Below are 57,671 nucleotides of genomic sequence, written 5' to 3'. Positions count from 1 at the left end.
GTTCAAATTGATGATCAGATTGAAATCAATCAACAAATCTTCGGTCACTCCGTAGGCTTCTAACGACTCCCACAAGGAAGCAATCGTCTCGACTGCCCTCCCTGCCTTTCCCTTGCCTGCCAGTTCGCGGGCGACCTCAATCTTCCCTTTTCCCCCTTGCAGGCGCAATAAGGATTCCAATCGGCTTTTTGCCTCCGTAGGGATGTCTACTGTCGCGAGTAGCTGCCGGAAGCCAACGAAGTCCCGTTCGTACAAAAACTGTCGGAATTGATTGCGAATAGGCTCATCCTCAATCTCTTCCTCCAAAAGACCGTCTACGAAATCAACATGCCCAATGGCAATGCGGAATGTTTCCACACCCGCTGCCCGCAAGCAAAACACAGCAAGCGCAATGGCTTCTGCATCCGCATCGACAGACGCATCTCCGATTAGCTCGATCCCGGTTTGAGAAAACTCTGCATTCCGTCCCGCTTCCTTTTCTTGTGCCCGAAACACATTTGCCTGGTAATACAACCGAATTGGCAATGCAACATCTTTATAAAGGGAGGAAACAACCCTTGCAATTGGCGTTGTCATATCTGGACGCAGGACTACGGTATGGCCTTGTTTATCCAGGAGGCGAAACATCCGGTCTGTTAATGTTGCACTTGCTGCTCCTACCGTATCGAAGTATTCCAGAGAGGGTGTGGATATTTCGTCATAGCCCCATCTCTCGATACACCGCCTCAGCTCCCGCTCCAAGTGCCGTTGTTTCGCCAGTGATTCCGGCAGTATATCCCGCATCCCGAGCGGCTTTTCGAATCCCAACGGCTTTGCCATCTTTGTTCCCTCCATTGCATTTGCTTTACTCTGCTAATATGGTAACAAACTAAAGTATTATGAAGAAGATTACCACGACGAGAATCTTAGGTCAACCAAGATAAGAATAGTCGGAAAATTTAACACAAAACAAAAACCGCCAGGATAAGCACCTGACGGCTGAACACAATGGAAGAGACGCTACATGACTTCTTCCTCTGAAGCTTTCATTCGAATAAGCTGCATGGGGTTCCCACCTACAAAGGCACCAGGCGGGACATCTTTATGAACAACCGTACCCGCTGCGACAATGGCCCCTTTGCCAATCGTTACTCCAGGCAAAATAGTAGTGTTGGCCCCCACTAGGACAGCATCCTCAATAATCACTTCTCCCAAACGGTATTCATCTATTAAATATTCATGCGCAAGTATGGTCGTATTGTACCCGATCACGCAATTACTGCCGATCTTGATTTTCTCCGGAAACATGATATCCATCATCACCATCAGCGCAACCGCACTATGCTGGCCTACTTCCATACGCAAAAATGTGCGATACATCCAGTTCTTCCACGAAACAATCGGCGTATATCTGGAGAGTTGGATGACGATGAAATTTTTCATGACTTTCCAGAAGCTTACCGTTCGATACATGTGCCAAAGCGGATTTACCCCATTTACGGGATAACGTGTTGTCTTCCTCATATGCGTCTCTTTCTCCTACAAGTCAGAATCGGCATCTTCTAAAATGGCATTCGACTGTTTGCGTGTGAAGTGCATTGCTGCGTTGTAACCCATCCGTTTCAGACGGAAGTTCATCGCTGCAACCTCAATGATGACTGCCAAGTTTCGTCCTGGTCGAACAGGAACGGTAATAATCGGAATTTCGGTATCCATGATCTTCAATGTTTCCTCATCGAGCCCCAACCGCTCGTACATTTTATGTGGCTCCCACAGCTCTAGCTGAACAACCATCTCGATGTTTTTCACATTGCGCACGGCACCAGCACCAAACATCGTCATAATGTTGATAATCCCCACACCGCGGATTTCCAAGAGATGCTGAATCAGCTCAGGAGCGCTACCACTTAGCTGCCCGCCCTGTGTCTGCTTAATCTCCACTGCGTCATCTGCTACGAGTCGGTGTCCGCGCTTTACAAGCTCAAGTGCAGCCTCACTCTTCCCGATCCCGCTCGATCCCATAATCAAAACGCCGACGCCATAAATGTCTGTGAGTACCCCATGAATCGTCGTCGTTGGTGCAAGACGATTCTCCAGGAAGTTGGTCACTTTCCCGACTAGCGTCGTCGTTGCCAGCGGGGACTGAAGTACAGGTACCCCCAACCGATTGGAAACGTTAATCATCTCTTCAGGCACCATCTGATTACGGGTCACACAGAAGCAAGGAACCTGACTTTGCATGAGAAAATTCATCCGTTCCAGCCGTTCCTCTGGGGTCAGCGTCTGAAAAAAGTTGATTTCCGTCAAGCCGAACAATTGAATTCGCTCTTCCACAAAGTACGAATAGTAACCGGCTAACTGCAGGCCGGGACGACTCAAATCCGTTACGGTAATCTCACGCCCCAAGCCCTCTTCCCCGCTCAAGATCGTCATATTGAAATGGTCCACTAGATGGCTCACATTCGTCTTACGCATGAAGCTTCCCCCTCACATGGGATTTTCCGTCCCTATGGTTGTGTCTCTATTGTATCGAAACCTCTGTACTTACGACAACCTAATAAGACCGAGCATCCTTATTAGGCAAAAACCCCGCGACTCGTTTGAGAGAATACGGGGCTTTTTCGAACATACTATCTCTTTTCTCTTTTCATCCCTACCACAACTTCAATGAGGTAGCCAAAAATACTCATCAGTGCTGCTGCCACGATGACAGTCCCAATGTTGTCAGGCCATGGCCCCACTTCAAATCCATCAATAAAGTAGGCTGTCAACGCAAACGTCACAGCATTAATGACAAACCAGAACAAACCGATCGTCAATACTTGTAAGGGAAAAGTAAAAAACAGGAGAATCGGCCGAATCACGGTGTTGACCATCCCCAATATCAACGTAGCCCATAGTGCTACTGTGAAATTCGCTACATGAATGGAGTGGAACCACTTGCTGATCAGAAGTAGCGCAGCCCCATTTAAAAGCATTTTGATTATCCAGCGGCTCATGGTGCATTCCCCCTATACAGTCTTGCGCAACGATTAACGAATCCCCGTTACTTCCCATTCCCATTGCTCAAAAAACGTTGTCATGAATCGATGCCTGTCTTCGGCGATTTTCTGGGCAGTCTTGGTGAAAAGCTTGTCTTTGATGCGCTGCAGCTTCCAAGTGTATTCCTTATACGGTGTATGCTGATTGGGATCATCCGATTGTATGGGTTGCCCAATAACCCCAGTATAAGCAAAAACCCGAGCCACTCCAATAGCCCCAATCGAATCCAGCTTGTCGGCATCAAACAAGACCTTTTCTTCCAAAGTATGTGGAGGTCGTTCTTTGCGAAAACGATGGGCGAGAATTGTAGACTGTACACGTGAGATAAATTCTTCCGTCATACTGCGTTCGGAGAGCCATACCCCTGCTAGTCTTGCGCTGATTTCGGCATGGCACTCTCCTGTTTGCCGTTCTTCTGCTCTCCCGATGTCATGCAGCAAAGCAGCGAGGCGCAGCACTTCCATATCTGCCCCTTCCTCGCGACCAATCCGCTCACACATTGCCATCACACGCAAATTATGCTGCCAATCGTGTGCAGGATCTTGTCCATCAAAGCGCTTCTGTGCTTCTGCCACCAGATCGGCAGGTAGTGCGGCAAGAGAATCCTTCACGTAATCCATCTTTTCCTCCCCCTTTACGTCCACCTAGAAAAGATGCCCCCCTGGATCAGGGAGGCTATCTCTTGATTACTTCGAAACGAATTGCTCTAGCTTGGCATTCGTCCGTTCTCTATCTCGTTCCAAAATCGGCTTCAAATAGATACCCGTATAAGAGCCTTCTAGTTTGGCCACTTCTTCAGGTGTGCCCGTTCCGATAATCTCTCCACCGCGAGTACCGCCCTCTGGTCCTAAATCCACGATGTAGTCAACCGTTTTGATCACGTCGAGATTGTGCTCGATGACAAGAACCGTCTCACCGTTTTCAACCAATCGTTGCAATACCTTCAGCAAACGATCAATGTCATCTGTATGCAGACCCGTTGTCGGTTCATCCAGGATGTAAAGCGTACGTCCTGTACTGCGGCGATACAGTTCAGAAGCGAGCTTGACGCGTTGCGCTTCCCCGCCAGAGAGCGTCGTAGCAGGCTGCCCAAGCTTTACGTATCCTAGCCCTACATCTACAATCGTCTGTAGTTTGCGCTCAATCTTTGGCAGGTTGCGGAAAAACTCTACGCCATCCTCAATGGTCATTTCCAGCACATCTGCAATGTTCTTGCCTTTGTATTTTACATCGAGCGTCTCGCGATTGTAGCGTTTGCCATGGCAAACTTCGCAAGGCACATACACATCCGGCAAAAAGTGCATCTCGATTTTAATGATCCCATCACCACTGCACGCTTCACAACGGCCACCCTTGACGTTAAAGCTGAAGCGACCTTTTTTATAGCCGCGCACTTTGGCTTCGTTGGTGGAAGCAAACAGGTCGCGAATATCATCAAAGACACCTGTATATGTCGCCGGATTGGAACGCGGTGTACGTCCAATTGGAGATTGGTCGATGTCGATCACCTTATCCAGATGCTCCAGTCCCAGGATGCGTCGATGCTCCCCTGGCTTCACCTTTGCCTTATTCAAATCGCGAGCCAGTGTCTTTTGCAAAATTTCATTGATCAATGTACTTTTTCCTGAACCAGATACACCTGTTACGGCAACAAAAACGCCTAAAGGAAGCTTCGCAGTGACGTTTTTCAGGTTGTTTTCCTTCGCACCCTCAATCTTGATCCATTTGTCCGAAGGCTTGCGACGCTCCATCGGAACAGGGATGAATTTGCGCCCACTCAAATAGGCACCAGTCAAGGAGTTAGGGTCCTTCATGACTTCATCCGGTGTTCCTGCCGCGACAATTTGACCGCCATGTATGCCGGCGCCCGGTCCAATATCAATAATATAATCGCAAGCCATCATCGTATCTTCGTCATGCTCGACGACGATCAATGTATTCCCCAGCTTGGTCATATGCTCCAGCGTCTTGATCAGACGCGCGTTATCCCGCTGATGTAGTCCGATACTCGGCTCATCCAAAATGTAGAGAACGCCCATCAGACTAGAGCCGATCTGCGTAGCCAGTCGAATCCGCTGCGCTTCTCCCCCGGACAATGTTCCCGCCGCACGGCTCAGCGTCAAGTAATCCAGTCCGACATCAATCAAGAAGTTCAGTCGCGCCTTAATTTCTTTTACGATCAGGTTCGCGATCTTCGTTTCCCGCTCTGTCAGTTCCAGTCCACCGACAAACTGATGCGCATCGAGAATCGACAGCGTAGTCAGCTCGGAAATGCTGCGCTCCCCGACCTTTACCGCCAAGCTCTCCTGACGCAAACGTTGGCCTTTGCAGACAGGACACGCCTTTTGGCTCATGAAGCCTTCGATTTGTTCACGGATGTAATCTGAGCTCGTCTCCAGATGACGTCGTTGCAGATTAATGACGACACCCTCGAACGGTACGACCGCCTCACGCACTTGCCCGAACTCGTTCTCATAGCGGAAGTGAATTTTTTCGCCTTCACTGCCGTACATCAAGATTTGTCGGTGCGCTGCCGTAAGCTCCTCGTATGGCACATCCATCCGAATGTTAAAGTGGCGGCAAGCTGATTCCAACAATTGTTGATAGTAAGTAGAAGTCTTCGGCTCCCATGCGCCAATCGCCCCATCATCGAGCGTCTTCGTCGCATCGGGAACGACCATATCTGGGTCAACCTCCAACTTGACACCCAGTCCATCACACTCCGAACAAGCACCAAACGGGCTGTTAAAGGAGAAAATCCGCGGCTCCAGCTCCCCGATGGAGAATCCACATATCGCGCAAGCATGCTTTTCACTGAACAGCAGCTCTTCTTGCTCCATTACATCGACGATGACCTTGCCATCTGCTAAACGAAGTGCCGTTTCCAAGGAGTCTGCGAGACGCGCCTGTACATCCGGCTTCACGACGATCCGGTCAACGACAACCTCAATGTTATGCTTCTTGTTCTTTTCCAGCTTGATGTCTTCAGACAGATCGGTAATTTCACCATTGACCCGCACACGGACGAAACCTTGCTTGCGGATGTCCTCGAGCAGCTTGACGTGCTCTCCCTTGCGTCCTTGTACCATCGGCGCGAGAATCTGCATTTTCGTGCGCTCAGGATACTCCAATAGTCGATCGACCATTTGTTCAATGGTCTGAGATTGGATCTCGATGCCATGCTCCGGGCAAACCGCTCTCCCAACACGCGCATACAAAAGGCGCAAATAGTCGTAGATTTCCGTAACCGTACCTACCGTGGAGCGAGGGTTACGGCTCGTTGTTTTCTGGTCAATCGAGATCGCAGGGGAAAGTCCCTCAATCGAATCCACGTCCGGCTTGTCCATCTGCCCGAGAAATTGACGGGCGTATGCCGACAGAGACTCGACATAGCGACGTTGTCCCTCTGCGTAAATCGTGTCAAAAGCAAGCGAGGACTTACCCGAGCCAGACAAACCCGTCAGAACGACGAATTTGTCCCTCGGAATGACTACATCAATATTTTTCAGATTGTGGGCACGTGCACCCTTTACGACAATATGTTCTAATGGCATGAAAAAAACCTCTCCTTAGAGTTCCGCCTTCAGCTCAAGAATCAAATCACGCAATTCGGCCGCACGCTCGAACATGAGGTTGCGTGCCGCTTCCTTCATTTCTTCTTCCATACGTTCTATAACAGCCACGCGATCCTTCTTCGGCATTTTCTTAAAGTCTGCATGTGGCAAGTAATCTGCTTTTTCCTCCGCAACCTTGGTCGCCTCGATCACTTCGCGGACGGACTTTTTCACGGTTTGCGGCGTGATGCCGTGCTCTTCATTGTAAGCCATCTGAATGGAGCGACGACGTTCTGTCTCTCGAATCGCAGAGGTCATCGAATCTGTCATTTTGTCCGCGTACATGATAACGCGTCCCTCTGAGTTCCGCGCAGCCCGACCAATCGTCTGAATCAGCGAACGCTCATTGCGCAGGAAGCCTTCCTTGTCTGCATCCAAAATCGCCACAAGCGATACTTCCGGCAAGTCCAAGCCTTCCCGCAAGAGGTTGATTCCGACTAGCACGTCAAACTCACCCAAGCGCAATGAACGTAATATCTGCATCCGCTCAATCGTTTTAATATCCGAGTGAAGATAGCGGACCTTGATTCCGATTTCTTTCAGATAGTCCGTCAAATCCTCAGACATTTTCTTCGTCAGAGTCGTGACGAGAATCCGCTCATTTTTCGCAATCGTGGCTTGGATTTCGCCAATCAAATCGTCAATCTGTCCCTTGATCGGACGTACCGTAACCGTTGGGTCAATCAAGCCTGTCGGACGAATCACCTGCTGCACCATTTCTGGGCTGTGCTCCAGCTCATAAGGACCCGGCGTAGCTGAAATGTAAATCGCTTGTTTCAGCTTTCCTTCAAACTCCTCGAACTTGAGTGGGCGGTTATCGCGTGCAGAAGGCAGACGGAATCCGTGATCGACCAGTACATCCTTCCGTGCGCGGTCACCGTTATACATCCCCCGAACCTGCGGCAAGGTCATATGCGACTCATCCATCATGACGATAAAATCTTCAGGGAAGTAATCCAACAAGGTATACGGAGCATGCCCGGCAGGCAGTCCTGTCAGATGGCGCGAGTAGTTTTCAATACCGGAGCAAAAGCCCATCTCCATCATCATCTCAATATCATACCGTGTACGTTGCTCCAGTCGCTGTGCTTCCAAGAGCTTTCCCGCGTCACGGAATTCTTTCAGTCTTTCTTCCAGCTCGGCCTCGATGCTTTGGACAGCCAGCTTCATTTTCTCCTCGCGCGTCACATAGTGAGATTTAGGGAAGATGGCAATGTGATCACGCTGTCCCAAAATCTCGCCGGTCAGTACGTCAATCGAAGTAATCCGCTCTATTTCATCTCCAAAAAACTCAACGCGAATCGCCTGCTCACTCTCTGAGGCAGGGAAAATCTCCACGACGTCACCCCGCACACGGAACGTACCGCGCGTGAAGTTGATGTCGTTGCGTGTGTACTGGATATCGACCAGACGATGCAAAATCTCGTCCCGTCCTGTTTCCATGCCAACACGTAAAGACAAGAGCAACTCCCGATACTCTTCAGGCGAACCCAATCCGTAAATGCAGGAGACGGAGGCAACAATGATGACATCTCGGCGTTCAAACAACGCACTGGTAGCCGAGTGACGGAGCTTGTCGATCTCGTCGTTAATGCTCGAGTCTTTTTCAATAAACGTATCCGATTGGGGAATGTATGCTTCGGGTTGATAGTAATCGTAGTAGCTGACGAAGTATTCCACCGCGTTGTTCGGGAAAAACTCCTTAAACTCTGCACAAAGCTGAGCGGCAAGAGTTTTGTTGTGTGCCATCACGAGTGTTGGCCTGTTCACCTGAGCAATTACCTGGGCAGCCGTAAAAGTCTTTCCCGTTCCCGTTGCCCCCAGCAATGTCTGGTGTCGCTTGCCAGCTTGCAACCCTGCCACCAGCTCGGCAATGGCGGTCGGCTGGTCACCGGACGGTTGAAACTCCGATACCAATTCAAAACGCTCCATTCCCTCGTTCATCTCCTCATAGCATGACTGTTTCTACTTCCATTATAACACAATTCCGGCTAGTTTAAGCCCAAAATTCGAACAAACGTTTGTCTTCATCTTTCCTCCAATTTTTCCGATATAAGATGAAGGAAGTGCAAACATGCACAGATAGACTCGCCACCTTCAGGGAGGATTGACATGTCAGATACCGGAACAACCGTTAAAAATAACCCATATATACAACCTCATTTGAGCTATAAAGGCAAAAAAGAATTCACCACCGAGCTCGACCAAAATGCCTTTATGAAGCTCATGCTCGAGCAGTTAAAACATCAAGACCCTATGTCCCCAATGGACAACTCTCAGTTCATCCAGCAAACAAGTATGCTGACCATGGTAGAAAAAATCACAAAAATGACCACGCTGATGGAGCAATCGAACAACAGCATGGTCACTTTGGAGAAGTATGAAAAGCTGGTAGGTCGTACTGCTTCGTACTCCCTTACTACAAAAGACGAGATGACGGGAGAAACTAAGACGGAGAAGAAAGAAGGCGTACTTGATGCCGTATACATGGATCAAGGCAAAATCTACTTCCGTATCGCAGGCGAATCGACACCGATTCCGCTGGCAGACGTCTCCGGATTGGAATCGCAAGGTCTGGCCGGCAATACGCTCGACAACAGCGTGAAGTACATGGAAATGATCGGTCGAGAGATTTCCTATAAAGTAACCAAGGAAGTCGACCGGGATGGCAATCCAGATACCACACACGACGTTTCCAAGGTTGATGAAATCTTGAATGGCGTCATCACTGGCTTTACCACCAAAAACGGTACCGCACAATTCCAACTGGATAATGGATCAACCGTAAAAGCCGAAGAAATCGTAGGCATGACGGTGAAACCTGAAAACAGAACAATGGGCAACTCCCTTGCCTATGCGCAAATGATCGGCTACAACATCACGTACAATCAGTCTCAGACGAATCCGGACGGTACCACTACCAATACGCCTCTTACAGGCGTGGTCAAAGCTGTCAGCATGAAAAACGGAGTAGTCGAATTCGTCCTCAAGGATGATAAGAAAGTCGCTCTCAACCAAATCACGGGATTCGAAGCAACTGCCTAGAATCGTATACAAAAAGCCGCAACTCTTCGAAATCGAAGAAGGCGGCTTTTTCTTATACAGGGTCCTATTCGTTTACGATCACTTTTCCGGTTATCGCATCCACATAAAATGTATCATCTACTTTAAATTCTCCCCCACAGAAGCAATGCGAGCGAGTCTGACGAAACGAAAGGTCATAGCCGAGCTTCCATGTAATCGTGTCTTTCTCGTAATCCGACTGGTGGATGTAGGTCAGCTCAAGTGGAAAGGTTTGCAGTAAACGGGTCATGGCCACTTGTTCTTTAAGTGCTTGGGAATGGGCCGGGTATTTGACACTGGCCGGTTTGTTTATGCTTACCTGTTCCCATGCACCCGTCCATGAATCGATCCGAATCGTATACATCCCGTCCTCCACACTCTGATTGATCCCATAAACCGGAATGCCGTTCACGAGAGGATCAGCTACGATCGAGGTGTACCTTTTATTTCCATCCTCCGTTATTTGGATTTGATTGCTTCCAGACGGAGTCAGTCTTTTCAAAAGCTTATCCGCTTCTATTCGATCTCGCTTCTTATCCGTTTTCACATTAGACCATTGCGGATTGTTCACCCTCGTAGAAAATTCAAGCAGTCCACCAGTCTTTGCATCCGTCACGAGAAGATGATGCTGCTCTCCGTTACTGCTTCCCTCGGGAAAGGTAGCCATTCGTGATATCTTGTCTGCATCGGGAACCCCCTCACCAAAATTTCCCCATATGAAATAACGAAGGGCTGGACCATCATCGTAACTCGCCTCGTAGATGGATAGCGGCAGCTTTTCTGTTTCGATTCGAAACAACATGCGTAACAAATCACGCGCTTGCGACTCTGTTTGCGCTACCCACTTCTCACCTGTTCCTGTCACATTGATGGTCTGAGGCGGATTGGTTGTCCCTCGGGTATTCTTTGTTACTAATCGTTTGCCACTAAAGGCATCTAATGCACTACCTGTATGTCGCTGCGTTATAATTCCATTTTTCAGGACATAAGCAAGCTTTGCTTCTACCTGATCGCTTTGCTTATGAATGGGCAATAAATAAACAAGTTCCAATGGACGGCTTTCTTGCCATTTTCGTACAGCTTGTTCGGAAGAGATGACGCGCTGTGGAGATGGGAGTGAAGCGGGACTTACTTTTTCGTATAGCCTGCCATCAAAAGTGGAAAACCAAACAATTCTTCCCGATGCATCAAAACTGACGAGACAATCATAATCGTCATCGAGTACAACATTATTCAGGACTCGCACCAGTCGAACCGTCAACAGGTCCTTATTTTTATATACCTCTCTCGCTTGATAGGCGTTACCTGTACCTGTTCCCTGCAAACCAGCGACAAAAGCCAGCGCACGTGTTTTGGCCTGCTGCTCAGTCGGGTAGGCAGGCTTTGTTGCTATTTTCGGAGTAAGTTTCAGTCTGAGCAACTCCCCTGTCTGTCCGTCGAAAATCGCATCATCCATGGACGATTCGGCCTCAGCAGCAGACTGTGCAAACGTGACCACCACCCCGCTAACACCAGGTCCATCCACATCGCCACCGTAAACGACATAGCGTGAAGACAGCTCCGGTAAAAGCTTGACTAGCTTTTGGACACCTTTTGTCACGTGCATCGGGACAGCCACAACCGATTGAGCCTGCGCTACGGTCACAGGACTCGTTGCGCCTACTCCTGATAAGGGGGAGGCAAAAATTGTGGCTGCAGCTAATGTACCCGACAAAAACCACGAGACTGTTCTTTTCACTTTGAACACCGAACCCACTCCCTCTTTTTTCCTCCTACATTGAGACGCAACTGCCACCAGTAAGTTTCCGAATGGACAAGCTTTTCAAGAAAAAAAGAAGGTATGCATTTTTGACTGCATACCTTCTCCCCAACTATCCTTATGCTCCTACATTCAGCTTCTCCAGCTTTTGCTTGATCAGCTCAACTACACTGGCGCGTTTCAAATCAACAAATGCACGGGTATTTGCATCCGGAACCACAATGATCCCCAGCTGGTGATGATTACCCGCATAGACTGCACACTGTACGAACTTCAGCTCGCCTTCACGCGTGAGTACTTCCATTTTGCAAAAGGCAGGATTGGCTTGTAGTGCTGGATACAAATCTTCTTTTTCCCGCACCGAAATGCCATTTACTTTCACGATAATTTCACCGGGCGTGATGCCGATTTCCTCTGCTCTCGTCCCTGGAATGACACCCATTACTTTTACACCACGTGAAGACTGGATGAAATAAGGCGAACGCTTTCTTTCTTGATACTGACTCCAGAAAAACAACGCCTCATGACCGAATAGTGCGAAGATCGCGGCCAGCAAGATCAACGGATAAAACCATACAGCCAGAGCACATAACCCCAACAAACCAATCGCATACAGTGTCAAATTTTTCGCAACCTGCGTTGCTTTTCTATAAGGTGTCATCGTTTGCGTCATATCGGAGAACCCGGTCACCGTCGGCAAAAGCATCAGTCCGAATGAAGCGGCTTCCGGCGAAAAGAACGGCCACCCCGGATACAATGCACCACTGATAGCACCTGGCTCCAGCTGTACGAACAGCACGGCTGGCGTCAGCCAAAAAGAATGAAGCAAATAGGCACCGACGATCCGACCACGCTGCCCTTCCACGAAAAGCGGAGAAGCGTCCCGCCCACCATTCCAGCGTACGAGCATCGCTTCAATCAGATGCATGACCGCAACTAACGCAAGCAACGGCAAAGGTTTCGCCTGACGTATCATTTCCCAGACATAGCTCAATCCAGGAACATCCGTAACCGGTGGAATGACCTGTGTGATCGCGTGTAAAATCGCCAAAATCCCTGCAGCATATGCGAAACAGAGAAACCGTAAACGAATCAGCGCCAAGATGAGCGCCAATCCCCATAGTATCCACAAATCCTGTGCTTGCACGACCACGCCGAGTCCTGCGCTAAGAAGAGAAATAAGCAAGCCTCCCACCAAGCCCATCCCTACTGCCCGTATCGTCGAGAGCAAGGGTGACTGAATGCGTGCAGAAAAAAGCTGTCTTTCCAGGTTCATCTGTCTGCGATAATGCAAATAAATAAAAACCAGAAAGAGATAGAAAACAGGATTGATAAAAAATGCGGCAAAGCCATATGCAATGGTAAGCATATCTGCCTGTATCGCCAATTGCCTCACCTCAACTAAAAGAAAGAAAAACCACGGCATTTGATTTGCCGTGGTTATCATTTCTACGGAAAGCAGGGAATTACCTGCTTCCATTTTCTTGATTATTCATTACTTGCCCGTAACTACATCCAGAGCTTTTTGCAATTGCAGGTCATTTTCTGGCTTCGTCATCGTTTTACGGAGACTTTCTTCCAGCGAAGAGCGTGTCTTCGCGTCTACTTTACCAGTTACCTCAAGCTTGCTGGAGGTTTGGAACTGCTTGATTGCTTCCTCTGTCTTTTCATCAAAATAGCCATCTTCGCGTCCTGGGGACAGATTCAAGCCTTTCAGGATGAGCTGCAGGTTTTTCACGTCAGTACCAGCCATGTCGCGCTGCAATACTTTATCTGCTGGCAACAGAGTTGCGTTGAAATAGTCAGGTTGCTTGACTGCAAAATCTGGCGTAATGCCTTTTTTATGGACCCATTCGCCCTTCGGCGTGACCCACTTGGCAATCGTCAGCTTCAATTGGCTCTTGTCGTTCATTTCCATTGTACTCTGAACGGTTCCCTTACCAAAGGTCTTCTCACCGACCAGCTTGTAGTTGCCGCTATCCCGCATGGCACCTGCCAGAATCTCCGAAGCACTGGCGCTTCCGCCATTAATCAGTACCGAGATTGGATAAGACTTAGCAGCTTCTGTTGTCGAGAAATATTCTTCTTTTTGCTGTCCGCCATTTCCATACTCGATTTGCACGATCTTGCCTTTATTCGGTACGAGGATTTCTCCGATTTCTTTCACAGCCAGCAAATACCCGCCCGGATTGCCTCGAACGTCAATTACCAAACCGCCAATCCCCTTCTGCTCGAGAGCAGCCAGCTGTTCTTTGAAGTGCTTTGCTGTGTCTGTAGAGAATTGGGTAATGTTGATTACGCCTACTTTAACACCGTTCTTCTCGAGTATCTGACTGTTTACCGTCTCAATCGGAATATCATCCCGCACACACACGATGGTAAGAGGCTCTGGCACTCCGGCTCTCACTACTTTGAGAACCGCCTTTGTCCCTTTAGGCCCGCGAATCTTCGTCACTGCCTGATGCAGGTCCAATCCTTCAAGAGATTCATCATTTACACTCAAAATTTGGTCGTTTGGTCGCAGCCCTGCACGCTCCGCTGGAGAGTTTTTGAATGGCGAAACAACCGTTACCCGACCATTTTGCATCGTTACTTCTGTCCCGATCCCTTGGAAAGTCGAGTGTAGGGTAGATGTGAACTCCTCAGCAGAACGAGGGTCCATGTAATCACTGTACGGATCTTCGAGCGACCCGACCATTCCGCCAATTGCACCTTCTACTAATTGCTCATTGGTGACATTTTGGATGTAATCTTTCTTGATCGTGGAAAACGCCTCGTACAACTTCTGGAACTCTTTCGGATAATCTCCGCTCCCAGAAAACAGCGCCATGCTGGATGCTGTTAAAGCCCCACCTTGACTTGAACTGGCGCTAGCCGATGTCTTCATGATCGCCATCGTAATAAAACTGCTGGCTACCATCGAGATGAGTACAAGCGCGATTACGGTACGTCCTTTCCATCTCACTGTTACGTCACCATCCTTTGTGCTACCGGAAAAAGATATGCTGCTAGTTTATGCATGTTCCGTTAACAATATTTGTCTGGTCGCACGAGGTCTACTTCAAATACGGCATTGGGTTGACTGCTACGTCATTTTTATAGACGGTAAAGTGCACGTGATTCCCGGTTGAGCGACCTGTTGATCCTACCTCTGCGATCTTTTGACCTCTCGATACGGATTGCCCAACAGAAACCTTGATCCCACCCTCACGAATATGACCGTACAAAGTGGTATATTCCGCATTATGCTTGATCATTACTGTATTCCCGTAGCCGCCATTGTATCCTGCAAAGAGAACGACTCCGTCAGCCGCTGCCATAATTGGCGTTCCTTTCCGTGCTGCCATATCTAAACCATTATGCCCAGCTGAGCGGCCTGTAAACGGATCACTCCGCATTCCGAAGCCCGAAGTGAAGCGGAATTGTCCACTTGCGACTGGCAAGGCAAACTTTCCACCCTTGTAGCCTGTACTAGAGGCGCTCATCGCACGTACTCGTTCCGCGTATTTGGCTGATTCCTGTTTGGTTATAGCCAAAAGCTCCTGACCATATTGCTCCAAATCCACTTCCAGAGCAGATTCTTTCTTATCCAGTGCTGCCTTGACCACTAGACTTTGCTTGTACTGCTTGTCCAATTCGACTTTGAGATCCTCAGCCTCATCAAACATCCCAGCGTACACAGTCAGTTGATGATCAATTTCTTTCTTTTTGGTCTCGATGGTTTCCTTATCGCGAATGTTATCCTCTAAAATACGCGTGTCCTGCTCCAAAATAAGCTGCAAGGCCTGCATACGCGTCAAAAAGTCCCCAAAGTCAGAGGAACCGAGAAGTACATCCAAATAAGAGATCGTACCGCGTTCATACATGGAAGTCACACGCGTTCTGAGTAAGGCATCCCTTTTGGCTACGCGGTCTTTTGCTTCATCCAACTGATCCTGAGCATTTGCTGCTTTTTCCTTGGTATCATCCATTTGCTGCTCAAGCTTGTCCAGCTTTTTCTGTGTATCGTTGCGACGCAAATCAATTTGCATCAATTGCGTCTCCAAGCCTTTTTTCTCTTTTTGCACGACATTGATCTGTTCTTCGGTCTTCTTCAATTGCTGCTGCTGGCTTTTCTTCTTCTTTTGGATGTCTTTTAGCTCTCGATTAATCTTGTCCAAAGAAGCCTTACTAGGCGCTGCCAAGCTCACATTTGTCGGGAGCACAGTACCGACCACAAGCCCAGTGATTACGAGTGCTAGCAGGATTCTCTTTCTCATGATACTCCTCCCACGCTCTTCAAATTATTAAACTCGCAAGAAGCGACGTACGGACACCAAACTTCCCCATATCCCGATGAATGCGCCAATCGCTAGCAAAGCCAGCGCCACTTGATACACGAGCGGGAATAGCGGCAACAGTTTAAACAGTTGGGAAGCTTCAAAGCTGGAGTGAATGGCATCCAGAAGGTAGTAATATCCAACCATTAACATAATGGTAGGAATCAATGCCCCTGCCACACCCATCAACAGCCCTTCCACAAAGAATGGCCAACGGATAAACCAGTTCGTGGCCCCAACCAACTTCATGATTTCAATCTCTCTGCGACGTGCCACAATCGTCAGCTTAATCGTGTTGGCAATCAAGAACATCGCTGTAAAGCCAAGTCCAATAATAAAGGCAATCCCGACATTACGAACTGCTCCTGTCAAGGAAAACAGCTTATCCACAGTGCCTTCCCCATAGGTTAGGCTTTTGACATACTGGAGATTTTTAATTTGAGCGGCAACAGCAGCAGTGTCTTGTGGTTGCTTCGTTTTTACGGTAAACGCATCCGGCAGAGGATTGCTCTCCTCCAAGCCTTCAAATAAGTATGCTTTTTCACCAAGGCTCTCTTTAAACTGCTTCAGACCCTCGTCTTTCGGTATAAATGAAACGGATTCCACTTGCGGAAGTTTCTTGATGTTGTTCTCAACCTGCGTGATGTTTTCTTTTGTCGCCAGCAAGTCCATGAAAACGCGAATTTCCACTTGTTTTTCGACGGATTGTGCAAAGTAATTGACGTTCATCGCCAACACAAGAAAAACTCCCAAAATAAAGAGGGTAATGGTCACGGCACTAATAGAAGCGAACGACATCCAGCCGTTCCGCCCGAGGTTTTTGACCCCTTCACGGACATGGCGCCCCAGCGTCCTAATCTTCATAACCGTATTCCCCTCTCTGCTCATCACGGGCGATTTGGCCTGCTTCGATCGCAACCACCCGTTTTCTCATGGTGTTTACAATTTCCCTGTTGTGTGTCGCCATGACGACAGTCGTTCCTCGCTGATTGATTTCTTCAAACAGCTTCATGATTTCCCATGAGGTCTCTGGGTCCAAGTTCCCCGTTGGTTCGTCCGCGATAATAATTCCCGGACTATTCACCAGTGCACGCGCTAAAGCAACACGTTGCTGCTCACCACCGGACAACTCGCTCGGCAACATTTTTGCTTTATGCTTGAGCTTTACCAGTCCCAAAACATCCATCACACGCGGCTTGATTTGTTTGGGATTACTCTCGATTACTTCCATCGCAAATGCGACGTTTTCGAAAACAGTCAATGTCGGCAGCAGCTTGAAGTCTTGGAATACAACACCGATACTGCGGCGGACTAATGGAATTTGACGCTCTTTAATTCTGCTGACATTGAAGCCACCCAAAAAGATTTGTCCTTTCGTCGGCTTCTCTTCACGGTACATCAATTTGATAAACGTAGATTTACCCGCTCCACTGGGGCCTACTACGTACACAAATTCACCCTTTTCGATTCGAATGTTGATACCTTTCAAAGCATTCGTACCATTCGGGTATGTTTTCCACACATCGAACATTTCGATCAAGCAAATCACATCCTACTTCGTCAGATCCTTCTTTATGTATCTTGATCCTGATTTTTTGTTAACGGTAAAATCGACAAAACCCCTCTACCCACTAGCAACCGCTGCCATACCTTGTTGAAAAACAGCGGGATTTCCCATCTTATCCATTATACCACCACGATTCAAGGATGGTATCCACTAAATCTCTCATTTCTTGTCGAAACAGCTTCGATTGTTAACAACTGTCACGAATTAGGGAGAAAATAAGATTGCACATTCCCGCCTAGCATCATGGAAAACAGTTGGCTACAATGAGTGTGACAAGAGGTTATTCATGTAAAAAGGAGCTGGATATAACGTGGAAAATTTTGTTTACCATAACCCGACTCAGCTGATTTTTGGACGGGGTCAATTGGCCCAGCTCGAGGAAAAAGCAAGACAGCTAGGTCCCACTGTTCTTTTGGTATATGGTGGTGGCAGTTTAAAACGAACTGGACTCTACGACAAAGTAATTTCTCTCCTCCAGTCTGCGGGCTGCCGCGTGCATGAATTGGCAGGAGTGGAGCCAAATCCACGTCTGAGTACCGTGAACAAAGGAATTGAGCTATGCCGCCAAGAAGGCGTTAATTGGATACTCGCTGTTGGTGGAGGCAGTGTAATCGACGCGGCCAAAGCAGTCGCGATTGGTGTGCCTTACGAGGGAGATGTCTGGGATTTTTATACGCGTAAAGCGGTCGCACAAGAGGCTCTGCCCCTCGGTACCGTACTGACACTTGCTGCTACTGGTTCCGAAATGAACCGGGGAAGTGTCGTCACCAACTGGGAGACACAAGAAAAGCATGGAGCTGGCACGACGTTTCCAGCGTTTTCGATTCTGGATCCTGCGCATACGTTTAGCGTACCTCGCGACCAAACGATCTACGGAATCAGCGACATTTTGTCCCATGTATTCGAGCAGTATTTCACGCATACAACCGAAATTCCACTGCAAACACGTTTTGCTGAGTCAATCATGAAAACCGTCATCGAAAATGCAGAACGCGTCCTCACCAATCCGGAAGACTACGATGCTCGCGCCAACATCCTGTACTGCGGAACAATGGCATTGAACGGCACTCTCCCGGTTGGCGTCACAACAGACTGGGCAACTCACTCCATTGAGCATGCTGTCAGTGCTGTTTACGACATCCCGCACGGTGGCGGTCTGGCGATCATCTTCCCGAAATGGATGCGCTATGTGTACCGTGATAACGTCGCTCGCTTCGTGCGCTTCGCAACAAAGGTATGGAATGTCGATCCTTCCGGCAAGACAGATGATGAGATCGCCTTGGAAGGGATTGCCGCTACAGAAGCTTTCTTTGCCCGTATCGGTGCCCCGACCCGCTTGGCTGATTATGACATCACCGACGAGCACTTGCAACTGATGGCCGAAAAAGCCACTCCGTTTGGCCCGATTGGTCAGTTTAAAACGTTGACGAGTGACGATGTGGCACAGATTCTTCGCATGTCTTTGTAAACACAAACAAACGCCGCCTTCCAGAAATGGGAGTACGGCGTTTGTTACTTTGATCGTCAATTTTGATTCAGCCATTTTTTACGAATAAGATATCCGCATAACAGCACCAACGGTACACCGAAGCTATAAGTAAAATCATAGAATGGCCAGTACTTCGAAATGATGTCGCCAAAGACGACCATATTGGGTGAGAAAATCGTGGACATCACCATGAGCAAAATGATGTACGGAAAGATTAGAACCTTTAAGTTGTCGATTCGAAAAACGTGACGGATTCCCAAATGAAAAAACAGGCAATACAGCGTAATTTTGACGCTCACTGCGATAAACCAGATCACCGCGATAATCGCTTCTAGCCGCTGAATGAAATCCCCGAGTTTGAGCTGTTTGATGAGAACATAGGTCGGATAAAAATGCCGCGCAGTCTGATCTGCCCCCAAAACAAGGATGCACATCAGCATGATGATGAACAGCACAATTCCCCCAAGCAATGTCCCCAAGAAAAACGATCTCATCCTTTTTTGGATGGGCGAGACAAACGGAAGAACCGCCATAAAAATGACCAGCTCTGAATAAGGAAAGGCAATTGCCGCTGTAGATCCCTGCAAAATAGGCTTCCACCCATTTTCAAAAACAGGTGAAATTCTCGATATTTCCGCCTGTGGCAGCAGAGTAATCATGAGTAAAACAAAAAAGAAAAAGAACCAGACAAAATAGATTTCTGCCGATTCTGCGACTGTTTGCAGTCCCAAACTCACCCCAAACATAATCACAATGATAAACAACAGCTGTATCGCGAATCTTGGAGTCGAGACTAATAGATGCGTGCCAACAAAGTCGCCAATTTCCATCACATGCGCCCCTGCTGAAAATAGCGTATAGCTAATAAACGAGAGTGTAATGATCGTTCCTAATACTCTCCCAACGGTTTGATCCACAAAGGTGAAAAAGCTTTGATTCCGATAAAGCTTCCCCACAGCTATGAGTAAGACAATATTGAGCAGTCCCACCACAAGCCCGATCAGGACGGATATCCACGCATCCTGTTTCGCGAGTGCAGCCGTCATGCCAGGCAGGACGAGAACGGAGTCCCCAATGGTAACAAGGGTGACGAGCATCAATAGTTGACGGGGACTGATCTTGTAGCTCTCTTGCATGATTGCTCCCTGCTCTCTTTAGGCCTTCGATTCCTTTGTACAATTATTTCCTCCATGAATCGGCGCTAAACACATAGGCATTTCATGCTATGATAAAGAAATATATGTAAATTTCGAAATGGACTGGAGGACTGCAACTATGTACAGAGTAAAAAAGCAGGACGTGATTTATGCCATGTCTCCTGAGAATCAGCCGGTCTTGAAGGTAGAAGCAGGCAGTATCGTAACGGTTGAAACCTGCGATTGCTTCGAGGACCAAATCCAATCAGCTGACACCGTGTTTCAAGAGCTTGATTGGAATCGGATCAACCCCGCTTCAGGACCTATTTATATAGTAGGAACAGAACCAGGCGATATTTTGGTTGTTCATATTCAGAAAATTGAGATTAAAAATAAAGGCGTAATGGTTACTGGACCAGAACTGGGTGTAATGGGATTCGACCTACAAAAAAATGTAATCAAAATGATTCCGATACAAGATGGACAAGCTGTATTGTCAGACAAGCTTCAGGTTCCACTCAATCCCATGATTGGCGTAATTGGAACAGCTCCTGCCAAAGAAGCCATTTCATGCGGTACGCCAGGCGATCACGGCGGCAACATGGACTGCAAGCAAATGCGCGAAGGTACTACATTGCTTTTACCCGTAAATGTTCCCGGCGCATTATTTGCCCTGGGTGACCTTCATGCTGCAATGGCTGACGGTGAAGTAGCTGTATGTGGCGTGGAAATTGCTGGGGAAGTAACCGTAAAGCTCGATGTGATAAAAGGAAAACAGTGGCCGCTACCGATGGCAGTCAACCAAGAGCACCTGATCACGATTGCGTCGGAAAAAGAGCTGGACAAGGCAGCGGATCGAGCGGTAATCAACATGGTACAATTTCTACACGAAGAGCTGGGAGTAGAAAAAGCCGAAGCCACCTTCTTGCTCTCCGCTGCGGGAGATTTGCGTATCTGTCAGGTCGTCGATCCTTTAAAGACAGCCCGCATGGAGTTGCCTCTTGCGTACGCAACTGCATTAGGCTTTGATTCGAAAATAGTCGGTAGATAAGGATAGAACGCAAAAAACCCCAAAGCTCTGGGGTTTTTGCTTTACCTACAAGTACGCTTTTATGCAGGTGAACCGACATCGATCAGGGATTCAATCATGACCTTTTGACTGTTTTTGTTCACCCAAGCATGTGTTTCTACCAGTTGCTTGCGGTACCAATCGATTTGTACTTCTACCTGATTACGAGCGGTCCCACCCAGCACGTTGCGTGCATTGACAACTGTCTCAACAGCGAGAGCGTCATACACATCTGCCCCAATAGCCTCTGAGAAGCTCTGGAATTCTTCCAAGGTCAGATCGAGAAGATACTTTTGCTGCTCGATGCAGTACAAGACGGTTCTCCCTACGACTTCATGCGCCTGACGGAACGGCATGTCTTTGCGAACCAAATAATCTGCCAAGTCTGTCGCATTGGAAAAATCGTTGGTAACTGCTTGACGCATGCGATCTGCTTTGACTTGCATCGTCTTAATCATCGGCGTGAGCAACGCTAGCGCACCATGAATGGTAGTTACCGTATCGAACATGCCTTCTTTATCTTCTTGCATGTCCTTGTTGTAAGCCAGCGGCAAACCTTTCAATACGGTCAACAATCCAAATAGATTGCCGTAAACACGCCCTGTTTTTCCGCGAACCAGCTCTGCTACATCAGGATTTTTCTTTTGCGGCATGATACTGGACCCCGTGCAAAATGCATCGTCTAGCTCCACAAAAGAGAATTCCTGACTGCTCCAGATGACGAGTTCTTCGCACAGACGGGAGAGATGGGTCATGACCAAAGAAGCATCAGCCAAAAATTCGACGATGAAATCACGATCACTCACTGCATCCATGCTGTTTTGATAGATACCATCAAATTGTAGCAATTCCGCTACAAACGTGCGGTCAATCGGGAATGTCGTACCTGCGAGGGCACCTGCTCCAAGCGGCAGCACATTCACACGCTTCCACGTCTCGGTCATCCGTTCGATATCGCGTTGCAGCATGGACACATACGCCATCAGGTGATAGCCAAACAATACTGGTTGCGCACGCTGCAAATGTGTATAGCCTGGCATGACGGTATCGAGATGCTGGCTCGCTTGCTCGAGCAATGCCTCTTGCAAATACATCGCCAATTGGATAATCTCCATCAGCTTTTCTCTGAGGTACAGATGCATATCTAATGCAACCTGATCATTGCGGCTGCGGCCGGTGTGGAGTTTGCCCCCCACCGGACCGATCTCTTCAATCAGCATCTTTTCAATATTCATATGCACATCTTCGTGCGCAACGAGAAACTCAGCTTGCCCGCGCTCAATTTTCTCTTTTACCTTTTTCAAGCCAGCGATGATCTGTCTTACTTCCTCCATCGGCAGGATGCCGCACTTGCCCAACATGGCAACATGAGCCAGGCTTCCGACGATGTCCTGTCGCCACATTTTCTGGTCGAAAGAAATAGAAGCAGTATACTCTTCTACGAGTTGATTCGTCGGCTTCGTGAAGCGTCCTCCCCAGAGTTTCATTGCTTGATCGCATCCTTTTCATCCAAAATCTTAATGGCCGTGTTTTTATTCTCGTGCAGTACACCCTCGTTTACCTGTGCGTATACCTTTGTTGGCAGACCCCACAGCTTGATAAAACCGAGTGCTGCTTTGTGGTCGAATTGGTCACCTGCATTGTAAGTCGCCAGCTCATGGCTGTAGAGAGACGATGCAGAGGTGCGGCCTACAATGATCGCATGGCCTTTGTGCAGCTTCACACGTACGACACCCGTTACGTGTTTTTGCGTTTCTTCAATGAATGCCTGGACAGCATTGCGAATCGGCGAAAACCAGAGACCCTCGTAAATCACTTGCGCCAGTTTTTGCTCGACAATCGGTTTGAACTGGGCGACCTCACGTGGTTGCGTCAAGAATTCCAGCTCACGGTGAGCCAAAATCAAAGTAGTTGCAGCCGGTGTCTCGTAAACTTCGCGAGATTTGATGCCCACCAAACGGTTTTCCACATGGTCGATACGACCTACACCATGGTTTCCAGCGATTTTGTTCAGCTTGAGAATCAGCTCAGCCAGCGGGAGCTCTTCGCCGTTCAATGCAGTTGGCTTCCCTTGCACGAAGGCGATTTCGATTTCTTCTGCCTCGTCTGGTGCATCCGTGATTGACTTCGTCAGATCGTATGCACCTTCTGGAGGAGCAGCCCATGGATCTTCCAGAACACCGCACTCGCAGCTTCTGCCCCACAAGTTTTGGTCAATGCTGTATGGATTGTCCAGATCGATTGGGATCGGGATATTGTTCTTTTTCGCATATTCAATCTCTTCGTCACGCGTCCAGCCCCATTCCCGAACCGGCGCCACGATTTTGATATCCGGGTTCAGCGCTGTAAAGGAAACATCGAAACGTACCTGGTCGTTTCCTTTTCCTGTGCAACCGTGTGCGACAGCTACCGCGCCTTCTTTTTCCGCGATTTCAACCAGCACGCGCGAAATCAGGTAACGCGACAGTGCAGACACCAGCGGATACTTCCCTTCGTACATGGCGTTTGCCTTCAAAGCTGGCAATACGAATTCTTCTGCGAATGCATCTTTTGCATCGACTACGATTGATTTCAATGCCCCTACCTGCAATGCTTTTTTCTGTACGAAATCGAGGTCTTTCCCTTCCCCCACATCCAATGCAACTGCAATGACATCGTAGTTATACGTATCTTGCAGCCATTTAATTGCTACCGATGTATCTAAACCGCCTGAATAGGCCAACACAATTTTTTCTTTTGCCATCATTCTCTCTCCCCGTTTCGAAGTTTCTCTCATGCGAGTAATTATACAAACGAACTAATAAAAATACAACTATTTTTATTGTATATTTCTTGTGAATTCGCAGACAAAAACAGGAATGCAAAGAAATTATACATTTCTCGCATAAAGAGTATCTTGTTTTTATGCATACTCATTGTCTGTTTATGCATAAACGTTGCGCGATTGAAAGGAAAACGAATCCAATGTAGAGAATGAGTGAAAGGAAGAATTACATAGGAGAAGTCTGTTGGAGGGATTATGAAAACAATTTATTTGGTACGTCATTGTCAGGCTGCTGGCCAAGAACCCGAAGCTCTGCTCACGGAAAAGGGAGAAGTACAAGCCCGGGAGCTTGCCACTTTCTTCGCAGATTCCCCCATCGATCGAATCATTTCGAGTCCATATCATCGGGCGATTGCTACCATCCAGCCTCTTGCACAGGAGCGCGGAATCGTGGTTGAAGAAGACACGCGTTTGGTCGAGCGTGTCCTTAGCGGAGTGGCACGTGAAGATTGGTTCGAGCGACTGCGCGATACGTTCGATGACCTGACTCTTGAATTCGAAGGGGGCGAATCCAGTCTCACTGCTATCAACCGTGCAAATTCGTTGCTCACTGAGATTTTGGCAGATGCGCACAAAGAAATCGTGCTTGTTAGCCACGGATGCCTGCTGGCCTTGCTCATGAAATCAATGGATGACCGTTTTGGCTTTCACGATTGGGAGAAATTAAGCAATCCGGATGTATTCAAGCTTACCTGCCATTTAGAAACCAGAGAGATCGTCCGCATATGGTCGTAAACGAATAAAAACAGTTACAAGGGGCAGCTCATCTGATTGCCTCCTGTAACTGTTTTTGTGGGATGGACTCTATTCCGATAATGCTTTGCAACTCTTCGTACGGCAGTCGCTGAACGATTCTGATAAAATGCTCCGCCAATATCGGATCAAATTGGGTACCAGAGCCCCGTCTGATTTCTTGAAGCGCTTCCTCCACAGGCAAACCTTTTCGATAAGGCCTGTCCGCAACCATCGCATCGAAAGCGTCTGAAATGGCTAAAATTCTCGCCATCAACGGAATCTCATCCCCAGCTAAACCATCCGGGTATCCCCTTCCGTCTATTCGCTCATGATGGGAGCGGATCGCAGGAAGCAATTCGTTGAACATCCCTGCTTGCAAAATAATTTCGTAGCCAATGACTGTGTGCTGCTTGATCTTGTCGTACTCTTCCGGGGTCAGCTTTCCTTTTTTATTGAGAATTTCGTCTTCAATGCCGATTTTTCCAATGTCGTGCAGGATTCCCCCGATATAAACATCCTCCACTTTGCGTTCGGACAAACCAATATCTCTCGCAATTTCTCTTCCCCAGTAAGCTACCCGCTGAGAATGTCCACTTGTGTAGCGATCTCGTGCGTCAATGGAAGCAGCCATCGTCGTTAAGAAGTTGTGATTGAATGATTTGACCTCTTCTACTTTTTGCTGAAGCCTTTGGAGGTTGTCATAGTAATGATGAAATACGTAACTGATCGTAATAAACGCAATCATCATAGGAATTAGTGGTAGCGGGCCATATGACTCTACTAAGCGGGAACCTACTCCGGCTAAAATTAAAAGCAGCAAGTAAGTCGAGGTAAATCCTTTTGCCATCATCTTTACGGTTCGCGCCCAGGTCATTTGATGAAAATAGGAGATACCCAATCCACATAAAATCAGGTTCACAAACCAATAAACCACAGCCAAAATCAAATCGCTAATAATAGGAGAAACGGTTCCGAAGCCCTCGATCCAATCCTTCAAAAACGCTACTGTCCATATCGTCATTAACAATTGCCCAATATTAATGATAGCTTTTAGCGGATTAAACCTTACCAGGAAAGCAATGATTAAAGATTCAATAACTGCAGCCCATACTCCGACCCATACGCCGTACAACAAGATACCCGAAAAGATTACAGCATTGTTCACTGTTAAAATCGTATTCGATATACGTACGGGAGCAAAACAGGAGAAAATGGTCAGGAGAGTATAGGTAGATAATACCCCCCAATGCTCACGAACTGCCCATTCAGATGAAGATGTGTAAAAAATATAGATTGCTGCAATGACAAATCCAACCTGTACAACAATCCCCTTTATCCAATTTGCATAATCAGTTTTTTGTCGCATAACTTTTACCTTCGCGAAGTTGTAGTAATGAAATGGGTTTATTCATCAATCGCTGAACAAGTAAAAAGGCGCCTAGCATAATAAAAATATCGCCGATGCTAATAATCCGAGGAATGATAGATGGCATGTAGATGACATCCGTCAAAAACGGAAAATTTGAACTTTCCGTCAATACACTATGCTTGAAATTCGTTCCGTTTATAACCGGCTCTAAATCATAAGGAAGCTTTGCTGCTTGAACTAAATCAATTGGCATTTTTCCATTGTTAGACCAAATTGCAATCGCATTCAGAAACCAGCCGATTAAAAATATCCGCATATCCTCAAATTCTCGATTAAAAACGAGGAAAGCCAAAATAAACACATACGCGATCGATATGAAAATGCCACCGATCGCAGGGAATAAGACCGCACAAGCTTGGAGCAGTATGGTAACGACAAGAAGTTTTATTTGATTGAATTTAGGAAAATCCTTGATTCTTCCCCCTCGCAGCAATGCTACGAGAAAAGATAGGGCAATTACATCCAATAGCATGTTGTTTCCTCCAAGCTTGAAGAAAAAACACCACTCAGCCAAGCGGTGTTTGTTTCTCCAATACGCTTATTATCCAATATGGAAGTTTGCAGAAGTAGCTGCTACGATTGCTACCACCATCATAATTGCCGCGAACCATTTTTTCATTTTCTTTTCCCCCCTTCAGGCATAGTGGAGAAAGCTGGCTTCGCTACTGTCCGTGATGCAGAGGCCAAGCGACCAAGTACAACCCCTGCTCTTCTTTCCTTTTCCATTACGGAAAAGGTTGGATTCGCTACTGGCTCCATACGGACCAAGCGACCAGATACAGTCCGTACTTCTTTGCTTCTTTCTTACCTTTATTTTACACATAAGTGACAAAATTCGGCAATCATAGATTCATAGTCTATTCGATTTAATTACAGATAGTTCTATTTAACTAGAACTATGTTCACACCAGCGCCGCCAATATCGCCTTTTGTGCGTGCAATCTATTTTCAGCCTGATCGAAAATGACAGAGCGTGATCCGTCGATAACCCCTGTTGTCACTTCTTCCCCACGATGTGCTGGTAAGCAATGCAAGAAGAGATAATCACGATTTGCCGCTGCTACCAACTTTTCGTTCACTTGATAGTCGGCAAATGCTTTCAATCGCACCTCATTTTCTTCTTCAAAACCCATACTAGTCCAAACGTCCGTGTATACAGCATCTGCCCCCATGACAGCCGCTATCGGATCGGTGGTCACCATCATTTTTCCACCGCTTTGTTTCGCATATTCTGTAGCTTTTGCGACAATTGTTGCATCCATTTCGTAGCCTGCCGGAGTCGCCACCCGCACATCCAAGCCTAGCAGGGCTGCGCCCAGCACCAGTGAGTTCGCCACGTTGTTGCCGTCTCCTACATAGGCGAGCTTGACTCCTTTCAGCTTGCCTTTATGCTCCCAGATCGTCAGCAGATCAGCCAATGCCTGACAAGGATGGTACAGATCGGTCAAGCCATTGATAATGGGGATCGAGGCGTGCTCAGCAAGCTCTTCTACATAAGAGTGGGAAAAGGTGCGAATCATGATGGCATCCACGTACCGGGAGAGAACTTTTGCGGTGTCGCTGATCGGCTCCCCGCGTCCGAGCTGTAGCTCTTTTCCGCTCATGAACATCCCTAGGCCACCCAACTGATGCATCCCTACTTCAAAGGAGACGCGCGTACGGGTCGAAGCCTTGTCAAAGATCATCCCCAACGTCTTGCCTTGCAAAGGCTGGAATGGCTGTCCCAGCTTTTGCAATTGCTTGACGTGAGCAGACAGATGGAGCAGCTCCATCAATTCTTCCCCGTTGAATTCATCGACGCGTAAGAAATCTTTTCCTTTATGCTTTTGTAACGGCAAGTTTTGAAAGTGTTCCAATATCTTCACTGGCTGCATGCGAGCCACCTCTTTTCTTCATAATAGACTTCACGTATAACTCGAACGTATCGACAGCGGAGAACAACGGCACACCCTGTTGTACCATACGGCTTCGCAGAGCAAATCCTGTCCGGCCCTGACGATTGCCTTTCGTTGCAGTAACAAGTGCGAAGGCCGCTTCTTCCTTTTGCAATAGCTCGATCCACGCCGTTTCATCTGCCACGACATGCTTCACGACAATTCCTTCGGCTGCAAGCCACTTGGCCGTTCCCGGAGTCGCTGCCAGATTGGCACCATCTGCTTGAATTTTTCCAATCGACTCTCTTACGCCGTCCTGCTTATCTCCATCTGCCAGAGAAATCATAACCAACTGACCTTTTTGCCAGTCGCCGTACAAATTGTCTTTGAAAGCAAAGGCTTTGCCTGCTGCCTCTTCGAAAGAATGCCCCAAGCCGAGAACTTCTCCCGTCGATTTCATCTCTGGACCGAGTACCGGGTCTACGCCGTTCAGCTTGATCGTGGAGAAGACTGGCGCCTTGACGACTGCAAAAGGAATCTCTGGCAAAAGCCCTGTACCGTAGCCCATCTCTGACAGCTTTTCACCCAATTGTGCGCGCACTGCCAGTTGAACCATCGGGATGCCAGTCACTTTGCTCGTAATCGGTACGGTCCGTGAAGCACGAGGATTTACCTCCAGTACATAAACCGTTTCGCTATCAATGACGAACTGGATATTGATTAACCCGACCGCTTCCATTTCTCTCGCGATTGCTTCTGTATAGCTCGCGATTTTTTGCTTGCTGTCATCCGTCAGCTGAGGAGCTGGGAACAAGGCTACACTGTCGCCTGAGTGGATGCCCGCTCTCTCCACATGCTGGAAGATCCCTGGGATAATGACAGATTGTCCGTCGCATATCGCATCTACTTCTGCTTCCTTACCTGGAACGTATTTATCCACAAGGAGTGGGAAAAACATGCTCATGTCCGGATGGTTCAACCAGTCGTGAATGGTCGCTTGCAGCTCGTCGATATTGTGGACGACTACCATACCTTGCCCGCCGATGACGTACGAAGGTCGCATCAAAACAGGGAAGCCGATTTCCTCCGCAATCACGGTCGCATCCTCCAAGGTCGATACTCCTTTACCGGGGATATGCGGAATATCCAACTTGCGCAGCATGGCATAGAACAGCTCGCGGTCCTCCGCACGTTCGATGGCTGTAAGTGACGTACCCATTACTTTCAGCCCCGCGTGCTCCAGCTTGGCGGCCAGATTGATCGCGGTTTGACCGCCGAACTGAACCATGACGCCCTCAACCTGTTCGCGTTCTGCGATATGCAGCACGTCTTCTACGTGAAGCGGTTCAAAATAAAGATGGTCGGCTGTTTCATAGTCCGTGCTGACCGTCTCTGGGTTGTTGTTCACAACGACAGCCGCAATACCGCTTGCCTGAAGCGCTTTGGCTGCATGCACGGAGCAGTAGTCAAACTCGATACCCTGACCGATGCGAATGGGACCTGAGCCAAGTACCAGTACTTTGCGGCCAGACAGTGACTCGACCTCATCTATTCCTTGCCAATCCGAATAGTAGTAAGGGGTTTGGGCATCAAATTCTGCTGCACAAGTGTCCACGATTTTATAAGTAGGCGTAATGTCCGATTCTTGACGCAATGATTTGATTTCGGCAGGTGTAGCACCTACCAGTGAAGCAATGGTTTCATCGGCAAACCCGCGACGCTTTGCTTCCAACAACAGCTCAGGGGTCAGTGTTTTCCGATCGTGGCAAGACAGCTCTACTTCCAAATCCACGATTTTACGCAAGCTCCGCAAGAAAAACGGATCGACACCAGTCAGACTGTGCAGCTCACTTTCTGTAAAGCCTTTGCGGATCGCCTCGGCAAAAACAAACAGTCTGATATCCGTTGCTTCTTGCAAGGAATGTGCAAGCTCATCACGTGTCCAGGAGGCCAGCTCTGATCGAGTCAAATGTGTGCAGCCCTGTTCCAGGGAGCGAACTGCCTTCAAAAGTCCTGCTTCCAGATTGCGGGCGATCGACATGACCTCGCCAGTCGCTTTCATTTGGGTCCCCAGCTTGCGGTCTGCCAGCGGGAATTTGTCAAATGGGAAGCGCGGGATTTTGACAACGATGTAGTCCAACGCTGGTTCAAAACTAGCGTACGTATAGCCTGTGATTGGATTGAGTACCTCATCCAGTCCATAACCTAGTGCGAGCTTGGCGGCGATCCGCGCAATTGGATAACCTGTTGCTTTGGATGCCAACGCACTTGAACGGCTTACACGAGGATTTACTTCGATCAGCACATACCGATCGGAATTCGGATCAAGCGCAAATTGAATATTGCAACCGCCTACTACCCCTAGCGAACGAATCACTTTCGTTGATACGCTGCGCAGCATTTGGTACTGGCGGTCTGTCAGCGTCTGAGATGGCGCGACAACAATACTGTCTCCCGTATGAATGCCTACTGGGTCCAAATTTTCCATATTGCACACGATGATGCAGGTATCATTTGCGTCCCGCATGACCTCGTATTCAATCTCTTTCCAGCCTTTTACACTGCGCTCAATCAATACCTGACCGATTGGGCTAGCTGCAATGCCACCCGCTGCAACTTTGCGCAAGGACGATTCATCCCCTGCGATCCCGCCGCCTGCTCCTCCGAGTGTATAAGCAGGACGGACAATCACGGGATAGCCTATAGTGTTCGCAAACTCGATTGCTGCTTCTACAGATTCGACTGTATCGCTCTCTGGAACAGGCTCTCCGATTTTTTGCATCAATTGCTTGAACAGCTCACGGTCTTCCCCGTTTTGAATGGCAGCCAGCGGCGTACCCAACAGTTGGACGTTGTACTTTTCCAACACACCCGCTTCTGCCAGCGAAACAGCAAGATTAAGTCCCGTTTGGCCGCCTAACGTAGGCAAGAGGCCATCGGGACGCTCTTTTGCGATAATAGCTGTCACGGATTCCACCGTGAGCGGCTCCAGATATACTTTGTCCGCTACTTGTTCATCTGTCATGATCGTAGCTGGATTGTTATTCACCAGCACGACCTGCACGCCGGCCTCCTTTAGGGAAAGGCAAGCCTGTGCACCTGCATAATCAAATTCCGCTGCCTGCCCGATGACGATCGGACCAGAACCGATGACCAATACTTTATGAATGTGTGGCAATTTAGGCATATCTCTTCGCTCCTACTACGCGCATCGACTGCAAGAATTGGTGGAAAATGTGGGATGTATCACTAGGGCCCGGATGTGCTTCTGGATGGAACTGCACACTGAAAACAGGCAGACTAACGTGACGTAATCCTTCGACTGAACCGTCATTGACATTGCGATAGGAAACCGTTAACTGACGTTTATCCAGAGACTCTTCCTTGACCACGTACCCGTGATTTTGTGAACTCATGTATACTTTCCCAGTCATCAGATCTTTGACCGGATGATTGCTACCGCGGTGACCGTATGCGAGCTTTTCTGTCTTGCCGCCGTACATCAACGCCAATACTTGATGCCCCAAGCAGATGCCTAATGTCGGGTACTGCTCCACGGCTTTACGCCATTCGCTGCAATACGCAAGCAAATGCTCCGGATCGCCAGGCCCATTGGAAAACAACAAGCCGTCTGGTACGAGAGCATTGATTTGGGCAAAACTCGTATCAAATGGAACGACCGTGACACGGCAGCCCTGTTCGAGAAGTGCATCCAAAATCGATTGCTTCATGCCGAGGTCAATCAAGACGACATGCTCGCCTGTTCCCGGATACCGCTCCACCTGCTGTCTGGATACGTTGGCAACTAATGATTTCTTGGCGTGCTTGTAGCGCAGGGACACAACTTCCTCCACCTGCATAGGCTGATCGGAAATGACACCGAATACGGTACCGTCTTGGCGGACGCGCTTTGTAATCGTTCGCGTATCAATCCCTGCAAGGATCGGGAACCCAAATGCTTCTGCCGCTTGAGCCAAAGTCATGTTTGATTCGTAATGGCTTGGCTCTGTGCATAGCTCGCTGACAATCATCCCTGTCAAAGCTGGCTTGGCTGCCTCATAATCCTTGTCGTTGATCCCGTAGTTTCCGATCAAGGGATACGTGAAGGTAACGATTTGCCCTGCAAAAGAAGGGTCTGTCATCACCTCTTGATATCCTGTCATTCCTGTATGAAAAACCACTTCTCCGAATCCGTTAATGGGGGCGCCATACAGCTTCCCTGTAAAAACCTCACCGCTCTCCAGCGTTAAATATCCTGTACCTAACGATTGATTCTCTCTATCCATCTATAAAGCCACTCCTCTCCAATGGGCACCGGCCTGATCGCTCTTACCGAAAATTTATGCAACCTTTTGTATTAATATACATTTGAGATTATAAAAATGCAACGAGTTTTTTGACCACTTCCACTCGTTGCATTCTTTGCTTTTTCATCTAAACCTGAAACAGTGCCTCGCTAAATACGTCAATGGCCTGCTTTACTTCATCATCGGTCGTTACAAACGAAGGCAAGAGTCTCACTACTTGTGGACCAGCCATCAGCAGAATGACTCCTTTTTCCCGTGCATACGCGACCAGCTCACCAGCAGGAATCGTTAGTTCCACACCGAGAAGCAATCCTTTTCCCCGAACCGTAACCACTTTGTCTGGATGCTCTGCCTTGAGCTTCTCCAGCTCTTTGATCAATTCATCATGGATATGGGCTACCCGCTCCAAAATCTGCTCTTCTTCCATCGTCGTAAGCGTCGCGATTCCAGCAGTTGCTGCCAATGGATTCCCGCCAAAAGTTGTACCATGCGTACCTGGAGCAAACGCTTCTGCTACTTCCTTAGTCGCGACGACAGCTCCAATCGGGAACCCACTTCCCAAGCCTTTTGCCAATGAAATCGCATCTGGCTTCACGCCATATTGCTGGAAGGCAAACCATGTACCCGTGCGACCAATCCCAGTCTGTATCTCATCGATTAACAGGAGCAATCCGTGCGCATCGCACAATTCACGCAGCGCCTTCACCCAGGCCTCTTCTGCTGGATGTACGCCACCTTCTCCCTGGACCAGCTCCAGCATAATCGCGCATGTCTTGTCTGTAATAGCTGACTTGACTGCATCGAGGTCGTTGTAAGGAACGGTGACAAATCCTTGCGGCAATGGTGCGAATCCGTCCTTCACCTTTTCCTGTCCAGTAGCCGTCAGGGTAGCCAATGTCCGTCCATGAAAAGACTGTTCAAAGCTGATGATTTCGTAACGGTCGGTCCCTTTTATTTTTTGTGCATAGCGGCGGGCGAGCTTGATCAAGCCTTCATTCGCCTCCGCCCCACTGTTGCAGAAAAAAGCCTGATCCAGTCCAGACAGACGGCTCAGTTTTTCCGCCAAAATCTCTTGCTGAGGAACATGCACCAGATTCGAGCAGTGCCACAACGTATCGAGCTGTTCGTGCAGCTTTGCCGTTACTTTTGGCGGGACATGCCCTAGTGAGGTCACGGCAATTCCTGAGGTAAAATCGAGATATTGCTTGCCTTGATCATCCCACACCTGGTTTCCTTGCCCTTTTACCAAACTGATTGGCCATCTCGCATAGTTATTCATGAGATGCACAGGCGCTGTAGTTGTATGCATATTCATTTTCCTCCTCACCTAAGCGTAATTGACATTCATACGTACGGTTGTCCCAACTCCCTGCCCCGCACAAACACCGAGCAGATCATCAGCGGTTCCCCGGCAGATGACTACCTGCTCCACGCCCTGTCCGAGAGCGTCAAGAGCTGCCTGAACCTTCGGAATCATTCCACCAGTAATAATCTCTGCCTGAATCATTTCCTGTATCTCTTCTGCACTTGTAGCTGGCACTACTGCTTTGGTTCCGTCTGGCTGAGGCTGCATGATGCCCGGAACGTCTGTCACCATGATCAGTTTTTCGGCGCTGAGTGCTGCTGCAATCGCTCCTGCGGCTACATCAGCATTGACATTAAATGTCTCTGTGCCATCTTCACTAACGGAAAGGGGAGCAATCACTGGGACATAGCCCTGCCCAAGAATCGCTTTCGGAATGGTCGTATCAGCCTTCTTGATTTCTCCTACCCACCCGAGTGGCTTTGACGTTTTTGTTGCCAAAAGAGTCTGACCATCGATGCCACTAACTCCCCACGCCTTGGCTCCTGCCTGCGTCAGCCTTTTTACCAGCGCCTTGTTGATACTGCCGCACAAGACCATCTCTACAACACGCAGCGTGTCCTCGCAGGTAACACGAAGCCCATCGACAAATTGCGGAGTGATCTGAACTCGATCAAGCATACTGTTAATAGCAGGTCCGCCCCCGTGGACGATGACGATCTCTTGTCCTTGCGCCTGCAATCCAGCAATCGCCTGAAAGAAAGAGTCAGGTAGCTGATCCATGGTGCTTCCGCCACATTTGATCACGACAATTCCTTGCATCTGCTCTCCTCCTCTACGGGTATACTGGTACGAGCGGCAAGCCCGTTTTCTCAGGCAAATCAAACATGACATTCATGTTTTGCACAGCTTGACCAGCCGCGCCCTTCATCATGTTATCGATGACCGACAGCAAGATAACACGCTTCGTGCGCTGATCAACATGGATGGCGATATCGCAGTAATTGGAGCCATAAACTTCTTTTGTATGTGGATGACTGCCTGCAGGACGTACACGCACAAAAGGCTTATCCGCATAAGTAGCTTCATATAGCTCCTGGATTTGCGCTTGAGTGACATCAGTGGTTAGTTGTCCGTAAGCCGTGACTAAAATCCCTCGGGTCATCGGCACCAGATGCGGCGTAAATTGAACAAGCGTCTCTTCCCCGCTTTGTTTATGCAGCTCCTGTTCAATCTCTGGTGTATGCTGATGACTCGCCACTTTATAAGCATGGATGCTTTCATTACTCTCGCTGTAATGAACACCGAGCGATACTCCACGTCCAGCGCCGGACACACCTGATTTGGCATCGACGATCCAACTGTTAGGCTGTACCCAGCCTGTCTTTACCAGCGGAAGCAGGGCGAGGAGCGTAGCAGTGGGATAGCAGCCTGGATTTGCTATGAGACTGGCACCCGCCACTTGCTCTTGATTCCACTCGGTTAAACCGTAAACCGCCGCTTCTACCCATTGGGAAGGGGCAGGCTCATGTTTGTACCACTGTTGGTAGACCGCACCGTTTTCCAGACGAAAATCCCCGGATAAATCAATGACCTTTACGCCTTTTTCGACCAGCTTTGGAGACAGCCCGCTACTTACTCCCGCAGGCGTAGCGAGGAAGATCAAATCGTTCACACCGCTCATGCTGTCTGCATCAATCGGTGACAATGTCGGCAATCCGAGCCCAGCTGCATGTGGAAACGATTTTTCCAAGCTTTCTCCTTCTGATGAACTTGAATATAAATTTGCGATCTCAACATGCGGATGCCCAGCCAAAAGACGGATCAACTCCGCGCCACCATACCCCGTTGCTCCAACAATCCCGATCCGAACCATGCTCTCTCCCCTTTATCTCATTCCGTATTTTTATACATGAATAATAATAAAAATCCATTTGGAATACAACAAAAAAACTTTTTTACGTCCAAAGAAAAAAGCGCCCGATTGCTCGAGCGCTGGTTTGTTGCCCTGTTTACTTTTTGTCCGCTAACCATGCAGCGATGTTTTCTGCATCTTTTCCTTTGACGAGACCCGGAGGCATTGATCCTTTTCCTTTTTCCAAAATGCCCAGGATCTGCTCCTTGTTCAACTGACTACCGATCTTTTGCAAGTTCGGTCCAACTGCCCCTTCCAGCGTCTGTCCGTGGCAGCCTGCACAGGTATTTTTGAACATGGTTTCTGCAGTTGCTGCATCATAGCTGCCAGATGGCGTCGTCGAAGGTGTTTCTGTTGCTGGTTTTTCGGCTGCCGGCGTTTCTGTCGCTGGTTGTTGTGCTGGCGGCTGTGTTTGCTTACTGGTACCACAGGCACTTAGCGAGAATGCGAGTACAGCCGCTGTCAAAACGAGTGGAATACGTTTCAAGGCTGTTCCCTCCTTTATTCGGATTTCTTCGCTAAGTATGCCTCCGACTACCACTTCTCATTCTTGCCAGAGCCACATTTAGGACAAAGGAAACTCTAACGGGCTCCATTCACGTAACTCCAACGTCCGTGCGCCTTCCACGACAACTGGATCAGCCTCAGCTAATTTGCGAGCTTCTTCCAGAGAATCCGCTTTGTAAATAACCAATCCGCCAAGCTTATCTGTGAAGGGTCCTGCCATGATCACTTTTCCCTGCTTGTACAAATCATTGATATACGTAAGATGCGCAGGTCTTACTTGAGCATTCAGCTCTTGATTCACGATTGGCAAAAATGCGGCATACAACATGGACGGTTTCTCTCCTTTTTCATGACCTTGTTCTTTCATGAATTATAACATAATTATGAATACGGACTTTGGTCTGGTAGGATTTTTCCTTTCTACAGCGAACGATTCAAAGGTAGCAAGTAGCAACAGAGAGGCGGATAGGTATGGGCACGCAGATACAGTTATATACATCTCTCTTCCACAACAATCCTGACGCTGTTTTCATGTTCGACATGCAGGGAAGATTCACAGGAGTAAACGCTGCTGGTGAAGCATTGGTAGGATACACCTCTCAAGAATTGCTGCGCATGCAAATTTGGGAAATTCTCGCTTCTACAGAAGGTCTCGACAGTAAGGAACAACAACAAATCCTCTCTGCAAGAATCCGAAAAAATAAGCATTATCAGTTGCTCCATAAAAACGGGCAGGTTGTGGATATTATCGCTTCCAGCTTTCCCATTTTTCAAAACGGCGAAATCATTAGTCGCTATTCCATTGCCAAAAACATCACGCAGCAAAAGAAAGTGGAAGAGGCTCTTCACCAGATGCAAGAGAACTTTCGGTTAATATCCGAAAACATTATGGATTTGATTTTTATTGTAAATGTGGATGGAATTATTACCTACGCTTCCCCTTCTGTTCAAGCGGTTACTGGTCTCACGATTGGTCAAGTGATCAATCAGCATTTTTCGATCTTGATTCATCCTAAGCAAGTAACCAACGCCAAAAGCGATTTTGCTCAAATGATGAAGCAGAAGATTACACTCGATGCCGAGTACCATTACCTGCACCCTAACGGAAGAATGTTGCTGTTCGATGTGAAAGGAACACCTGACATTTGTTCGAACGGTCATATTCTCAGCACGGTTTTTGTGGCACGTGATATTACAGAACGTCGACAATCAGAGGAATTGCTTCGTTACTCTGACAAGCTATCAGTTCTAGGTGAGCTTGCCGCGGGAATTGCCCATGAAATTCGCAATCCACTTACGGCCTTGAAAGGGTTTATTCAACTCATGGAAGGGGACGAGTTCGCCAATCAGCAATACTTGCAAATTATGCGATCCGAAATCGACCGGATCACTTCGATTACCAGTGAGCTTTTGATAATGGCGAAGCCCCAAGCCTTGCGATTTGCTCCCAACGGCCTTTTGCCATTGCTTTCGTCTGTCATTAAGCTTTTGGAACCACAAGCACTTCTTAAAAATGTATCTATTCTTACTGATTTTCCGCAAGTGACTTCCCTCATTTTGTGTGAGGAATATCAAATCAAGCAAGTCTTCATAAATATCATAAAAAACGGCATGGAAGCCATGCCGTTAGGTGGAAATCTCACAATCAAGGTTGTAGAGCGCTCTTCCGATGTTGTCATCCGAATCAGCGATCAAGGACAAGGTATCCCTGCCGAGCTACTTCCCCGATTAGGAGAGCTTTTTTATAGTACAAAAGAAGCAGGAACCGGCCTAGGGTTAATGGTAAGCTCAAAAATTATTCGCGATCACGGCGGTACAATCAACATCGTCAGTGATGTCGGCAAAGGAACCACCGTATCGATTTCCATACCAAAAGCCTTGAAGCCTTCTGTTTCGTTTAACGATTAATCTGCGCGCGTAGATAAGCATCGATAAACGAATCAATCTCACCATCCATGACTGCTTGAACGTTTCCTGTCTCCATATTCGTCCGGTGGTCTTTTACCAGACTGTATGGGTGGAAGACATAGGAACGAATTTGGCTGCCCCATGCAATATCTTTTTGTTCACCTTGAATCGCGGCCAACGTTTTCTCTTGTTCTTCCCGTTTTTTCTCGAACAGTCGTGCCGTCAGCATCTTCATCGCACGCTCCCGGTTTTTAATCTGGGAGCGTTCTGTTTGACACGTCACCACAATTCCAGAAGGCAAGTGAGTAATCCGTACAGCGGAGTCAGTCGTGTTGATATGCTGACCACCTGCACCGCTGGAACGATACGTATCGATTTTCAGGTCTTCTGTACGTATGTCTACCGCATTATCGTCTTCGATCTCCGGCAGGACGTTGCAAGACACAAACGATGTGTGACGACGTCCAGACGCATCAAACGGAGATATCCGCACAAGACGATGAACCCCTTTTTCTGATTTGAGGTAGCCATACGCATTATAACCCTTAATGAGGAGAGTAACACTTTTTACACCGGCTTCATCACCAGGCAAATAGTCCAATGTTTCCACCTTGAAGCCCTTGGCATCCCCCCAACGTGTATACATGCGCAGAAGCATGGACGCCCAATCCTGGGACTCTGTCCCACCCGCTCCCGGATGCAGCTCCAGAATGGCGTTGTTCTTGTCGTATTCATCACTCAAAAGCAATTCAAGCTCAAAGCTCTCAAATGACTTCCGCAGCTCCTGCGTACTGTCATACAGATCTTGAATGAGGGACGCATCCCCTTCTTCGATGACGAGCTCCAGCATTACCTGGAGATCCTCGTACTGGGAATCCAGCTTGGCCATCGTCTCTACGAGGCTTTTGATGGCATTCAGTTCACTGATTGTCTTCTGCGCTGCATCATTGTCATCCCAAAAATCGGGTGCCAGCATGCGCTCTTCCAGTTCACCGATTCGTTCCTGTTTTACTGGGAGGTCAAAGAGACCCCCTGATATCCGCTAATCGCTTAGCCATGCTAGACATCTCTTGTTTGATGTCCGCAATATCGATTAATGCCATGTTGCGAATCACCTTCTCTTTACGTAAGCTATGTTTTATTGTAACGTAATTTGCCAGATGCGCAAATACGGCAGCATGTCACGTTTAGAAAAGGGACTTCGCCGCTACCCTTTGTCACGTTGCCACCGGTGGTGATGGCGAGGATCTCAGGTCTCGGATTTCATGTGGTTGTTTATTTTCCGTCTGTGGTACTGCAACCAGATGGAGATGCGTACGCCGAGCTTCGCTTGCTTTCAGCTGATAAGCTTGCTTGATGAAGGCTTGTCTCTTCCAGTTGTGTGTTTTTCGATATTTTTTGGCTAGCGGACTTTCACGCGTTCGATCCACCATTCCATTCGGTGGTGCGATCAAGGCCTCATTCCAATTCGGCTCCGGAATTTCCTCTATCAGTCGCTTGTCCTCAAAGACCGGGTCTTGCGCAGAGATGACTCTCGGTAATTCGATCCCCTCTTCCTTTTCAATCAGCTGTACTTTTTTATTTTCTTTTCCTGTCTTTAGCACTGCTTTTAAAGTAACAGAAATGCGCTCCATAATATTCTTCGTTTGTATCCCCATCACGTTCACTGACGTTCTCATTTGTTCATTCCCCCGTCTTCGTGAATTTTTGGTAAAAGTGTTGTACTTACGATTCTATTTATTTTTCAGATAATTACCACTTGAATCGTTCGATCACATTTACCAGTGTTAGACAAATAGATCGTTAATATCAGACGAGGAAGAATAGATGAGGACGAATACTGTCAAGGCATTAGGAATGGGCAAGAAAAAAACATTCCCCTCGCACCAAATTTGCCGATACGAGAAGAATGTTTTGTCATATTCCTTAGTGTTTCTTATTTTGGCGTTTGCGTTCTTGCTCCTGAGCGCGACGCTGTGCACGGTTTTTCGGATCAGCATCACCGGAGGTCTCCGGATCTGGACGATCAGATGGTCCGGAAGTTTGCAAGTTGTCCGGGTCGATTCCTTGACCGCGAATGACATCCTGACGCTCCAGGTTTTGACTGACTTCGGCCTTCATGATATACATAGCGACTTCTTCCTGAACAGCAGCCAGCATACCTTGATACATTTCGTATCCTTCGAACTGGTACTCACGAAGCGGGTCGTTTTGTGCGTAGGCGCGCAGGTGAATACCTTGACGCAGCTGATCCATCGCATCGATGTGATCCATCCACTTGCTGTCGACAGCACGCAGAATAACGACTTTCTCAAACTCGCGAATCGATTCGCCGATTTCTTCTTCACGCTGTTTGTACTGCTTATCGACTTCTGCTTTCAACAGCTCGAGAATTTCTTCTGCTTCCATGCCTTTCAGCATTTTAGCTGTAATCGTTTCTTCATGGAGGAACCCATTATTGGCAGCATCGGCCAATGCTTGCAGATCCCAATCCTCTGGTACCTCTTCTTTTGGACAATGCAGAGACACTGCACGCTCCATTACTGCGTAGATCATATTCAAAGCAACATCGCTGAGGTCTTCCTGCTCCAGGATGTCTTTACGCTGTTTGTAGACAACCAGACGCTGTTGATTCATCACGTCGTCGTACTGGAGAACGCCTTTACGTGCATCGAAGTTCGATCCCTCTACACGCTTCTGCGCAGATTCCACCGCACGAGTAACCAGGCGGCTCTCGATCGGCATATCCTCTTCCATACCTAGACGATCCATCATATTCATGATATTGTCCGCACCGAAACGACGCATCAGCTCATCTTGCATCGAGAGGAAGAACTGGGATGAACCCGGGTCCCCCTGACGACCAGCACGACCACGCAGCTGATTGTCAATCCGACGGCTCTCGTGACGTTCTGTACCGATAATATGAAGACCGCCCTGCTCCGCAACACCTTCGCCCAGCTGAATGTCCGTACCGCGACCCGCCATGTTTGTCGCAATGGTAACCGCTCCATACACACCTGCACGCGCAACGATTTCCGCCTCGCGCTCATGCTGCTTCGCGTTCAGTACGTTATGCGGTACGCCTTTTTGCTTCAGCATTTGGGACAAGCGCTCCGAGTTTTCGATGGAGATGGTACCTACCAGGATCGGTTGGCCCTTTTTGTGACGCTCGACAATGTCGTTTACAACCGCACGATATTTGGCTGCCTCTGTTTTGAAAACAAGGTCTGGTGAATCGATACGCTGCACAGGCTTGTTCGTTGGAATCACCACGACGTCGAGACCATAAATCTTTTTGAACTCCTCTTCTTCCGTCTTCGCTGTACCTGTCATACCAGCCAGCTTCTGGTACATACGGAAGTAGTTTTGCAAGGTAATGGTCGCCAGTGTCATGCTCTCGCTTTGAACACGCAGACCTTCTTTGGCTTCAATCGCTTGATGCAAGCCATCGCTGTAACGGCGTCCAACCATCAGACGGCCGGTGAACTCGTCAACGATCACAACTTCGCCTTCCTGCACTACGTAATCAACATCGCGCTTGAACAGCACTTGTGCCTTCAACGCCGCCGTAATGTGGTGGTTCAACGTGATATGTGCCGTATCGTACAGGTTGTCGATGTTGAATGCCTGTTCGACTTTGCTCACGCCTTCATCTGAGAGGTTGACGATTTTCAGCTTCTCATCGATTGTGAAATCTTTTTCTTCTTCCAAGCGTTTCACAAAATGCGAGCAGATGTAGTACAGCTCTGTCGATTTGTTAGCAGAACCGGAGATGATCAACGGCGTACGTGCTTCGTCAATCAAAATGCTGTCCACCTCGTCGATGATAGCGAAGAAGAGTGGACGTTGCACCATTTGTTCCTTGTACAGAACCATATTGTCACGCAGGTAATCGAAGCCAAACTCGTTATTCGTACCATACGTAATGTCACACGCGTATGCTTCGCGTTTTTCTTCAGGGCTCAGTCCATTCTTGTTCAAACCGACTGTCAGTCCAAGGAAGTTATACAGCCTACCCATGATAGTCGAGTCACGCTCAGCCAAGTATTCGTTCACGGTAACGACGTGGACTCCTTTGTCCATCAAGGCATTCAGGTATGTCGCCAGTGTCGCAACCAGCGTTTTACCTTCACCCGTCTTCATCTCGGAGATACGGCCTTCCTGAAGCACCATACCACCAATCATCTGGACGTCGAAGTGACGCATGCCCAGTACACGGATCGATGCTTCACGTACAACGGCAAACGCTTCATTCAAAATTTTGTCCAGTTCTTCTCCATTTGCCAATCGCGCCTTAAACTCAGCTGTCTTCTCACGCAATTGGTCATCCGAGAGTGCCTTAATCGTTGGTTCCAGCGCGTTGATACTTTCTACGCGCTTAAACATTTTCTTTACTTCACGTTCATTGCTGTCACCGAATATCTTTTTAACGAGTCCTAACATAAGGACACCCCTTCCATATACTGCCAAACGAAAATGCACAAGCCGGCATGAGTCCAGATAATAAAAAAGGATACCGATTCTACGAAAATAATACTTTCTAAAAAGATATTTTATCAAATAGAGCATCCTCTACACAAGTAAAGGGAGTTGCTAATAGCAACTCCCTAGTCTTATACGAATGAGAATGTGTAAAGTTTCGTTATTTTGGTTCAATCAATCCGTAACGCCCATCATTGCGGCGATACACCACACTGACGTCATTGGTGTCACTGTTTTGGAAAACGAAGAAGCTGTGTCCCAGCATATCCATCTGCATGACCGCTTCCTGTGCATCCATCGGCTTCAGATCGAAGCGTTTGGTTCGAACGATATCGATGTCTATATCCATATCATCCTCATCCACATCCGGGATCATGACTGCTACTGGTTGACTCTCACGCTGTGCGATTCTTCCTGTCGAATCAACTCGAAGCTTCCGCATCAGCTTCGTTTTGTGTTTGCGAATCTGACGTTCCAGCTTTTCTACTACCAGATCGATAGCAGCATACATATCTTCGTGCGTTTCCTCCGCTCGGATAATGACCCCACTCAGTGGAATAGTTACCTCGATCGTGCCTTCTCCGCGATGTACATGCATGGTGACTTGTACTTCTGTAGGCTGTGGAGTTTCAAAATATTTTTCCAGACGGCCGACTTTCTTTTCGACATATTCTCTAAGGGCAGCGGTGACTTGAATGTTTTCTCCACGAATGTTAAATTTCATGGTTCCAACCTCCTTCCGTCTATACATACTTATTCGCCGCCTCTGTAAATAATCCTTCTACTCAGCTTAAAAAAATCTTTGCAAATCTTTTACAAACCATCAATATCCGACATTTTTTTACCAATACTTACTAGATTCCCTATGCTATAATAGTTGAGGTAGTCATCCCATCCTATATCGCGGTCGTACATCGCACTGGAGGAATCCTCATGGCCGAGGTAAAACCTTCCCATTCACTTATCGGAACAACGCTCGCTCAAGACGTCTACAATGAGTACGGCCTGCTTTTATTACCCGCTGGTGCAACCCTTCATCTAACTGATATACGACTGCTAGAGGCTCACCAGGTGGAAGCCGTACACGTTACTACTGACTCGGAAGCACCCGAAATGCCTTTTCCTCTCCTTCATTGGAGTGAGGCAGAGGCTGCAAAGGCCTATATGGTGGCCGCACAAAAAACCGAGTATTTATTTAACCAGCTCGCAAATGGGGATACCCCCCGACTGCAACAATTTAGCGACGCTGTTCATCCTATGCTCGATCAAGTTCTTCATCACATGAGATTTCTGCGCTTCATTTATTTGAATGAAGGAACAGAAAGTTATACGTATCGCCACTCCCTGCATGTAGGTATCGTGGCAGCTTTAATCGGAAAAATCATAGGATTGCCGCAACGTGATGTTCATTTTTTGGGCCTGGCAGGTCTTCTTCATGACATCGGCAAGATGAAAATTCCCGATGAGCTGCTGTCCAAGCCAGAGCGTTTGACAGACGAAGAGTATACGATTATGAAAAAGCATACCGTTTATGGCTACGAGCTCCTGCGCACCATGGACGATGCCGACAACTTGCTGGCACAATGCGCTCTGATGCACCACGAACGTTGGGATGGAAGTGGATATCCCCTCGGACGAAAAAAAGATGGCATCCCTTTTGAATGCCAAATCATCAGTGTCGCAGACGTATTTGATGCCATATGCACAGATCGCGTGTATCGGAAGGGAACCTCTCCCTTTGAAGCAGCGAATGTTCTGTGGGAGTTAGCTTGTTCAGGCCAATTAAATCCGATGATTGTGTCTCGTTTTATCCATTACATTATCTTACTTTACATTGGTTCCCATGCGCTTTTGAGCAATGGCGACCACGTCGAAATCATTATGATTCATACTGATGAGCCTATGCGCCCTCTCGTTCGAAGAGGTAATGATTTTATAGACCTGAGACTGCAGCGTTCCCTACGCATTCAAAGAATGATCAGTTAAACACGTGGAAAAAACGAATCCCCCTGTCCTATCAAGGAACCAGGGGGATTTTGCTATTGTTTCGTTTATACCTTCACGACGTTCGCCGCTTGTGGACCGCGGTCCCCTTCCACCATGTCGAATTCTACGGCCTGTCCCTCATCTAACGAACGAAACCCATCCGACTGAATCGCCGAAAAATGGACGAATACGTCATCACCGTGTAGAATATTTTTTCTCTAGTCCTCTCACGACGACACGGGACAAGAACAACGTAAGGACCAGGTAAACCGCCGCCTCTGTTAAATACGGGGGGTAGCGCTCAAATGTACTTTTCGCCACGTTCATGGCTGCGTAGTTTAATTCCGGTGTCGCGATTACTGCCAGAAGGGATGAATCTTTCAAAAGAGCAATAAACTCATTTCCGATTGCGGGCAGCATTCGTGTAAACGCTTGTGGAAGTATAATTTGGCGCATGGCAAGGCCCTTGTTCATGCCAAGTGATCGTGCCGCTTCCATTTGCCCCGGATCAATGGATTGGATGCCAGCCCGAAAGATTTCCGCCATATAGGCAGCCGCATTGAGCGAAAGCGCCACGAAGCCTGAATAAATCGCTTCCGGACTGCTCGCTCCCGGATACAGAATACCCCAAATCGACGGAATCACCGCAAAATGAATCAGCAAAATTTGGACCAGCATCGGGGTTCCCCGAAACAGCTCTACGTAAATTGAACAGGTCCACCGTATCATTCGCTTGGAGGACATTTTCCCCAAGCTGATAAACAACCCCAAAAACGTTCCACAAACCGTAGCCACTGCGGTCAGTAAAATTGTATTAATAATGCCGCGGATAAACAGTTCACGATAGTCGTAGATGACACTCCAGTCCAATGGCTAATCCTCCCTTCTTCATGTCAGCAAGCCCTGTTGCGAACAAACGCCGGCTACGTCGTAGGGACGCACCCGGCCATTTTGCTGCCTACTTATTGCCAAAGTACTGGGTGTAAATTTCCTGCAGCTTTCCATTTTCTTTTATCTTTTTCAATCCGTCGTTGATTTTGTTCATCGCATCGGTATTGCCCTTTTTCACGATAATTCCGTAAAATTCCTTTTCAAAGGAATCATCTTTAATCAGCTTAAACTTCTTATCTTTAACTTTATTCACGTAGTAGGACAAAACGCCATTGTCGCCAATCACTGCATCTACTCGACCATTAAAGAAGTCATCGACGGAGGATGGCATGTCGTCATAGCCTTTCAAGCCTTCGTACGTATCTCCAAACGCTTTTTTGACCACTTCTTCACCCGTAGTTGCAGCTTGTACCCCGATCTTCTTGCCTTTCAAATCTGCCAGTTTCGTCACTGGAGAATCTTCCGCTACCAGAATGAGTTGGTTTGCTTCAAAGTATGAGTCCGAAAAATCGTATTTCTCCTTGCGCTTCTCCGTGATCGTGATGGAAGAGATGCCAATATCAACCGTCCCTTTGTCCAGTCCATCAAAAAGCGGGTCCCACCCGGTGTTTTTCCACTCAATCTTGAATCCGCCAGCTTCCGCGATCGCGTTCATCACATCGATGTCATGCCCACTAATCTTGTCAGCCTCAAGCATTTGGAACGGTGGATATGCCGCATCTGTACCGACTACGTACACCTTGCCACCACTCGCTCCGCCACTGCCAGACGTTTGCTGACCACCCGATCCACAGCCTGCGAGGAGTACCCCCACACCGACAACCAACACGAGCGATTTGAACCAATTTGTCCCGATACGCATTTCGAAATCCCCCTTGTGTCTCTCTATCTGCCCATTTTGTCCCCAGCAATGTCCACATGGAAATCACGGTTTTTTTGCGTTCTCCACAGAGTTATCCACATTATCCACATGACCTTGTGCACAAGCTGGGTATAACTATTTTCCTGTATATTCTGCCACTTTAGTACGAAAGTAAGGGGAACGAACGGGGAGAATAAGTAGGTATAGCAGCAAAAAAACAGGATTCATATATACGGGATATAGTTCTATCCTGCATATAAAAATCCTGCTTTTATCTGAAAATAATGAATTATTCTTTTTCTGCCAAAATCACGACCTCTACCCGGCGATTCTTCGCACGGTTCTCCGCGTTGGAGTTGTCCACAAGCGGTTTGTATTCACCCAAGCCTGCCACTGTAAAGCGAGACGCTGGTAAGGAGTGAGCATCCACCATTTCACGCATGACAGAGATCGCGCGCGCCGAGGATAGCTCCCAGTTGGATTGGTAGGAACTGCGCGATATCGGTACATCATCTGTATAGCCCTCGATTCGCACCTTGTGCTCGAAACGCTTCAACACCCCTGCTACTGTCCCGACGACTTGCTTTCCTTGGGCCCGTAGCTCTGCCGAACCACTCGTAAACAAGATCGTTTCCGGCAAACGGATACGCAGGCCTTCTTCGGTCTCCTCGTAGTCAAGATTCAGCTCAGCCAAAGCAGAGGATAGCTGGTTGCGCACCGTCTCCATATCGCGCTCACTCGAGTCAGACATGCCCATTGGCGGCTTTGGCACGTTTACGGTGTCTTCGGAGCCTTCTTCTTTTTCGCCTTTGAGCTCCTTCTGGCGAGCCTCCAATTTGTAGACCTCTCGCTGCAGCTCCAGCTTTTGCAGGTTGAGCAGGTCGAGACTCTCATGCACCTGCTCCAAGCTCGCTTTTTCCTTTTGGACCTCTTCTTTTTGTGTCTGAATGCTCTTCGTCTGCGTCGCCGCGATAATAATCACGATCACGAACAACAGCGTAATCAGGTCACTGTAGCTAAGCAGCCAGCTTTTCTCTAGCTCTTTTTCGTCGTATAACCGTTCGTCATGCATAGCGGTCCTGCCTTTCAATCGTGCCCTTCATGCTGCCTGCTTCTTTAATCAGCACCAGCTTTTGGTCACCTGGCAAGAATGAGTTCAGCTTTTCAAACAACAAGCGTGGTGTCTCCATGCGCTGGAGACCAATACATCCTTCGATAAAAAGACGCTTTTCAAACATTTCCCGGTCGTACAGATCCATCAGACGGTAGTAGCATGGCAACGCGAATAGATTCGCCAAGAGCGCGCCATACAGCGTCGCTACGACCGCTGCACTCAGACTGTGTCCGGTCAAGGCCATGTCTTCGAGCGACTTCAGTACACCCGTCATCCCCAGAAGCGTACCGACCAGACCCATCCCCGGCGCCAACAAGCTAATGAGGCGGAAGAACCCTGCTGACTGTTGGTAGCGATACTGCTCTCCCTTGAGCTCATTCTCCAGGATCAGGCGTAGCTCTTCTTCGGGAACACCCTCGATCGCCAGCAGACTGCCGCGTTGGACAAAGATATCGGTTTCTTGCTGGAGCTCCTTTTCGAGCGCGATATAGCCCTGCTCCTTCTGGACGAGCGCGTAGTAGTAGAAGCGCTTGATCGTTTCTTCGACGTTGCTTTGTCGGCCGTGGATGAGGAGATGCCAGATTTTTTTCAAGTCGAGATGCTTGCGTTTCACTGCATAGGACATGACTACGGAGAGCGCGACTAGCTCAATGGCGGTTACGTTGAGGAGGTCCGATAAGGTTCCGTTTAGGTAGACCGCGTGTATGAAGATGAGGAGGACGGCTCCGATTAAGACGAGTGAGCGGCGTTTTGTGGACAAAAGTGATTCACCTTCCTGGTAGTTCCGTTTAAATTTCCCTATTATAGCAAACAGAGGAAAAGGGGCAGTATATGTATTGTTGTCGTAATAGAAGTTAGAGACAATGCCGATATAGTAAATAGAAGCAACCGATTGAGAGGTGAACATCATGAGTCCGATTCAACTTCAACAAGCGGTCAACATCAGTTTAACGAAGCAAGTGCAAGAGTCTGCACAAGCTCAGGCAGCTACGATGCTGGAGGGTTTTGCAAAGACACAGCAGAACATTCAGGCAGCGCAGGCACCGCATCCTTCGTTGGGGAATGTGCTAGATGTTAAGGTGTAGAGGCAATCGCCTCTACCCTTTTTTATTCCATTCCTTCATAAATTCACGAAGTGCCTCGCGCCAGGGACGAAGGGGCTCAAATCCATTCAACCTGATCGCCATGTGATCAAAAACAGAGTATGCTGGTCGCGGTGCCGGTCTCTTAAATTGCTCTGTAGTTACAGGAGTAATTCGTACATCTTCTCTTCCAGTCTCTTCAAATATCGCTGTTGCGAATTCGTACCATGAGCATTTATCACGATTCGAAGCGTGATAAACTCCATACAGCTCCGTTTCCGCAAGTTCCGTCAAAAAAGCAGCCAAATCAACGGTATATGTCGGACAGCCAAATTGATCATGCACAACAGTTAGTTCGGAATGTTTGGAGGCAAGCTGTAGCATCGTTTTTACAAAATTGGCACCTGCTTGTCCATACACCCATGAGGTACGTACAATAAAATATCGTTTGCACAATTGCTGAACAAACTCTTCTCCAGCCAATTTACTCTTTCCGTAAACCGTCTGAGGGTTAACGGGTGAAAACTCGTCATATGGATGGTTTTGCCTGCCATCAAATACATAGTCTGTACTGATATAAATCAATTTTGCATCTACTTGGTCAGCCATGACTGCCACATTCCGAGTCCCTAAAGCATTAATTCGAAATGCTGTCTCGCGATCCGCCTCGGCCTGGTCCACTTTTGTATAAGCAGCCGTATGGACGATAAGATCTGGTCTAATCGTACCTACTATTTGTTTCAATTGTTGAATCGATGTTATATCCATCTCGTCTTTTCCATATGACCAGACCTCATGGCCCTTTTGTTGGAATATCGACGTAACATCTACACCCAACTGTCCTTTTCCACCTGTAATAAGTACCTTCATGAGCAAAACCTCTTACAAGAGTTTATTATATTGTTGCTGATAGTAATCTCGATACTGGCCATTCAGGATCCGTTCCCACCACTTTTGATTCGATACATACCACTCAATTGTCTCGACAATTCCGCTTTCAAACGTATAAATTGGTTCCCATCCTAATTGAGATCGCAGTTTCGTTGCGTCGATTGCGTATCGGCGATCATGCCCTGGTCGATCTTTTACGAACTGGATTAAATCCTCACTTTTCCCCAATTGTTTCAGGATTGTTTTGACGATATCAATATTCGTCCATTCATTGTTACCACCAACATTATAGACTTCTCCAGAACGTCCGCGATGGATAACGAGATCAATCGCTGCGCAATGATCCTTAACATGCAGCCAATCCCGTACATTCAATCCATCCCCATACACAGGCAATTCTTTGTCGCGTAAAGCATGTATGACCATGAGCGGTATCAACTTTTCTGGGAAGTGGTACGGACCATAGTTATTGGAGCAACGCGTAATATTGACCGCCAATCCATAAGTCTCATGGTAGGCGCGTACCAACAAATCGGCTGCAGCCTTACTTGCCGAGTACGGACTATTCGGAGCAAGCGGTGTCTCTTCCGTAAACAATCCTGTTGGTCCAAGTGAACCATATACCTCATCTGTCGAAATCTGCACGTATTTTTGAACCTGATACTGTTTTGCAGCATCCAAGAGAGTTTGTGTCCCTAACACATTGGTTTTCACAAATAAATCGGGTTGTGTAATACTGCGATCCACATGGGATTCAGCAGCAAAATTCACGATGGTATCCATTCCTTGTGAAACGAGTTGATTCACAAGATTTCGATCAGTAATATCACCATGAACAAACTGATAGTTCGAGTAGCTTTCCACGTCTCGCAAATTCTCGAGGTTCCCGGCATACGTAAGATTGTCTAGATTGATGAACTCATATTCTGGATATTTTGCAAGCATATAATGCAAAAAATTGCTTCCGATAAATCCAGCTCCGCCCGTAACCAGTATTTTCATACAATAACTCCTTACTAAAAGTTATTTTCTGCTTGATGTAAGCGAGGATGTTTGGTGTCTTTTTCTGAAAGAATAGGAGTCTCTACAGGCCACTCAATTCCTAAATCAGGATCATTCCAAAGAATTCCTCGATCGTGTTCCGGTGAATAATATTCATTTACCTTATAAAAAACGACCGTGTTATCACTTAACGTGCAAAAGCCATGCGCAAAGCCTTCCGGAACATATAATTGCTGCTTGTTCTCTTCACTAAGCAACACTTGTATGGACTTGCCATAGGTAGGTGATTTTTTCCGAATATCTACCACTACATCTAAAATCGCTCCTGATAAAACACGAACCAACTTGGCTTGTGCTTTAGGTGACAATTGATAGTGCAGTCCCCTGATTGTACCTGCTGTGGTAGAAAGAGATTGATTATCCTGAACAAATGAATGCCTTATCCCAACCTCGGCCAATTTACCAGCATGAAAACTCTCCATAAAGTAGCCTCGGTGATCACTAAAAACTTGTGGCTCCAAAATGAAAACTTCGTCAAACATTGTAGTATGAATTTTCATCATTATCCTCCAACGTTTATTTCAAAATACCAAAGCACTTCCCAAAATCTAGCTCATATGCTAGTTGATTCGCTTTTTGCAAAGAAGGGTGGGTTCCTGCATCCGTCCACCATCCATTTAGAATATCATAGGTCAATTGTTTTCTGACGATATATTCGTTGTTCACATCTGTAATCTCCAGCTCTCCACGTCCTGACGGTTTTAATGTTTGAATAATATCAAATACGCTAGAGTCGAACATATAAATACCTGTGACCGCATACTCACTCTTTGGCTCTTGCGGCTTCTCTTCAATAGATACGATCTGGTTACCATACAATTCAGCTACACCGTATCTTTTTGGGTCTGGAACTTGTTGCAGCAAAATCTTCGCTCCGCCACCTTGTTGGATATAGTTTTGAACAAACGGAGAAATATCATCTTGGAACACGTTGTCTCCAAGAATAACCGTCATCAGGTCATCCCCTACGAAATCCTTTGCCAGACCCAGAGCCTGAGCGATTCCCCCAGCCTGATCCTGTACTTTGTATGTAAACGAAACCTCAAACTCGTAACCGCTGCCTAACAAATTTACGACGTCCCCCATATGCTCTCTACCCGTAACAATGAGAATGTCGGTGATTCCCGCTTGTTTTAATTTATAGATGGCATGGTAAATCATCGGGTATTTACCAACTGGCAGTAAGTGCTTATTTGTTACTTTGGTTAGAGGAAAAAGACGTGTTCCTGTTCCACCTGCTAGAATAATGCCTTTCATCTTACAATCTCCCCTTATGGTTAAGACTTCTATCAAAATGTATTTTGCTTACGATTAATGTTTACCTACCAGTTATATCGTCTAAATTTCGACAATACTACACTTGTATTTGTTGGTGTTCAGAAAAAAACACCTCTTGGAAAGAAGTGCCGTGAAAGTGATTTCAACAGCGTTTCCAAGAGATGTATAATCATTTCCTATTTCTTTTGATCAAAAAAGGCTCCGTATCCAGAAGGTCCTTCACTGTTATAAAACTGTCGGACAGCTTTATTCTGCTGGATATTTCCAATCTTCTGTGCCAATTCCTGTTTGCGAATATCCATCTGTGGCAATATTCTCGAGTTAATCTCACTCATTTGAAGAAGTTGCTCCTTTTGATCCGCGGTAAAATTGAACCCTTCTTGTACGAGTGCTTGGATATCTTGCATAAGCTCCTCTCGTTCGTCAAGGTAGTTCATCCATTGATCAACATCTGAATCTTTTTTCTCTACCAATAGAGCAAGGGATTGCGTCTTCTCGTACAAATTCCCCAACAGTTCATCCATTCTTTGCTCCATTACATATCCCTCATCCCTGGTTTTTCACCAATACCATGGCTTCTTTCCAGGTATCACGGAACTGAGTGAATAGATTCTCGACTTCGCTCAAAATCTCCACGTCTTTTCTCATGTTTGCTTCCACTGTTCTGCGCAACATGTAATCGTACATTTTGTCAAACTCATAAGAAATAGGATACTCTTTTTTCAGTGAAGACATCAATTCATACAAGATATTTTGGACTTTCAAGCAAAATTCGTGGGCTTTTGCATAGTTACGTTCTTCCAATGATGATTTTGCTTGTTTTAAAAATTTTATTGCTCCATTGTACAACATCAATGTCAACTCAGAAGGAGTAGCGGTCGTTACCTGATTCGTCTGGTATGTCTGTGCCGCATTTTGTAACATCTACATCTCTCCTTATTGAGATTTACCCAACATTTGGGCAAACCAACTGCCTTGGGACTGTGCTTTGGACATCATCTTCTCCATTGCAGTAAATTGCTTGTAATAGCGATTTTCAATCTGTAACAAGCGATCTTTCCATTGTCTGATTTCTTCTTCTTCGTCCTTCATTTTCTTTCCAAGGAAACTGTCATCAGAAATAGAGGAAGAACTTCCGGCTTCTTTCGTTACCCTATCGATCACTTTAGTCAAATCACTGTATAGACGCTCAGCAATCCCGCTCTTTTGATACTTCGTGCCAGCGTCATCTGCAGGATCATTACTGAAGCTGGTAAACAGTTTTGTTACCTCTGCTCCGTTGTTTCGGATCGCCGTACGTAGTTTGTTTTCATCTATATAGAGCTTTCCATTCTCCTGGTATGCATATTTTCCATTAGGTGGTCCACCAATTCCGATCTCAGAAAGTGTATCAAACGCTGCATTTACTCCAGTTCCAGATAGTGGTGTACTCATCCCTCTACGCATGTTATCCAAACCGGTTTTTAAAATGGAATCACGGAGAAGCATTCCGCTCTTGGCCATCGCTTCCATCTTTTCGGCGGTCTTTTCTGGTAGCCCATCTTTTTCTTCATCTAGCAAAGGTTCATAACCCTTGTTCTTTTTCTCAGAAATTTTTGCATTAATTTTTGCAATGGTATCATTGTACTTAGTGACAAAATCCTTGATCGTGTTGAACAAACTGTCTTCATCGACTTGATTGTTAACACTGATTGCAGTTCCTGCTTGCTTTAGGGTAAATTCTACACCGTCAACAGTGATTTTGTTGGTTTTCGATGTATATGTAACACCATTGATAATCACTTCTGCAGCTTTTCCGGTTCTATCCGAAGAGGTTGCAGCAGCTGGAGCTTTTACCGTGCTCGTATCTCCGGTTGCTGTTACAGAAAAAGCTTTTCCACCAGAACTATCCAACGTCATTCCTGGAGTAGAGGTAATCCACAGTTTTCCTCCAGAAAAGGTAGCATCCATTCCTGTTTCTTTTTTGATATTAGCAATGACTTGGTCTAGCGTCTCTGTTCCATTGACAGTTACTGCCTTGCCATTAATCGTCAGATTTAAAGTTCCTCCGCCAATGGCTGTCTTCGTATCTTTAATACTCGCATCAAGCTCGATAGCCATCGAAGCAGGCATTTCAGCCTCTGCCAATCCCACGACTTTCACCGCATAGGATGCTTGTGTCGGGCTACCTACTACATTGGCTGTAACAGCTCCATCATTTTCAGACACAGCTTTCTTTTTATTAAAGTTGGCTGAAAAACGAAGTGAATCTACCGAGGTACGCAGATCCATGAGCAAGCTGTTCATTTCGCGGTACGCATCGCGCTTCCATTCTGTGACCTGCTTTTCGCGAATCAGGCGGTTCATTGGTGCCTTGCGGGCATTCATCAATTCCTTGACCATTTTTTCAGTGTCTAACCCTGAAGCCATTCCACTAAAACGTATCCCTGCCATAATCTCAACCCCTATCTTTTTTCATCCACTAATAAGCCGACCATCTCATGGATTTTAGCGACCATATCCATCATTTTCTTGGAAGGAATTTCGCGGATGACTTCTTGTGTTTGATCGTTGATGACCTGTACATAATACTCATTCAATTTCTCATGCAACGTAAACTTAACATGGGTGTTTGTCGTCTGGAGCCATTTGTTTATTCCGTCAATCTCTTTGCTTAGCTCTTCCTTGGAAACTGCTTTTTCCCCCGCGACTTCTGACTGTCGCATCGACTTTACGGAAGCCTCTGCTTGAGCTTGCCCTCCGTCCGTTTTAGCAGATGTTCTGCCCAGTGAAGAGGTTACTCCGATATCCATTTTTCCTACCCCCAGTAAGAAAGTTATCTTACTAGAGATATCGGAAAAAAAGATAGATTCATTTACGATCTTGCAAAAAAAATTCCATTATAAGGCTTTACCCGTTTATCAGTAAGCTCAAACGCTCTTTTGCCTTTTGGTAATCGTATTCAGCCGAAATGCCATAGCATTCAGCTGCTTTCTTGTGATCGCCAATTACCTCGTAGTAAACCCCAAGATTGTATGCTGCTAGAAAGGTACCTGCGCCAATAATTCCACCCAACTCTTTTCTATCTCCCAGTTCCAAGCATGTGTGGAACGAGGCTTCAATCCTAGGTAACTTGTCAATGTGAGCAGCAGTATTGCTGAGAACGTAATCCATATAAAACATTCCTTGCGCAAAGTGAAAATCCGGGAAATTAGACAATTGGTCCTGATTCTCTTCCGTTTCAATTACTGTATAGCCAGTATCTAGCTTGCCAATTTTCATCAAGTTATAGATATATTCCACAACCAGTTTGGGATAATAACCTTCCTGCTTGGTTGCATATAAATAAGCTTGAGAGAAGAAATTGTCTGCTTGTACATAATCCTGTTTGTTTTTATGTTCTCTTGCCAATTGCATGAGCAGGTATGGATTTTCCCCGTCTTTCTGGAGTTCTTTTTCCAGCAACGGGATATTCCTGCCCGTCTTATCTGTTTCAAAGTAACCATCGTGATAAACGGTTACCGAAGTCATTCTATGAGGCAAATCGGAAACAACTTGCTCGTGGATACTACCCGTGTAATAGACACCCTTTGGAAATAATCTGGATATTGGTGCACTCTCATAGCGAATTTCTCCGTTATCCAAGTAATCGCTTAGTCTGTTGACACGTCCGATAGCTGGAGGTCCTGAGATGAATTCTTTGATTGCATCTGCAGAACCCGGCGCTAGGTACTCATCTGCATCCAATACAAGAATCCAATCTCCTGTTGCTTGCTGAAGGGAGTAATTGCGTGCGTCAGCGAAGCTGCCTGTCCAAGTGAAGTCGTAGACTTTTGCACCACATTCGATGGCGATTTGCTTAGTGTTGTCGGTGGAACCCGTGTCTACGAGGATGATTTCGTCTACGACTTCCTTAGCGCTTAGGATGCATCTTTCAATTTTAGATTCTTCATTTTTGACTATCATGACTAATGAAGAGGATAGCATTTCGAATCTGCTCCTTAGTTATGATCAATTTTGTTGTTATGAAGAATTTCTGCAACTTCTCTTATAACTTCTTCATTTACAAGTGTCATTTTTTTACCTTCAATTTCAATATAAGCTCCTTGGTATGGAGGATACCAAAAGGCTCTAATCTTTTTATTTATTGTTTCTAGATCATCACTGGATTGGATCCTTTTTAAGGATTCGAACACTTTTCTGCTAAAATACTCTCCCGAATTAATTTCCTGTTTATGTCTAGTTATACTTTTTTCAGAACAAAACATCCCAATCGTTTCTTTAAATAGTTCAAACATTACCTTTTGACTCTTTTTCTCAAGGGAAAATGCCGTTTCTTCTATCTCTATTGGGAATTTTTTGATGGAAATAATATCACCTGTATCGATTTCCTCATTTACATAATGGGCTGAAACACCGTATTCTTTTAGTCCTTTTAAAATAGCAAAAGCATATACTCCAAATCCCCTTAGATCAGGCAAAGGACCAGGGTGAAAATTAATACATCCTATTTTTGCTAATGAAAGCAATGGCTCCTTTATTTTTTCCCAAAACAAATATGAGATGATAAGGTCAGTTTGCTGATAGTATGATTTATTTTTCTCAACTTCAAAATAAAACTGGTCAGGTCTATAACAAGGTATTTGATAGTACTGAGCTGAGTCTTCCAATGTTCCCAATTTATGATCTAACTCATTTTCACTAGATGGACAAACAACAGCCAGTACTTCATGTCCCTGTTCTACTATATATTTAAGTGCTTTTGCAGCCCAACTTTTTCTTCCCATTAAAACGATTTTTAAGGTACGCACTTCTATTCCACCTTATTTAGAGATTCAATAATATACTCCACATCTGAATATTTCATCCCCTCCCAAAGAGGTAAACTTATAATTCTTGACGCAATGTCCTCAGAGAATGACAAGTCCCCTTTTGGGCAAGAAATAAACAGCTCTTGTTGGTGGCATGCAGGAGAAAAATATGTCCTAGCTTGTATACCTTTTTCTAGTAGATATTGAACAATATCATTATTTCTAAGTTCTTTGGGACATAGCATAGGCATAAATTGATGAGCTATTGAACCTTGTGTTTCTTGTAATCCCCATCCTTTACTTAGTAGTTTTCCTTCAGCTAATTGCTTATACCATTTATAAATTTCCTGACGTATTTTTACTTTCTCTGAAAAATGTTCTAGAGTAGCTATTCCTATAGCGGCTGTATACTCTGTCATCTTAGAATTCAAACCGAGAGAAATACTCGAACGATTTTCGTCGAAACCAAAGTTACCAGCCATTCGAATTTTCCTAACTAGTTCTGTATTCGAACTGTACACGAGCCCCCCTTCTCCTACAGGGAAAGCTTTTGTGGCATGAAAACTAAAAACAATACTCCCAGAAAAGTCGATACCAAATTGTCCATTTATATGGTTTGTACCAAAACTCGCAGCAGCATCAACTACTACCGGAATTCCTCGCTCTTGTAATGAATTATAGTAAGTGAGGTCAATTGCGGAACCAAATGTTGCATATGGTACCACCACCGCTACTTCGTCACCTAATTCTTGCAGTGCATTTTCAACCAATTTTTCATCTAATGACCATGAACCGGGACTAACCTCCAAAAAATAAGGGGTTAGTCCAGACCAAATGGCTGCTAAAGGAGTTGCTGCAAAAGTGAAACTAGGCATTATTGCATATCTTGCATTCTTTCTTTTGCTTTCAGAAATAGCTAGTATCAGCCCAGAAGTAGCATTATTAACAGTTGTGACAGACCCACGATTATGAAAATAATCACTTAGAATTACTTGCTCAAACTTAGTATTAATTGGGCCGTAGTTACTATAAATGTTTGTTTGATCAATTTCTTGCAACAGGTTTATATATTTTTCTACATTCACTAGATTAGGTCTTAAAAAAGGAATAAAGTTTGGCAATATACTCATCCTTAATCATTAAATTTATTCACGACGTATAAAATATCACTAGTAGAAAAACCATATTTATTGATCTCATCTTCATTAAATAGTCTCTTACACTCATATTCTTCAACACTAAATCCAACGGACTTTAATCGATCAATATAATCTGATTTTGCATAAAGTCGGACATGATCCTCTTGTCCAAAGACTCTTAATCGATCTTCAGGTGTTGTAATACTCGGATCTTCAAAAGTCTCAGATATATTTTTAATGATAGGAACTTGT

The 57,671-nt window shown here is 46.8% G+C and carries 53 protein-coding genes and 1 pseudogene (2 of these 54 running past the window's edge); 7 read left to right on the top strand and 47 right to left on the bottom strand.

The features are described 5' to 3' along the window. The 7 genes from HPY28_RS15940 to uvrB all read right to left on the bottom strand — a co-directional run. On the bottom strand, window positions 1–819 hold the 5' portion of the coding sequence (locus HPY28_RS15940; RefSeq protein WP_174225143.1) for an ATP phosphoribosyltransferase regulatory subunit. The gene continues 357 nt to the left of window position 1, outside the view; only the first 819 of its 1,176 coding nucleotides appear in the window; it begins with the start codon at window positions 817–819; its stop codon lies beyond the left edge, outside the window. A gap of 180 nt (window positions 820–999) precedes the next feature. Next, the gene (locus HPY28_RS15935; RefSeq protein ID WP_174230911.1) at window positions 1,000–1,503 is read right to left on the bottom strand and encodes an acyltransferase; all 504 of its coding nucleotides are present in this window, start codon (window positions 1,501–1,503) and stop codon (window positions 1,000–1,002) included. A 15-nt stretch (window positions 1,504–1,518) separates the two neighbouring features. Beyond that, window positions 1,519–2,454: an HPr(Ser) kinase/phosphatase gene (gene hprK / locus HPY28_RS15930; RefSeq protein ID WP_017252231.1), complete on the bottom strand. Its 936-nt coding sequence runs from the start codon at window positions 2,452–2,454 to the stop codon at window positions 1,519–1,521. 155 nt (window positions 2,455–2,609) lie between these two features. After that, a complete protein-coding gene (locus tag HPY28_RS15925) occupies window positions 2,610–2,978 on the bottom strand; it encodes a phage holin family protein (RefSeq protein WP_174225144.1) in 369 nt (122 codons plus the stop codon). 33 nt (window positions 2,979–3,011) lie between these two features. Beyond that, a complete protein-coding gene (locus HPY28_RS15920) occupies window positions 3,012–3,641 on the bottom strand; it encodes an HD domain-containing protein (RefSeq protein ID WP_017252233.1) in 630 nt (209 codons plus the stop codon). A gap of 66 nt (window positions 3,642–3,707) precedes the next feature. Next, window positions 3,708–6,575, bottom strand: coding sequence for an excinuclease ABC subunit UvrA (uvrA, locus tag HPY28_RS15915; protein WP_017252234.1), 2,868 nt, complete (start codon window positions 6,573–6,575; stop codon window positions 3,708–3,710). Between the two features lie 15 nt (window positions 6,576–6,590). Further along, window positions 6,591–8,567, bottom strand: coding sequence for an excinuclease ABC subunit UvrB (gene uvrB / locus HPY28_RS15910; RefSeq protein ID WP_017252235.1), 1,977 nt, complete (start codon window positions 8,565–8,567; stop codon window positions 6,591–6,593). 180 nt (window positions 8,568–8,747) lie between these two features. Here uvrB and HPY28_RS15905 point away from each other — a divergent pair, with 180 nt between their 5' ends. Next, a complete protein-coding gene (locus tag HPY28_RS15905) occupies window positions 8,748–9,680 on the top strand; it encodes a flagellar hook assembly protein FlgD (protein WP_174230910.1) in 933 nt (310 codons plus the stop codon). A gap of 64 nt (window positions 9,681–9,744) precedes the next feature. Here the strand turns inward: HPY28_RS15905 and HPY28_RS15900 are convergent, their stop codons facing one another. The 6 genes from HPY28_RS15900 to ftsE form a co-directional block, all read right to left on the bottom strand. After that, window positions 9,745–11,445: a hypothetical protein gene (locus HPY28_RS15900; protein WP_371813483.1), complete on the bottom strand. Its 1,701-nt coding sequence runs from the start codon at window positions 11,443–11,445 to the stop codon at window positions 9,745–9,747. A 130-nt stretch (window positions 11,446–11,575) separates the two neighbouring features. Continuing rightward, on the bottom strand, window positions 11,576–12,937 hold the full coding sequence (locus tag HPY28_RS15895) for a PDZ domain-containing protein (protein ID WP_069850781.1): 1,362 nt from the start codon (window positions 12,935–12,937) through the stop codon (window positions 11,576–11,578). Between the two features lie 15 nt (window positions 12,938–12,952). Continuing rightward, the gene (locus HPY28_RS15890) at window positions 12,953–14,422 is read right to left on the bottom strand and encodes a S41 family peptidase (protein ID WP_069850783.1); all 1,470 of its coding nucleotides are present in this window, start codon (window positions 14,420–14,422) and stop codon (window positions 12,953–12,955) included. A gap of 91 nt (window positions 14,423–14,513) precedes the next feature. After that, window positions 14,514–15,716: a murein hydrolase activator EnvC family protein gene (locus HPY28_RS15885; protein ID WP_017252240.1), complete on the bottom strand. Its 1,203-nt coding sequence runs from the start codon at window positions 15,714–15,716 to the stop codon at window positions 14,514–14,516. A gap of 27 nt (window positions 15,717–15,743) precedes the next feature. Then, a complete protein-coding gene (gene ftsX, locus HPY28_RS15880) occupies window positions 15,744–16,640 on the bottom strand; it encodes a permease-like cell division protein FtsX (RefSeq protein ID WP_017252241.1) in 897 nt (298 codons plus the stop codon). After that, the gene (ftsE, locus tag HPY28_RS15875; protein WP_015893511.1) at window positions 16,630–17,316 is read right to left on the bottom strand and encodes a cell division ATP-binding protein FtsE; all 687 of its coding nucleotides are present in this window, start codon (window positions 17,314–17,316) and stop codon (window positions 16,630–16,632) included. Before ftsE ends, ftsX begins: the two co-directional genes overlap by 11 nt. Window positions 17,317–17,653: 337 nt before the next feature. On the opposite strand from ftsE, the gene HPY28_RS15870 reads away from it, so the two are divergent. Continuing rightward, window positions 17,654–18,811 carry an iron-containing alcohol dehydrogenase gene (locus HPY28_RS15870; protein ID WP_174230908.1) on the top strand — a complete coding sequence of 386 codons (1,158 nt, stop codon included), beginning with the start codon at window positions 17,654–17,656 and terminating at the stop codon, window positions 18,809–18,811. 56 nt (window positions 18,812–18,867) lie between these two features. Here the strand turns inward: HPY28_RS15870 and HPY28_RS15865 are convergent, their stop codons facing one another. After that, on the bottom strand, window positions 18,868–19,968 hold the full coding sequence (locus HPY28_RS15865; protein ID WP_174230907.1) for a GerAB/ArcD/ProY family transporter: 1,101 nt from the start codon (window positions 19,966–19,968) through the stop codon (window positions 18,868–18,870). 139 nt (window positions 19,969–20,107) lie between these two features. On the opposite strand from HPY28_RS15865, the gene HPY28_RS15860 reads away from it, so the two are divergent. Then, window positions 20,108–21,019 (top strand): acetamidase/formamidase family protein, encoded by a 912-nt coding sequence (locus HPY28_RS15860; RefSeq protein WP_174230906.1) that lies wholly within the window; start codon window positions 20,108–20,110, stop codon window positions 21,017–21,019. A 59-nt stretch (window positions 21,020–21,078) separates the two neighbouring features. Here HPY28_RS15860 and argH read toward each other — a convergent pair whose 3' ends face one another. Together argH and HPY28_RS15850 are read right to left on the bottom strand one after the other, a co-directional pair. Further along, window positions 21,079–22,524 carry an argininosuccinate lyase gene (gene argH / locus HPY28_RS15855; protein WP_017252245.1) on the bottom strand — a complete coding sequence of 482 codons (1,446 nt, stop codon included), beginning with the start codon at window positions 22,522–22,524 and terminating at the stop codon, window positions 21,079–21,081. Further along, entirely contained in the window at window positions 22,521–23,780 is a 1,260-nt protein-coding gene (locus HPY28_RS15850) for an argininosuccinate synthase (RefSeq protein WP_174225153.1), read from the bottom strand. The genes argH and HPY28_RS15850 overlap by 4 nt, the downstream gene beginning before the upstream one ends. A gap of 276 nt (window positions 23,781–24,056) precedes the next feature. Here HPY28_RS15850 and HPY28_RS15845 point away from each other — a divergent pair, with 276 nt between their 5' ends. Further along, window positions 24,057–24,596 (top strand): histidine phosphatase family protein, encoded by a 540-nt coding sequence (locus HPY28_RS15845; protein ID WP_017252247.1) that lies wholly within the window; start codon window positions 24,057–24,059, stop codon window positions 24,594–24,596. Between the two features lie 28 nt (window positions 24,597–24,624). On the opposite strand, the gene HPY28_RS15840 is transcribed toward HPY28_RS15845, so the two are convergent. The 10 genes from HPY28_RS15840 to HPY28_RS15795 all read right to left on the bottom strand — a co-directional run bounded on the left by HPY28_RS15840 (window position 24,625) and on the right by HPY28_RS15795 (window position 36,259). Continuing rightward, a complete protein-coding gene (locus HPY28_RS15840) occupies window positions 24,625–25,962 on the bottom strand; it encodes an HD-GYP domain-containing protein (RefSeq protein ID WP_017252248.1) in 1,338 nt (445 codons plus the stop codon). Continuing rightward, entirely contained in the window at window positions 25,946–26,497 is a 552-nt protein-coding gene (locus HPY28_RS15835) for a DUF5317 family protein (protein ID WP_017252249.1), read from the bottom strand. The genes HPY28_RS15840 and HPY28_RS15835 overlap by 17 nt, the downstream gene beginning before the upstream one ends. 430 nt (window positions 26,498–26,927) lie before the next feature. Then, window positions 26,928–27,899, bottom strand: a complete 972-nt coding sequence (gene argF / locus HPY28_RS15830) for an ornithine carbamoyltransferase (RefSeq protein WP_174230905.1) — start codon at window positions 27,897–27,899, stop codon at window positions 26,928–26,930. Next, the gene (gene carB, locus HPY28_RS15825; RefSeq protein WP_174230904.1) at window positions 27,844–31,086 is read right to left on the bottom strand and encodes a carbamoyl-phosphate synthase (glutamine-hydrolyzing) large subunit; all 3,243 of its coding nucleotides are present in this window, start codon (window positions 31,084–31,086) and stop codon (window positions 27,844–27,846) included. Before carB ends, argF begins: the two co-directional genes overlap by 56 nt. Beyond that, window positions 31,079–32,185, bottom strand: coding sequence for a carbamoyl phosphate synthase small subunit (locus HPY28_RS15820; protein ID WP_174230903.1), 1,107 nt, complete (start codon window positions 32,183–32,185; stop codon window positions 31,079–31,081). The genes carB and HPY28_RS15820 overlap by 8 nt, the downstream gene beginning before the upstream one ends. Before the next feature lie 148 nt (window positions 32,186–32,333). Continuing rightward, window positions 32,334–33,515, bottom strand: coding sequence for an aspartate aminotransferase family protein (locus HPY28_RS15815; protein WP_174230902.1), 1,182 nt, complete (start codon window positions 33,513–33,515; stop codon window positions 32,334–32,336). Between the two features lie 18 nt (window positions 33,516–33,533). Continuing rightward, the gene (gene argB, locus HPY28_RS15810) at window positions 33,534–34,331 is read right to left on the bottom strand and encodes an acetylglutamate kinase (protein ID WP_069850812.1); all 798 of its coding nucleotides are present in this window, start codon (window positions 34,329–34,331) and stop codon (window positions 33,534–33,536) included. Window positions 34,332–34,344: 13 nt separating this feature from the next. Further along, complete coding sequence (argC, locus tag HPY28_RS15805) at window positions 34,345–35,385, bottom strand: N-acetyl-gamma-glutamyl-phosphate reductase (protein ID WP_174230901.1); 1,041 nt, start codon at window positions 35,383–35,385, stop codon at window positions 34,345–34,347. A gap of 136 nt (window positions 35,386–35,521) precedes the next feature. Continuing rightward, a complete protein-coding gene (locus HPY28_RS15800) occupies window positions 35,522–35,911 on the bottom strand; it encodes a c-type cytochrome (RefSeq protein ID WP_026043384.1) in 390 nt (129 codons plus the stop codon). A 78-nt stretch (window positions 35,912–35,989) separates the two neighbouring features. Continuing rightward, window positions 35,990–36,259: a YciI family protein gene (locus HPY28_RS15795; RefSeq protein WP_017252257.1), complete on the bottom strand. Its 270-nt coding sequence runs from the start codon at window positions 36,257–36,259 to the stop codon at window positions 35,990–35,992. Between the two features lie 143 nt (window positions 36,260–36,402). On the opposite strand from HPY28_RS15795, the gene HPY28_RS15790 reads away from it, so the two are divergent. Continuing rightward, complete coding sequence (locus HPY28_RS15790) at window positions 36,403–37,839, top strand: PAS domain-containing sensor histidine kinase (protein ID WP_174225158.1); 1,437 nt, start codon at window positions 36,403–36,405, stop codon at window positions 37,837–37,839. On the opposite strand, the gene prfB is transcribed toward HPY28_RS15790, so the two are convergent. From prfB to hpf, 4 genes are all read right to left on the bottom strand, one after another. Next, window positions 37,829–38,942, bottom strand: a protein-coding gene (prfB, locus tag HPY28_RS15785; RefSeq protein WP_106835133.1) for a peptide chain release factor 2 whose coding sequence is annotated in 2 segments (ribosomal slippage) — window positions 37,829–38,860 and window positions 38,862–38,942 — 1,113 coding nt in all. Because the reading frame shifts where the segments join, the coding sequence is not laid out codon by codon here. The two genes, HPY28_RS15790 and prfB, sit on opposite strands and share 11 nt — an antisense overlap. Window positions 38,943–39,056: 114 nt before the next feature. Then, complete coding sequence (locus HPY28_RS15780) at window positions 39,057–39,518, bottom strand: hypothetical protein (RefSeq protein WP_017252259.1); 462 nt, start codon at window positions 39,516–39,518, stop codon at window positions 39,057–39,059. A gap of 247 nt (window positions 39,519–39,765) precedes the next feature. Further along, window positions 39,766–42,285, bottom strand: coding sequence for a preprotein translocase subunit SecA (gene secA, locus HPY28_RS15775; protein WP_069850828.1), 2,520 nt, complete (start codon window positions 42,283–42,285; stop codon window positions 39,766–39,768). A gap of 199 nt (window positions 42,286–42,484) precedes the next feature. Continuing rightward, window positions 42,485–43,048 carry a ribosome hibernation-promoting factor, HPF/YfiA family gene (hpf, locus tag HPY28_RS15770; RefSeq protein ID WP_017252261.1) on the bottom strand — a complete coding sequence of 188 codons (564 nt, stop codon included), beginning with the start codon at window positions 43,046–43,048 and terminating at the stop codon, window positions 42,485–42,487. A gap of 209 nt (window positions 43,049–43,257) precedes the next feature. On the opposite strand from hpf, the gene HPY28_RS15765 reads away from it, so the two are divergent. Then, window positions 43,258–44,310, top strand: a complete 1,053-nt coding sequence (locus tag HPY28_RS15765) for an HD-GYP domain-containing protein (protein WP_174225161.1) — start codon at window positions 43,258–43,260, stop codon at window positions 44,308–44,310. A 65-nt stretch (window positions 44,311–44,375) separates the two neighbouring features. On the opposite strand, the pseudogene HPY28_RS15760 reads toward HPY28_RS15765, so the two are convergent. The 5 genes and pseudogenes from HPY28_RS15760 to HPY28_RS15740 all read right to left on the bottom strand — a co-directional run. Further along, window positions 44,376–44,510, bottom strand: a pseudogene (locus HPY28_RS15760) (cold shock domain-containing protein); the annotation flags it as partial. Next, the gene (locus HPY28_RS15755; RefSeq protein WP_026043386.1) at window positions 44,506–45,180 is read right to left on the bottom strand and encodes an amino acid ABC transporter permease; all 675 of its coding nucleotides are present in this window, start codon (window positions 45,178–45,180) and stop codon (window positions 44,506–44,508) included. The pseudogene HPY28_RS15760 and the gene HPY28_RS15755, both read right to left, overlap by 5 nt. Before the next feature lie 88 nt (window positions 45,181–45,268). Next, window positions 45,269–46,063: a basic amino acid ABC transporter substrate-binding protein gene (locus HPY28_RS15750; protein WP_174230900.1), complete on the bottom strand. Its 795-nt coding sequence runs from the start codon at window positions 46,061–46,063 to the stop codon at window positions 45,269–45,271. Window positions 46,064–46,352: 289 nt separating this feature from the next. Continuing rightward, window positions 46,353–47,135: an OmpA/MotB family protein gene (locus tag HPY28_RS15745; RefSeq protein WP_173623366.1), complete on the bottom strand. Its 783-nt coding sequence runs from the start codon at window positions 47,133–47,135 to the stop codon at window positions 46,353–46,355. Beyond that, window positions 47,128–47,937: a motility protein A gene (locus HPY28_RS15740; RefSeq protein WP_173623365.1), complete on the bottom strand. Its 810-nt coding sequence runs from the start codon at window positions 47,935–47,937 to the stop codon at window positions 47,128–47,130. The genes HPY28_RS15745 and HPY28_RS15740 overlap by 8 nt, the downstream gene beginning before the upstream one ends. Before the next feature lie 148 nt (window positions 47,938–48,085). Between HPY28_RS15740 and HPY28_RS15735 the strand changes: the two genes are divergently transcribed. Next, window positions 48,086–48,262, top strand: a complete 177-nt coding sequence (locus tag HPY28_RS15735) for a putative motility protein (RefSeq protein ID WP_174230899.1) — start codon at window positions 48,086–48,088, stop codon at window positions 48,260–48,262. A gap of 12 nt (window positions 48,263–48,274) precedes the next feature. Here the strand turns inward: HPY28_RS15735 and rfbD are convergent, their stop codons facing one another. The 12 genes from rfbD to HPY28_RS15675 all read right to left on the bottom strand — a co-directional run. Next, complete coding sequence (rfbD, locus tag HPY28_RS15730) at window positions 48,275–49,129, bottom strand: dTDP-4-dehydrorhamnose reductase (RefSeq protein WP_174230898.1); 855 nt, start codon at window positions 49,127–49,129, stop codon at window positions 48,275–48,277. A 12-nt stretch (window positions 49,130–49,141) separates the two neighbouring features. Continuing rightward, window positions 49,142–50,152 carry a dTDP-glucose 4,6-dehydratase gene (rfbB, locus tag HPY28_RS15725; RefSeq protein ID WP_174230897.1) on the bottom strand — a complete coding sequence of 337 codons (1,011 nt, stop codon included), beginning with the start codon at window positions 50,150–50,152 and terminating at the stop codon, window positions 49,142–49,144. Window positions 50,153–50,166: 14 nt separating this feature from the next. Next, a complete protein-coding gene (gene rfbC / locus HPY28_RS15720; protein WP_174230918.1) occupies window positions 50,167–50,712 on the bottom strand; it encodes a dTDP-4-dehydrorhamnose 3,5-epimerase in 546 nt (181 codons plus the stop codon). A gap of 16 nt (window positions 50,713–50,728) precedes the next feature. Next, entirely contained in the window at window positions 50,729–51,469 is a 741-nt protein-coding gene (locus tag HPY28_RS15715) for a sugar phosphate nucleotidyltransferase (protein WP_174230896.1), read from the bottom strand. A 197-nt stretch (window positions 51,470–51,666) separates the two neighbouring features. After that, on the bottom strand, window positions 51,667–52,026 hold the full coding sequence (gene fliT, locus HPY28_RS15710) for a flagellar protein FliT (RefSeq protein WP_174230895.1): 360 nt from the start codon (window positions 52,024–52,026) through the stop codon (window positions 51,667–51,669). A 10-nt stretch (window positions 52,027–52,036) separates the two neighbouring features. After that, window positions 52,037–52,414 (bottom strand): flagellar export chaperone FliS, encoded by a 378-nt coding sequence (gene fliS / locus HPY28_RS15705; RefSeq protein ID WP_174230894.1) that lies wholly within the window; start codon window positions 52,412–52,414, stop codon window positions 52,037–52,039. Window positions 52,415–52,426: 12 nt separating this feature from the next. After that, window positions 52,427–53,923: a flagellar filament capping protein FliD gene (fliD, locus tag HPY28_RS15700; protein ID WP_174230893.1), complete on the bottom strand. Its 1,497-nt coding sequence runs from the start codon at window positions 53,921–53,923 to the stop codon at window positions 52,427–52,429. An 11-nt stretch (window positions 53,924–53,934) separates the two neighbouring features. Then, entirely contained in the window at window positions 53,935–54,282 is a 348-nt protein-coding gene (gene flaG / locus HPY28_RS15695; RefSeq protein ID WP_174230892.1) for a flagellar protein FlaG, read from the bottom strand. Window positions 54,283–54,379: 97 nt separating this feature from the next. After that, window positions 54,380–55,456: a glycosyltransferase family 2 protein gene (locus HPY28_RS15690; protein WP_174230891.1), complete on the bottom strand. Its 1,077-nt coding sequence runs from the start codon at window positions 55,454–55,456 to the stop codon at window positions 54,380–54,382. Window positions 55,457–55,470: 14 nt separating this feature from the next. Further along, window positions 55,471–56,280, bottom strand: a complete 810-nt coding sequence (locus HPY28_RS15685) for a methionyl-tRNA formyltransferase (RefSeq protein WP_174230890.1) — start codon at window positions 56,278–56,280, stop codon at window positions 55,471–55,473. A gap of 2 nt (window positions 56,281–56,282) precedes the next feature. Continuing rightward, entirely contained in the window at window positions 56,283–57,401 is a 1,119-nt protein-coding gene (locus tag HPY28_RS15680) for a DegT/DnrJ/EryC1/StrS family aminotransferase (protein ID WP_254613128.1), read from the bottom strand. Window positions 57,402–57,412: 11 nt separating this feature from the next. Next, window positions 57,413–57,671 carry the 3' end of a glycosyltransferase gene (locus tag HPY28_RS15675; RefSeq protein WP_174230888.1) on the bottom strand. The gene runs 2,951 nt beyond the window's last position, so only the last 259 of its 3,210 coding nucleotides appear in the window; its start codon lies beyond the right edge, outside the window — the gene reads right to left on this strand; it ends in the stop codon at window positions 57,413–57,415.

The sequence above is a fragment of the Brevibacillus sp. HB1.2 genome (assembly GCF_013332495.1).
GTDB classification, from domain to species: Bacteria; Bacillota; Bacilli; order Brevibacillales; family Brevibacillaceae; genus Brevibacillus; species Brevibacillus porteri.
The sequence above is the reverse complement of the archived record's forward strand: the minus strand, read 5'-3'. Positions and strand labels throughout refer to the sequence as shown.

What these genes read in the sequence shown, in the direction of transcription:
- HPY28_RS15935 (WP_174230911.1), bottom strand. Translation starts at nt 1,503, where the DNA reads ATGAGGAAGACAACACGTTATCCCGTAAATGGGGTAAATCCGCTTTGG.
- hprK (WP_017252231.1), bottom strand. Translation starts at nt 2,454, where the DNA reads ATGCGTAAGACGAATGTGAGCCATCTAGTGGACCATTTCAATATGACG.
- HPY28_RS15925 (WP_174225144.1), bottom strand. Translation starts at nt 2,978, where the DNA reads ATGAGCCGCTGGATAATCAAAATGCTTTTAAATGGGGCTGCGCTACTT.
- HPY28_RS15920 (WP_017252233.1), bottom strand. Translation starts at nt 3,641, where the DNA reads ATGGATTACGTGAAGGATTCTCTTGCCGCACTACCTGCCGATCTGGTG.
- uvrA (WP_017252234.1), bottom strand. Translation starts at nt 6,575, where the DNA reads ATGCCATTAGAACATATTGTCGTAAAGGGTGCACGTGCCCACAATCTG.
- uvrB (WP_017252235.1), bottom strand. Translation starts at nt 8,567, where the DNA reads ATGGAGCGTTTTGAATTGGTATCGGAGTTTCAACCGTCCGGTGACCAG.
- HPY28_RS15905 (WP_174230910.1), top strand. Translation starts at nt 8,748, where the DNA reads ATGTCAGATACCGGAACAACCGTTAAAAATAACCCATATATACAACCT.
- HPY28_RS15895 (WP_069850781.1), bottom strand. Translation starts at nt 12,937, where the DNA reads ATGGAAGCAGGTAATTCCCTGCTTTCCGTAGAAATGATAACCACGGCA.
- HPY28_RS15885 (WP_017252240.1), bottom strand. Translation starts at nt 15,716, where the DNA reads ATGAGAAAGAGAATCCTGCTAGCACTCGTAATCACTGGGCTTGTGGTC.
- ftsX (WP_017252241.1), bottom strand. Translation starts at nt 16,640, where the DNA reads ATGAAGATTAGGACGCTGGGGCGCCATGTCCGTGAAGGGGTCAAAAAC.
- HPY28_RS15865 (WP_174230907.1), bottom strand. Translation starts at nt 19,968, where the DNA reads ATGCAAGAGAGCTACAAGATCAGTCCCCGTCAACTATTGATGCTCGTC.
- HPY28_RS15860 (WP_174230906.1), top strand. Translation starts at nt 20,108, where the DNA reads ATGTACAGAGTAAAAAAGCAGGACGTGATTTATGCCATGTCTCCTGAG.
- argH (WP_017252245.1), bottom strand. Translation starts at nt 22,524, where the DNA reads ATGAAACTCTGGGGAGGACGCTTCACGAAGCCGACGAATCAACTCGTA.
- HPY28_RS15850 (WP_174225153.1), bottom strand. Translation starts at nt 23,780, where the DNA reads ATGGCAAAAGAAAAAATTGTGTTGGCCTATTCAGGCGGTTTAGATACA.
- HPY28_RS15845 (WP_017252247.1), top strand. Translation starts at nt 24,057, where the DNA reads ATGAAAACAATTTATTTGGTACGTCATTGTCAGGCTGCTGGCCAAGAA.
- HPY28_RS15840 (WP_017252248.1), bottom strand. Translation starts at nt 25,962, where the DNA reads ATGCGACAAAAAACTGATTATGCAAATTGGATAAAGGGGATTGTTGTA.
- HPY28_RS15835 (WP_017252249.1), bottom strand. Translation starts at nt 26,497, where the DNA reads ATGCTATTGGATGTAATTGCCCTATCTTTTCTCGTAGCATTGCTGCGA.
- argF (WP_174230905.1), bottom strand. Translation starts at nt 27,899, where the DNA reads ATGCAGCCAGTGAAGATATTGGAACACTTTCAAAACTTGCCGTTACAA.
- carB (WP_174230904.1), bottom strand. Translation starts at nt 31,086, where the DNA reads ATGCCTAAATTGCCACACATTCATAAAGTATTGGTCATCGGTTCTGGT.
- HPY28_RS15820 (WP_174230903.1), bottom strand. Translation starts at nt 32,185, where the DNA reads ATGGATAGAGAGAATCAATCGTTAGGTACAGGATATTTAACGCTGGAG.
- HPY28_RS15815 (WP_174230902.1), bottom strand. Translation starts at nt 33,515, where the DNA reads ATGCATACAACTACAGCGCCTGTGCATCTCATGAATAACTATGCGAGA.
- argB (WP_069850812.1), bottom strand. Translation starts at nt 34,331, where the DNA reads ATGCAAGGAATTGTCGTGATCAAATGTGGCGGAAGCACCATGGATCAG.
- argC (WP_174230901.1), bottom strand. Translation starts at nt 35,385, where the DNA reads ATGGTTCGGATCGGGATTGTTGGAGCAACGGGGTATGGTGGCGCGGAG.
- HPY28_RS15795 (WP_017252257.1), bottom strand. Translation starts at nt 36,259, where the DNA reads ATGTTGTATGCCGCATTTTTGCCAATCGTGAATCAAGAGCTGAATGCT.
- HPY28_RS15790 (WP_174225158.1), top strand. Translation starts at nt 36,403, where the DNA reads ATGGGCACGCAGATACAGTTATATACATCTCTCTTCCACAACAATCCT.
- HPY28_RS15780 (WP_017252259.1), bottom strand. Translation starts at nt 39,518, where the DNA reads ATGAGAACGTCAGTGAACGTGATGGGGATACAAACGAAGAATATTATG.
- secA (WP_069850828.1), bottom strand. Translation starts at nt 42,285, where the DNA reads ATGTTAGGACTCGTTAAAAAGATATTCGGTGACAGCAATGAACGTGAA.
- hpf (WP_017252261.1), bottom strand. Translation starts at nt 43,048, where the DNA reads ATGAAATTTAACATTCGTGGAGAAAACATTCAAGTCACCGCTGCCCTT.
- HPY28_RS15765 (WP_174225161.1), top strand. Translation starts at nt 43,258, where the DNA reads ATGGCCGAGGTAAAACCTTCCCATTCACTTATCGGAACAACGCTCGCT.
- HPY28_RS15750 (WP_174230900.1), bottom strand. Translation starts at nt 46,063, where the DNA reads ATGCGTATCGGGACAAATTGGTTCAAATCGCTCGTGTTGGTTGTCGGT.
- HPY28_RS15745 (WP_173623366.1), bottom strand. Translation starts at nt 47,135, where the DNA reads ATGCATGACGAACGGTTATACGACGAAAAAGAGCTAGAGAAAAGCTGG.
- HPY28_RS15735 (WP_174230899.1), top strand. Translation starts at nt 48,086, where the DNA reads ATGAGTCCGATTCAACTTCAACAAGCGGTCAACATCAGTTTAACGAAG.
- rfbD (WP_174230898.1), bottom strand. Translation starts at nt 49,129, where the DNA reads ATGAAGGTACTTATTACAGGTGGAAAAGGACAGTTGGGTGTAGATGTT.
- rfbB (WP_174230897.1), bottom strand. Translation starts at nt 50,152, where the DNA reads ATGAAAATACTGGTTACGGGCGGAGCTGGATTTATCGGAAGCAATTTT.
- rfbC (WP_174230918.1), bottom strand. Translation starts at nt 50,712, where the DNA reads ATGAAAATTCATACTACAATGTTTGACGAAGTTTTCATTTTGGAGCCA.
- HPY28_RS15715 (WP_174230896.1), bottom strand. Translation starts at nt 51,469, where the DNA reads ATGAAAGGCATTATTCTAGCAGGTGGAACAGGAACACGTCTTTTTCCT.
- fliT (WP_174230895.1), bottom strand. Translation starts at nt 52,026, where the DNA reads ATGGAGCAAAGAATGGATGAACTGTTGGGGAATTTGTACGAGAAGACG.
- fliS (WP_174230894.1), bottom strand. Translation starts at nt 52,414, where the DNA reads ATGTTACAAAATGCGGCACAGACATACCAGACGAATCAGGTAACGACC.
- fliD (WP_174230893.1), bottom strand. Translation starts at nt 53,923, where the DNA reads ATGGCAGGGATACGTTTTAGTGGAATGGCTTCAGGGTTAGACACTGAA.
- flaG (WP_174230892.1), bottom strand. Translation starts at nt 54,282, where the DNA reads ATGGATATCGGAGTAACCTCTTCACTGGGCAGAACATCTGCTAAAACG.
- HPY28_RS15690 (WP_174230891.1), bottom strand. Translation starts at nt 55,456, where the DNA reads ATGCTATCCTCTTCATTAGTCATGATAGTCAAAAATGAAGAATCTAAA.